The sequence below is a fragment of the Streptomyces sp. NPDC088553 genome, assembly GCF_044752965.1.
Taxonomy (GTDB): domain Bacteria; phylum Actinomycetota; class Actinomycetes; order Streptomycetales; family Streptomycetaceae; genus Streptomyces.
In genome coordinates this window covers 170,320-226,788 of record NZ_JBIVMG010000010.1, presented here as the reverse complement: position 1 = coordinate 226,788, position 56,469 = coordinate 170,320, and the positions used below count along the sequence as shown (strand labels likewise).

49 protein-coding genes and 1 riboswitch (2 of these 50 cut by a window edge) are annotated in these 56,469 nt (G+C 71.4%); of the genes, 27 read left to right on the top strand and 22 right to left on the bottom strand.

Annotation, left to right across the window (positions count from 1 at the left end; genetic code table 11):
* Positions 1 to 772 carry the 3' portion of an SDR family NAD(P)-dependent oxidoreductase gene (locus tag ACIP8Z_RS30755; RefSeq protein WP_402089321.1) on the top strand. It extends 23 nt beyond the left edge of the window, so only the last 772 of its 795 coding nucleotides appear in the window; its start codon lies beyond the left edge, outside the window; it ends in the stop codon at positions 770 to 772.
* A gap of 74 nt (positions 773 to 846) precedes the next feature.
* On the opposite strand, the gene ACIP8Z_RS30750 is transcribed toward ACIP8Z_RS30755, so the two are convergent.
* On the bottom strand, positions 847 to 1,368 hold the full coding sequence (locus tag ACIP8Z_RS30750; RefSeq protein WP_319309680.1) for a DUF4240 domain-containing protein: 522 nt from the start codon (positions 1,366 to 1,368) through the stop codon (positions 847 to 849).
* A 99-nt stretch (positions 1,369 to 1,467) separates the two neighbouring features.
* Here ACIP8Z_RS30750 and ACIP8Z_RS30745 point away from each other — a divergent pair, with 99 nt between their 5' ends.
* Positions 1,468 to 2,406, top strand: coding sequence for an SDR family oxidoreductase (locus ACIP8Z_RS30745; RefSeq protein ID WP_402089319.1), 939 nt, complete (start codon positions 1,468 to 1,470; stop codon positions 2,404 to 2,406).
* A gap of 3 nt (positions 2,407 to 2,409) precedes the next feature.
* On the opposite strand, the gene ACIP8Z_RS30740 is transcribed toward ACIP8Z_RS30745, so the two are convergent.
* From ACIP8Z_RS30740 to ACIP8Z_RS30715, 6 genes are all read right to left on the bottom strand, one after another.
* Complete coding sequence (locus ACIP8Z_RS30740) at positions 2,410 to 3,369, bottom strand: helix-turn-helix transcriptional regulator (protein ID WP_402089317.1); 960 nt, start codon at positions 3,367 to 3,369, stop codon at positions 2,410 to 2,412.
* 40 nt (positions 3,370 to 3,409) lie between these two features.
* A complete protein-coding gene (gene aceE / locus ACIP8Z_RS30735; RefSeq protein WP_402089315.1) occupies positions 3,410 to 6,115 on the bottom strand; it encodes a pyruvate dehydrogenase (acetyl-transferring), homodimeric type in 2,706 nt (901 codons plus the stop codon).
* A 303-nt stretch (positions 6,116 to 6,418) separates the two neighbouring features.
* Positions 6,419 to 7,042, bottom strand: a complete 624-nt coding sequence (locus ACIP8Z_RS30730; protein ID WP_030314321.1) for a GntR family transcriptional regulator — start codon at positions 7,040 to 7,042, stop codon at positions 6,419 to 6,421.
* A gap of 131 nt (positions 7,043 to 7,173) precedes the next feature.
* Positions 7,174 to 8,961 carry a 2-oxoglutarate dehydrogenase, E2 component, dihydrolipoamide succinyltransferase gene (sucB, locus tag ACIP8Z_RS30725; RefSeq protein WP_402089313.1) on the bottom strand — a complete coding sequence of 596 codons (1,788 nt, stop codon included), beginning with the start codon at positions 8,959 to 8,961 and terminating at the stop codon, positions 7,174 to 7,176.
* A gap of 62 nt (positions 8,962 to 9,023) precedes the next feature.
* Positions 9,024 to 10,412, bottom strand: a complete 1,389-nt coding sequence (lpdA, locus tag ACIP8Z_RS30720) for a dihydrolipoyl dehydrogenase (RefSeq protein WP_402089312.1) — start codon at positions 10,410 to 10,412, stop codon at positions 9,024 to 9,026.
* A gap of 297 nt (positions 10,413 to 10,709) precedes the next feature.
* On the bottom strand, positions 10,710 to 12,224 hold the full coding sequence (locus tag ACIP8Z_RS30715) for a leucyl aminopeptidase (RefSeq protein ID WP_402089310.1): 1,515 nt from the start codon (positions 12,222 to 12,224) through the stop codon (positions 10,710 to 10,712).
* A gap of 315 nt (positions 12,225 to 12,539) precedes the next feature.
* Here ACIP8Z_RS30715 and ACIP8Z_RS30710 point away from each other — a divergent pair, with 315 nt between their 5' ends.
* The 4 genes from ACIP8Z_RS30710 to ACIP8Z_RS30695 are packed head-to-tail and all read left to right on the top strand — an operon-like array spanning position 12,540 to position 18,438.
* Positions 12,540 to 14,636 (top strand): hypothetical protein, encoded by a 2,097-nt coding sequence (locus ACIP8Z_RS30710; protein WP_402089308.1) that lies wholly within the window; start codon positions 12,540 to 12,542, stop codon positions 14,634 to 14,636.
* Between the two features lie 26 nt (positions 14,637 to 14,662).
* Entirely contained in the window at positions 14,663 to 16,222 is a 1,560-nt protein-coding gene (pelF, locus tag ACIP8Z_RS30705; RefSeq protein WP_402089306.1) for a GT4 family glycosyltransferase PelF, read from the top strand.
* Entirely contained in the window at positions 16,219 to 17,808 is a 1,590-nt protein-coding gene (locus ACIP8Z_RS30700) for a hypothetical protein (protein WP_402089304.1), read from the top strand. Before pelF ends, ACIP8Z_RS30700 begins: the two co-directional genes overlap by 4 nt.
* 12 nt (positions 17,809 to 17,820) lie before the next feature.
* Positions 17,821 to 18,438 (top strand): spherulation-specific family 4 protein, encoded by a 618-nt coding sequence (locus tag ACIP8Z_RS30695; protein ID WP_402089302.1) that lies wholly within the window; start codon positions 17,821 to 17,823, stop codon positions 18,436 to 18,438.
* Positions 18,439 to 18,467: 29 nt separating this feature from the next.
* On the opposite strand, the gene ACIP8Z_RS30690 is transcribed toward ACIP8Z_RS30695, so the two are convergent.
* Entirely contained in the window at positions 18,468 to 19,232 is a 765-nt protein-coding gene (locus ACIP8Z_RS30690; protein WP_402089300.1) for an adenosylcobinamide-GDP ribazoletransferase, read from the bottom strand.
* A 67-nt stretch (positions 19,233 to 19,299) separates the two neighbouring features.
* Here ACIP8Z_RS30690 and ACIP8Z_RS30685 point away from each other — a divergent pair, with 67 nt between their 5' ends.
* The gene (locus tag ACIP8Z_RS30685; protein ID WP_402089298.1) at positions 19,300 to 20,064 is read left to right on the top strand and encodes a hypothetical protein; all 765 of its coding nucleotides are present in this window, start codon (positions 19,300 to 19,302) and stop codon (positions 20,062 to 20,064) included.
* Here ACIP8Z_RS30685 and ACIP8Z_RS30680 read toward each other — a convergent pair.
* The 4 genes from ACIP8Z_RS30680 to ACIP8Z_RS30665 all read right to left on the bottom strand — a co-directional run bounded on the left by ACIP8Z_RS30680 (position 20,004) and on the right by ACIP8Z_RS30665 (position 24,906).
* Positions 20,004 to 20,714, bottom strand: coding sequence for a hypothetical protein (locus ACIP8Z_RS30680; RefSeq protein ID WP_402089296.1), 711 nt, complete (start codon positions 20,712 to 20,714; stop codon positions 20,004 to 20,006). The two genes, ACIP8Z_RS30685 and ACIP8Z_RS30680, sit on opposite strands and share 61 nt — an antisense overlap.
* A complete protein-coding gene (locus tag ACIP8Z_RS30675; protein WP_402089294.1) occupies positions 20,711 to 22,474 on the bottom strand; it encodes a phosphatidylglycerol lysyltransferase domain-containing protein in 1,764 nt (587 codons plus the stop codon). Before ACIP8Z_RS30675 ends, ACIP8Z_RS30680 begins: the two co-directional genes overlap by 4 nt.
* A gap of 107 nt (positions 22,475 to 22,581) precedes the next feature.
* Positions 22,582 to 23,658 carry a nicotinate-nucleotide--dimethylbenzimidazole phosphoribosyltransferase gene (gene cobT, locus ACIP8Z_RS30670; RefSeq protein ID WP_402089291.1) on the bottom strand — a complete coding sequence of 359 codons (1,077 nt, stop codon included), beginning with the start codon at positions 23,656 to 23,658 and terminating at the stop codon, positions 22,582 to 22,584.
* Between the two features lie 45 nt (positions 23,659 to 23,703).
* The gene (locus ACIP8Z_RS30665; RefSeq protein WP_402089288.1) at positions 23,704 to 24,906 is read right to left on the bottom strand and encodes a bifunctional adenosylcobinamide kinase/adenosylcobinamide-phosphate guanylyltransferase; all 1,203 of its coding nucleotides are present in this window, start codon (positions 24,904 to 24,906) and stop codon (positions 23,704 to 23,706) included.
* 91 nt (positions 24,907 to 24,997) lie between these two features.
* Between ACIP8Z_RS30665 and ACIP8Z_RS30660 the strand changes: the two genes are divergently transcribed.
* On the top strand, positions 24,998 to 25,204 hold the full coding sequence (locus ACIP8Z_RS30660; RefSeq protein WP_402089285.1) for a hypothetical protein: 207 nt from the start codon (positions 24,998 to 25,000) through the stop codon (positions 25,202 to 25,204).
* Between the two features lie 367 nt (positions 25,205 to 25,571).
* Here the strand turns inward: ACIP8Z_RS30660 and ACIP8Z_RS30655 are convergent, their stop codons facing one another.
* The 3 genes from ACIP8Z_RS30655 to ACIP8Z_RS30645 all read right to left on the bottom strand — a co-directional run bounded on the left by ACIP8Z_RS30655 (position 25,572) and on the right by ACIP8Z_RS30645 (position 28,271).
* Positions 25,572 to 26,639, bottom strand: a complete 1,068-nt coding sequence (locus ACIP8Z_RS30655) for a S1C family serine protease (protein ID WP_402089282.1) — start codon at positions 26,637 to 26,639, stop codon at positions 25,572 to 25,574.
* A 187-nt stretch (positions 26,640 to 26,826) separates the two neighbouring features.
* Positions 26,827 to 27,603, bottom strand: coding sequence for a class I SAM-dependent methyltransferase (locus ACIP8Z_RS30650; protein WP_402089280.1), 777 nt, complete (start codon positions 27,601 to 27,603; stop codon positions 26,827 to 26,829).
* Between the two features lie 65 nt (positions 27,604 to 27,668).
* Positions 27,669 to 28,271 carry a DUF3043 domain-containing protein gene (locus tag ACIP8Z_RS30645; protein WP_055599508.1) on the bottom strand — a complete coding sequence of 201 codons (603 nt, stop codon included), beginning with the start codon at positions 28,269 to 28,271 and terminating at the stop codon, positions 27,669 to 27,671.
* A gap of 272 nt (positions 28,272 to 28,543) precedes the next feature.
* On the opposite strand from ACIP8Z_RS30645, the gene ACIP8Z_RS30640 reads away from it, so the two are divergent.
* The 5 genes from ACIP8Z_RS30640 (at position 28,544) to ACIP8Z_RS30620 (ending at position 35,090) form a co-directional block, all read left to right on the top strand.
* A complete protein-coding gene (locus ACIP8Z_RS30640) occupies positions 28,544 to 29,350 on the top strand; it encodes a PspA/IM30 family protein (RefSeq protein WP_319308798.1) in 807 nt (268 codons plus the stop codon).
* An 81-nt stretch (positions 29,351 to 29,431) separates the two neighbouring features.
* Positions 29,432 to 29,710: a hypothetical protein gene (locus ACIP8Z_RS30635; RefSeq protein WP_383869239.1), complete on the top strand. Its 279-nt coding sequence runs from the start codon at positions 29,432 to 29,434 to the stop codon at positions 29,708 to 29,710.
* 117 nt (positions 29,711 to 29,827) lie between these two features.
* Positions 29,828 to 31,069 carry a sensor histidine kinase gene (locus ACIP8Z_RS30630; protein ID WP_402089276.1) on the top strand — a complete coding sequence of 414 codons (1,242 nt, stop codon included), beginning with the start codon at positions 29,828 to 29,830 and terminating at the stop codon, positions 31,067 to 31,069.
* A complete protein-coding gene (locus ACIP8Z_RS30625; RefSeq protein WP_402089275.1) occupies positions 31,066 to 31,755 on the top strand; it encodes a response regulator in 690 nt (229 codons plus the stop codon). The genes ACIP8Z_RS30630 and ACIP8Z_RS30625 overlap by 4 nt, the downstream gene beginning before the upstream one ends.
* Positions 31,756 to 31,943: 188 nt before the next feature.
* On the top strand, positions 31,944 to 35,090 hold the full coding sequence (locus ACIP8Z_RS30620) for an efflux RND transporter permease subunit (protein ID WP_402089272.1): 3,147 nt from the start codon (positions 31,944 to 31,946) through the stop codon (positions 35,088 to 35,090).
* 71 nt (positions 35,091 to 35,161) lie between these two features.
* On the opposite strand, the gene nadA is transcribed toward ACIP8Z_RS30620, so the two are convergent.
* Entirely contained in the window at positions 35,162 to 36,358 is a 1,197-nt protein-coding gene (gene nadA / locus ACIP8Z_RS30615; RefSeq protein WP_402089269.1) for a quinolinate synthase NadA, read from the bottom strand.
* A gap of 271 nt (positions 36,359 to 36,629) precedes the next feature.
* On the opposite strand from nadA, the gene ACIP8Z_RS30610 reads away from it, so the two are divergent.
* Positions 36,630 to 36,986 carry an iron-sulfur cluster assembly accessory protein gene (locus ACIP8Z_RS30610; RefSeq protein WP_015033024.1) on the top strand — a complete coding sequence of 119 codons (357 nt, stop codon included), beginning with the start codon at positions 36,630 to 36,632 and terminating at the stop codon, positions 36,984 to 36,986.
* Between the two features lie 84 nt (positions 36,987 to 37,070).
* Here the strand turns inward: ACIP8Z_RS30610 and ACIP8Z_RS30605 are convergent, their stop codons facing one another.
* Complete coding sequence (locus ACIP8Z_RS30605; protein ID WP_402089266.1) at positions 37,071 to 38,588, bottom strand: hypothetical protein; 1,518 nt, start codon at positions 38,586 to 38,588, stop codon at positions 37,071 to 37,073.
* A gap of 67 nt (positions 38,589 to 38,655) precedes the next feature.
* Complete coding sequence (locus ACIP8Z_RS30600; RefSeq protein ID WP_318211300.1) at positions 38,656 to 38,862, bottom strand: hypothetical protein; 207 nt, start codon at positions 38,860 to 38,862, stop codon at positions 38,656 to 38,658.
* A 133-nt stretch (positions 38,863 to 38,995) separates the two neighbouring features.
* Between ACIP8Z_RS30600 and ACIP8Z_RS30595 the strand changes: the two genes are divergently transcribed.
* A complete protein-coding gene (locus ACIP8Z_RS30595) occupies positions 38,996 to 39,970 on the top strand; it encodes a carbohydrate kinase family protein (RefSeq protein WP_402089263.1) in 975 nt (324 codons plus the stop codon).
* 185 nt (positions 39,971 to 40,155) lie between these two features.
* On the opposite strand, the gene ACIP8Z_RS30590 is transcribed toward ACIP8Z_RS30595, so the two are convergent.
* Complete coding sequence (locus ACIP8Z_RS30590; RefSeq protein WP_402089260.1) at positions 40,156 to 41,562, bottom strand: cysteine desulfurase/sulfurtransferase TusA family protein; 1,407 nt, start codon at positions 41,560 to 41,562, stop codon at positions 40,156 to 40,158.
* Positions 41,563 to 42,191: 629 nt separating this feature from the next.
* Between ACIP8Z_RS30590 and coxB the strand changes: the two genes are divergently transcribed.
* From coxB to ACIP8Z_RS30570, 4 genes are all read left to right on the top strand, one after another.
* On the top strand, positions 42,192 to 43,157 hold the full coding sequence (gene coxB / locus ACIP8Z_RS30585; RefSeq protein ID WP_030314370.1) for a cytochrome c oxidase subunit II: 966 nt from the start codon (positions 42,192 to 42,194) through the stop codon (positions 43,155 to 43,157).
* Entirely contained in the window at positions 43,154 to 44,890 is a 1,737-nt protein-coding gene (gene ctaD, locus ACIP8Z_RS30580; RefSeq protein ID WP_402089257.1) for a cytochrome c oxidase subunit I, read from the top strand. Before coxB ends, ctaD begins: the two co-directional genes overlap by 4 nt.
* The gene (locus tag ACIP8Z_RS30575; RefSeq protein WP_017238857.1) at positions 44,887 to 45,285 is read left to right on the top strand and encodes a cytochrome c oxidase subunit 4; all 399 of its coding nucleotides are present in this window, start codon (positions 44,887 to 44,889) and stop codon (positions 45,283 to 45,285) included. The genes ctaD and ACIP8Z_RS30575 overlap by 4 nt, the downstream gene beginning before the upstream one ends.
* Before the next feature lie 122 nt (positions 45,286 to 45,407).
* Complete coding sequence (locus ACIP8Z_RS30570) at positions 45,408 to 46,664, top strand: Ig-like domain-containing protein (protein ID WP_402089254.1); 1,257 nt, start codon at positions 45,408 to 45,410, stop codon at positions 46,662 to 46,664.
* A gap of 58 nt (positions 46,665 to 46,722) precedes the next feature.
* Here the strand turns inward: ACIP8Z_RS30570 and ACIP8Z_RS30565 are convergent, their stop codons facing one another.
* Positions 46,723 to 47,124: a hypothetical protein gene (locus ACIP8Z_RS30565; RefSeq protein ID WP_402089251.1), complete on the bottom strand. Its 402-nt coding sequence runs from the start codon at positions 47,122 to 47,124 to the stop codon at positions 46,723 to 46,725.
* A 202-nt stretch (positions 47,125 to 47,326) separates the two neighbouring features.
* On the opposite strand from ACIP8Z_RS30565, the gene ACIP8Z_RS30560 reads away from it, so the two are divergent.
* The 6 genes from ACIP8Z_RS30560 (at position 47,327) to ACIP8Z_RS30535 (ending at position 54,583) form a co-directional block, all read left to right on the top strand.
* Positions 47,327 to 47,947, top strand: a complete 621-nt coding sequence (locus ACIP8Z_RS30560) for a heme-copper oxidase subunit III (RefSeq protein WP_266965193.1) — start codon at positions 47,327 to 47,329, stop codon at positions 47,945 to 47,947.
* A gap of 74 nt (positions 47,948 to 48,021) precedes the next feature.
* On the top strand, positions 48,022 to 48,831 hold the full coding sequence (locus tag ACIP8Z_RS30555) for a c-type cytochrome (RefSeq protein ID WP_319308774.1): 810 nt from the start codon (positions 48,022 to 48,024) through the stop codon (positions 48,829 to 48,831).
* On the top strand, positions 48,828 to 49,880 hold the full coding sequence (locus ACIP8Z_RS30550; RefSeq protein ID WP_402089247.1) for a Rieske 2Fe-2S domain-containing protein: 1,053 nt from the start codon (positions 48,828 to 48,830) through the stop codon (positions 49,878 to 49,880). The genes ACIP8Z_RS30555 and ACIP8Z_RS30550 overlap by 4 nt, the downstream gene beginning before the upstream one ends.
* Entirely contained in the window at positions 49,877 to 51,499 is a 1,623-nt protein-coding gene (locus ACIP8Z_RS30545; protein WP_319308771.1) for a cytochrome bc complex cytochrome b subunit, read from the top strand. The genes ACIP8Z_RS30550 and ACIP8Z_RS30545 overlap by 4 nt, the downstream gene beginning before the upstream one ends.
* A 136-nt stretch (positions 51,500 to 51,635) precedes the next feature.
* Positions 51,636 to 52,700, top strand: coding sequence for an anthranilate phosphoribosyltransferase (gene trpD / locus ACIP8Z_RS30540; RefSeq protein ID WP_319308769.1), 1,065 nt, complete (start codon positions 51,636 to 51,638; stop codon positions 52,698 to 52,700).
* Between the two features lie 87 nt (positions 52,701 to 52,787).
* Positions 52,788 to 52,904, top strand: a riboswitch (SAM riboswitch).
* Positions 52,905 to 53,149: 245 nt separating this feature from the next.
* The gene (locus ACIP8Z_RS30535) at positions 53,150 to 54,583 is read left to right on the top strand and encodes an aminotransferase class V-fold PLP-dependent enzyme (RefSeq protein ID WP_402089243.1); all 1,434 of its coding nucleotides are present in this window, start codon (positions 53,150 to 53,152) and stop codon (positions 54,581 to 54,583) included.
* 71 nt (positions 54,584 to 54,654) lie between these two features.
* On the opposite strand, the gene ACIP8Z_RS30530 is transcribed toward ACIP8Z_RS30535, so the two are convergent.
* Together ACIP8Z_RS30530 and ACIP8Z_RS30525 are read right to left on the bottom strand one after the other, a co-directional pair.
* Positions 54,655 to 54,936, bottom strand: a complete 282-nt coding sequence (locus ACIP8Z_RS30530; protein ID WP_015033007.1) for an Lrp/AsnC family transcriptional regulator — start codon at positions 54,934 to 54,936, stop codon at positions 54,655 to 54,657.
* Positions 54,933 to 55,676, bottom strand: coding sequence for a rhomboid family intramembrane serine protease (locus tag ACIP8Z_RS30525; protein ID WP_402089240.1), 744 nt, complete (start codon positions 55,674 to 55,676; stop codon positions 54,933 to 54,935). Before ACIP8Z_RS30525 ends, ACIP8Z_RS30530 begins: the two co-directional genes overlap by 4 nt.
* A 158-nt stretch (positions 55,677 to 55,834) precedes the next feature.
* On the opposite strand from ACIP8Z_RS30525, the gene ACIP8Z_RS30520 reads away from it, so the two are divergent.
* Together ACIP8Z_RS30520 and ACIP8Z_RS30515 are read left to right on the top strand one after the other, a co-directional pair.
* Positions 55,835 to 56,077, top strand: a complete 243-nt coding sequence (locus ACIP8Z_RS30520; protein ID WP_030314394.1) for a hypothetical protein — start codon at positions 55,835 to 55,837, stop codon at positions 56,075 to 56,077.
* Between the two features lie 33 nt (positions 56,078 to 56,110).
* Positions 56,111 to 56,469 carry the 5' portion of an NYN domain-containing protein gene (locus ACIP8Z_RS30515; RefSeq protein WP_402089237.1) on the top strand. Its footprint extends 1,006 nt past the window's final position, so the window shows 359 of its 1,365 coding nt (coding positions 1–359); the start codon lies at positions 56,111 to 56,113; its stop codon lies beyond the right edge, outside the window.

Here is a 56,469-nt window from a genome sequence, read left to right as displayed (position 1 = left end):
AGGACGCCGCGCGCTCATCACCGGCGGAGGCTCCGGCATCGGCCAGGCCACCGTCCTGCGCCTGCTCGCCGAGGGTGGCCGGGTCGTCGCCGCCGACATCAGCGAGGACGGGCTCAAGGACACCGTCGCCAAGGCCGGCGACGCCGCCGACCGCCTCACCACCGTCGTCCTGAACGTCGCCGACGAAGCCTCCGTGCGCGCCGGTGTCGCCGCCGCCGTCGAGGCGCTCGGCGGCCTGGACGTCCTGGTCAACGCGGCCGGCATCCTGCGCTCCTCGCACACCCGTGAGACGAGCCTCGACTCCTTCGAGCAGGTGATACGGATCAACCTCACCGGCACGTTCCTGATGATCCGCGAGTCGATCCCCGCGCTCCTGGAGGGCGACGGCTCCGCCGTCGTGAACTTCTCCTCCACCTCCGCGATGTTCGCGCACCCCTACATGGCGGCCTACGCGGCCAGCAAGGGCGGCATCCAGTCCATGACCCACGCGCTCGCCGCCGAGTACGCCAAGCAGGGCATCCGCTTCACCGCCGTCCAGCCCGGCTCCATCTCCTCGGGCATGACCGACGGCACCGGCGCCAGCCGTCAGAGCGTCGGCCCCGGCATCCCCGAGGACGCCGACTGGTCCCTCTTCGGGAAGCTCGCCCCCGCCCTCGGCCAGGGCTTCGCCGGCCCCGAGACCGTCGCGGGCGTCGTCGCGATGCTGGCGTCCGAGGACGGGAAGTTCATCACCGGCACCGAGGTCCGCATCGACGGCGGCACGCACTTCTGAGCGGTGGGGATGTCCCCGAAGGGCGGCACACCGCCCTTCGGGATCGGATCCCGGGGCTTCCGCCGGGATCCGCGCTACGTCGTGCCGAAGCGCTCCCACAGCCGGGGGAAGCGCTCCGCGAGGACCTTGTCGTCCTCCAGGTCGAACGGCGCTCCCAGCGGCTCCCCGCCCGGCATCGGGATGCCCAGGTCCGGAGTCTCCGCGCCGGTCAGCTGCTCGTACGCCTCGTCCGCCGCGAAACCGATCTCCTCGCCGTCCCCGTCGATCTCCACGTCGAAGTCGCCGAGCAGCTCCGCGAGCGCGTCGGGATCGTGCACCGCGCCCTCGTACACCTCCCGGCCCTGGCCGATGAGCCAGCAGCGGAACGAGTCGAAGGTCTCGTCGCCGGCCCCGTCGAAGAGCACCGCCGCCGCGCCCCACAGATCCCAGAGGTACGCGCGGTTGTAGCGGGCCTCGAAATGGCGTGCGTAGTCGAGCACGGAGTCGGGGTCCAGCCGGGTCAGCCGTTCCACGAGCAGGTCGGCCTGTTCCTCGGGGTCGCCCTCGGCGTCCTCGCGGCTGGCGTCGATGATCTCCCAGAACTCCGTCTCGTCCATCACGGGACCAGCATCCTGGTTCGGGAGGTGCGACGCACCCGGAAAGCCCGAAATGAATCCAGACAGAAGATGTCGTACTTTCCTGCGAGTCTGGTGCGCATGACGACGGAGACGAACGAGACGAACCAGACGAACAGCCTGCGCGGACGGATCTGCCTGGTCGCCGGGGCCACCCGGGGCGCCGGACGCGGCATCGCCGTCCAGCTCGGCGCGGCCGGGGCGACGGTGTACGTCACCGGGCGGACCACCCGCGAGAAGCTCAGCGAGGTCGGCCGGGCCACCGAGACCATCGAGGAGACCGCCGAACTGGTGACGGCCGCAGGCGGCGAGGGCATCGCCGTCCCCACCGACCACCTGGAGGTCGACCAGGTGAGGGCGCTGGTCGACCGGATCGACCGGGAACAGGGGCGGCTCGACGTCCTCGTGAACGACGTCTGGGGCGGCGAGCACCTCCTCGTCTTCGGCGGGAAGACCTGGGAGAACGACCTCGCCGGCGGCCTGCGGATGCTGGAACTCGGAGTGCGGACGCACGCCATCACCTCCCACACGGCGATCCCGCTGCTCATCCGGAACCGAGGCGGCCTCGTCGTCGAGGTCACCGACGGCACCTCCGAGTACAACGGCACCCGCTACCGCGAGAACCTCTTCTACGACCTCGCCAAGAACGCCCCCATCCGGATGGCCTTCGGCCTCGGGAAGGAACTCGCGGAGTACGGCGGCACGGCGGTCTCCGTCACCCCCGGCTGGCTCAGGTCCGAGCAGATGCTCACCGCGTTCGGCGTCACCGAGGAGAACTGGCGCGACGCCGTCGAGAAGATCCCCGGCTTCGCGATCGCCGAGTCCCCGGTGTACGTGGGCAGGGCGATCGCCGCGCTCGCGGCCGACCCCGACCGGCACCGCTGGAACGGCCGGTCGCTGTCGAGCGGTCAGCTCGCGGGGGAGTACGGCTTCACCGACGCGGACGGCTCACGGCCGGACGCCTGGGGCTTCATGCTCGCCGACGAGAAGGGCAACCCGGACGTGAACGACTACCGCTGACCCTCACGCGTACCGCGAGGCCATCGCCCGGGCGGCCGCGCCGAAGCGCTCGCGCAAGGAGGCCGGGGCCAGCACCTCGGCCTCCGGGCCGAGCGTGAGCAGCTGGGAGAACGCGACCTCCTCGCTCTCCACCGGGAGGACCACCCGGAGCCCGCCGTCCTCGGGCACCGCCGCCGCGAGGGCCTCCTCGGCGGCCGCGCGGTCCGTCACGTACGGCAGCCGGCGGGCACCCGCCTCCGTGAGCCGTACGACGACCTCGGCGCGCAGGATCGAGCGGGCGAACTCCGCCGCGCGCTCGGCCCAGAAGGCGGACAGGCCGAAGGACTCGTCCCGGTCGAAGCGCTCCACGGCGAGGGCGACGGAGACGAAGCGGTCGACCCGGTAGGTGCGGAACGCCGTACCGGACCGCGCGCACAGGTACCAGACGCCGGCCTTCAGGACGAGGCCGTACGGGGCGAGCTCGCGCTCCACCTCGCGGTCACCGCGCCGGTAGCGGGCCGAGACCATCCGGTCGTCCCACACCGCCTCCGCGATCGGCGCCAGCAGCTCCGGGGTCTCCGGCTCCTGGTACCAGCCCGGCGCGTCGAGCAGAAAACGCTGCGCCACCGAGTCCGGGGCGTCCCGCAGCGAGGGCAGCAGCGCCGCGGACACCTTCAGCCGGGCCGCCGACGCCGCGTCCTCCAGGCCCATGTCCCGCAGCGCGCCCGGCAGTCCGGACAGGAACAGCGCCTCTGCCTCGCCGCGCGCCAGGCCCGTGAGCCGGGTGCGATAGCCGCCGACGAGCCGGTACCCGCCGGACCTGCCCCGGTCCGCATACACCGGAACCCCCGCCTCCGAGAGGGCGAGGGCATCGCGGGTGATGGTGCGCTCCGACACCTCCAGCTCGGCGGCGAGCTCGGCCGCCGTCATCGAAGGACGGGACTGGAGGAGCAGGACCATCTTGATCAGCCGGGCGGCGCGCATGAACCCATCATGCGCGCCCGCACCGACAACAGGGCAGGGCCTACAGGCCGTAGCGCTCGCGCGCCTCCTTCACGGCCGAGGCCGGGACCTCGCCGCGGCGGGCGAGCTGCGCGAGGGCCGCGACGACGATCGACTGGGCGTCGACACCGAAGTGGCGGCGGGCCGCGTCACGGGTGTCCGAGAGGCCGAAGCCGTCGGCACCGAGCGAGGACCAGTCCTGCTCGACCCACTGCGCGATCTGGTCGGGGACCTGGCGCATGTAGTCGGAGACCGCGAGGACCGGGGACTCGACGCCCTCCAGGGCCCGGCGGATGTACGGCACCTGCTCCTCGCCGCGCAGCAGCGCCGCGTCGGCCTCCAGCGCGTCGCGCCGCAGCTCCGTCCAGGACGTCGCGGACCACACGTCGGCGCCCACGCCCCACTCGGCGGCGAGCAGCTTCTGCGCCTCCAGGGCCCAGTGGATGGCCGTACCGGAGGAGAGGAGCTGGATGCGCGAGGCGTTCGCCGGGAGGTCGAGGCCCGCGGACTCCGCCGTGTTGAAGCGGTAGAGGCCCTTGACGATGCCCTCGTCGACGCCGGCCGGCTTGGCGGGCTGCGGCATCGGCTCGTTGTAGACGGTGAGGTAGTAGAAGACGTTCTGGTCCTCGCCCTCGGCGGCCTCGCCGTACATCCGGCGCAGACCCTCCTTGACGATGGCCGCGACCTCGTAGGCGAACGCCGGGTCGTAGGTCAGCGCCGCCGGGTTGGTCGCCGCGATCACCGGCGAGTGGCCGTCGGCGTGCTGCAGGCCCTCACCGGTCAGGGTCGTACGGCCCGCGGTGGCGCCGACGAGGAAGCCGCGGCCGAGCTGGTCGCCGAGCTGCCACATCTGGTCGGCGGTCCGCTGCCAGCCGAACATCGAGTAGAAGATGTAGAACGGGATCATCGCCTCGCCGTGCGTGGAGTACGCGGTGGAAGCGGCGATGAAGTCGGCCATCGAACCGGCCTCGGTGATCCCCTCGTTGAGGATCTGGCCGTTGACGGCCTCCTTGTAGTACATCAGCTGGTCGCGGTCGACCGGCTCGTACGTCTGGCCCTTCGGCGAGTAGATGCCGAGCGACGGGAACAGCGACTCCATACCGAAGGTACGGGCCTCGTCCGGGACGATCGGGACCCAGCGCTTGCCGGTCTCCTTGTCGCGGATGAGGTCCTTGACCAGACGGACGAAGGCCATCGTGGTCGCCATCGACTGCGCGCCGGAGCCCTTGTCGAAGGCGGTGAAGGCCTTCTCGGCCGGGGCCGGCAGCGGGGCGATCGCGTGGGTGCGACGGGCCGGGGCCGGACCGCCGAGCGCCGCGCGGCGCTCCTGCAGGTAGCGGACCTCGGGGGAGTCGGCGCCGGGGTGGCCGTACGGCACCTGGCCGTCGGCGAACTGCGCGTCCGAGATGGGCAGTTCAAGAAGGTCACGCATGTTCTTGAACTCGTCGTTCGAGAGCTTCTTCATCTGGTGGTTCGCGTTCTTCGACGCGAAGCCCTCACCGAGGGTGAAGCCCTTGACGGTCTGCGCGAGGATGACCGTCGGCGCGCCCTTGAACTCGACGGCGGCCTTGTACGCGGCGTACACCTTGCGCGGCTCGTGGCCACCGCGCGAGAGGTGGAAGCACTCCAGGATCTTGTCGTCGCTCAGCAGCTGCGCCATCGCGACGAGCGCCGGGTCCTTGCCGAAGAAGTCCTGGCGGATGTAGGCGGCGTCGCGGGTCTGGTACGTCTGGACCTGCGCGTCCGGCACCTCGCGGAGACGGCGGACGAGGGCGCCGGTGGTGTCGAGCGCGAACAGCTCGTCCCAGGCGTTGCCCCACAGGGACTTCACGACGTTCCAGCCGGCGCCGCGGAACTGGGCCTCCAGCTCCTGCACGATCTTGAAGTTGGCGCGGACCGGGCCGTCGAGGCGCTGCAGGTTGCAGTTGATGACGAAGGTCAGGTTGTCCAGACCCTCGCGGGCGGCCAGGGCGAGGGCCGCGGTCGACTCGGGCTCGTCCATCTCGCCGTCACCGAGGAACGCCCACACGTGCGAGGCGGAGACGTCCTTGATGGCGCGGTTGGTCAGGTAGCGGTTGAAGCGCGCCTGGTAGATCGCGGAGAGCGGGCCCAGACCCATGGAGACGGTCGGGAACTCCCACAGCCAGGGCAGGCGGCGCGGGTGCGGGTAGGAGGGCAGACCGTTGCCGCCGGACTCCTGCCGGAAGTTGTCGAGGTGGGCCTCGTTCAGGCGCCCGTCCAGGAACGCGCGGGCGTAGATGCCGGGCGCGGCGTGACCCTGGATGTAGAGCTGGTCGCCGGAACCGTCGGCTTCCTTGCCCTTGAAGAAGTGGTTGAAGCCGGTCTCGTACAGCCAGGCGGCCGACGCGAACGTGGCGATGTGACCGCCGACGCCGTACTTCGAGCCGCGGGTGACCATCGCGGCCGCGTTCCAGCGGTTCCAGGCGGTGATCCGGCGCTCCATGGCCTCGTCGCCGTCGAAGGCGGCGCCCGTCGGCTCGGCGGAGGTCGGGATGGTGTTGACGTAGTCCGTCTCCAGCAGCTTGGGCAGGGCGAGGCCCGCGCCCTCGGCGTGCTGGAGCGTGCGGCGCATCAGGTAGGCGGCCCGGTGGGGGCCGGCGGCCTTGGTGACGGCGTCCAGGGAGGCCGCCCACTCGGCGGTCTCCTCGGTGTCACGGTCCGGGAGCTGGTCGAGCTCGCTCGGAATCTTGCCTACGGGATCGGTCATGATCGCCGCCTTCCGGACAGGTGGGGGTGGAGAAGGGGTGCCTTGTCTGGCAGGACAGGGCGAAGGGCCGGGTAGCGGCCCGCCGAAGACTGTAAACCGGCGATCGATGATCGATCAAAGGGTTGAAGGGGAAAACCTCTTCAGATCGAGAAAGTCGGCACAGGGTGCCGCGAAACGGGGCACCCGGTGCCTTGTTTTCGCAGGTGAGGGCGGGGAGAGGTCGCTCACTGAGGACATGCGCGCACGAATGAGCGGGCCCACCCGAGGGTGGACCCGCTCACCGTCCGTGACGAGAAAAGAGGGTCAGGCGCGCGGCGCGCAGCCCAGCACATGCGCCTTCACCAGCGCGCCGATGTTCGGATCGCCCCGCCGGAAGGCCTCCACCAGCTCCTGGTGCTCCTCCGCGTACGACTTCTGAACCGTGCCCAGCCAGCGGATCGACAGGGCCGTGAAGACCTCGATGCCGAGCGTCTCCCAGGTGTGCAGCAGGACGGCGTTCCCCGCGGCCTTCACCAGCTCCCGATGGAAGGCCACCGTGTGCCGCACCTGGGCCGTTCCGTCGGAGGTCGCGTCCGCCTCGTACAGGGCCGCCACGTGCGGCTCCAGGGCCGAGCAGTCGGCCGCGAGCCGGCCGGCCGCCAGCTCGGCCGCGATCTGCTCCAGACCGGCCCGAACGGGGTAGCTCTCCTCCAGGTCGGCCGCGGTCAGATTGCGGACCCGGACGCCCTTGTTCGGCGCCGACTCGATCAGCCGCAGCGATTCCAGCTCGCGCAGCGCCTCGCGCACGGGCGTCTGGCTGACCTCGAGCTCGGTGGCGATCCGGCGCTCCACGATGCGCTCGCCCGGCTTCCAGCGGCCGCTGACGATCCCCTCCACGATGTGCTCGCGGATCTGCTCGCGCAGCGAGTGGACGACGGGGACGGTCATGAAGCGGCTCCTCGGGGAGTGTTGACTCTAAAGACAATACGGCGGCGCCCCCGTCCGGAAACACTTCCGGACGGGGGCGCCGCAGGTGAGGCTCGTTACGTTGCCTCGGCGTATGCCTTTCGGCGTACTGCCTACAGGCCGAGGTCGTTCTCGAACTCGCCGGCCTCGAGGATCGCCTTGACCGAGGTCAGGTAGCGGGCGGCGTCGGCGCCGTCCACCAGACGGTGGTCGTAGGACAGCGCGACGTACGTCATGTCGCGGATCGCGATCGTCTCACCCAGGTCCGGGTGGTTGATGACGACCGGACGGCGCACGGTGGCGCCGATGCCCAGGATGGCGACCTGGTTCGGGGGCACGATGATCGTGTCGAAGAGCGCGCCGCGCGAACCGGTGTTGGAGATGGTGAAGGTCGCGCCGGCCAGGTCGTCCGGGGTGATCTTGCTGGCGCGCACGGCGCCGGCCAGCTCCGCGGTCTTCTTCGAGATGCCGGCGATGTTGAGGTCGCCCGCACCCTTGATGACCGGGGTCATCAGACCCTTCTCGGAGTCCACCGCGATACCGATGTTCTCGGTGTCGAAGTAGGTGATCGTGCCCTCGTCCTCGTTGATCCGGGCGTTGATGACCGGGTGGGCCTTCAGCGCCTGGGCCGCAGCCTTCACGAAGAACGGCATCGGGGAGAGCTTGACGCCCTCACGGGCGGCGAAGGCGTCCTTCGCGCGGCCGCGCAGCTTCATCAGCTTGGTGATGTCGACCTCGACGACCGAGGTCAGCTGGGCCTGGCCGTGCAGCGCCTTCATCATGTTGTCGCCGATGACCTTGCGCATGCGGGTCATCTTGACGGTCTGACCGCGCAGCGGGGAGACCTCCAGGGCCGGAGCCTTGGCGGCGGCCGGAGCGGCCGCGGCGGGGGCAGCGGCGGCGGCCTTCTTCGCCTCGGCGGCCGCGAGGACGTCCTGCTTGCGGATACGGCCACCGACGCCCGAACCCTTGACGGCCGCGAGGTCGACACCGTTCTCGGTGGCGAGCTTGCGGACCAGCGGGGTCACGTACGCGCCGTCCTCGGCGGGGGCGGCCGCGGGGGCCGCCGGAACCGGGGTGACGACCGCGGGGGCGATCGACGGGGTCTGGGCGACCGGCGCCGGAGCGGCGACCGGGGCGGCGACCGGGGCGGCCGGAGCCGCCGGAGCGGGGGCCGGGGCGGCCGGGGCCGGAGCGGCCGGGGCGGCGGCAGCGGGGGCCGGGGCGGCGGCGGGGGCCGCCGGGGCCGGGGCGGCCGGCGCGGCCGGAGCCGCACCCGCGGCACCGATGACGGCGAGCTTGGCGCCGACCTCGGCGGTCTCGTCCTCGGCGACGACGATCTCCAGGAGAACGCCGGAGGCCGGGGCGGGGATCTCGGTGTCGACCTTGTCCGTGGAGACCTCGAGCAGCGGCTCGTCGGCCTCGACGGTCTCGCCGACCGACTTCAGCCAGCGGGTCACGGTGCCCTCGGTGACGGACTCGCCGAGCGCGGGCAGCACGACGTCGGTGCCGGTCGCACCGCCGGCCGGAGCGGCCGGGGCGGCGGGAGCCTCGGCCTCGGGGGCCGGAGCGGCCGGAGCCTCGGCGGCCGGCGCCGGGGCCTCGGCGGCCGGGGCCGCGGCGGGCTCGGCGGCCGGAGCCGGAGCGGCGGCCGGGGCGCCCGTGCCGTCGTCGATGATGGCCAGCTCGGCGCCGACCTCGACCGTCTCGTCCTCGGCGACCTTGATGGAGGCCAGGATGCCCGAGGCGGGGGCGGGGATCTCGGTGTCGACCTTGTCGGTCGAGACCTCGAGCAGCGGCTCGTCGGCCTCGACACGCTCACCCTCGGCCTTGAGCCAGCGGGTGACGGTGCCCTCGGTGACGCTCTCGCCGAGCGCCGGCAGGGTTACGGAAACCGACATGGTTTCAGTTGCTCCTAACGAATTGCGGGAAGTGGTCGTCGCGCCCTGTGATGACGTGAGCGTCAGTCGTGGGAGTGCAGGGGCTTGCCGGCCAGGGCCAGGTGGGCCTCGCCGAGCGCCTCGTTCTGCGTCGGGTGGGCGTGGATGAGCTGCGCGACCTCGGCCGGCAGCGCCTCCCAGTTGTAGATCAGCTGCGCTTCGCCGACCTGCTCGCCCATGCGGTCACCGACCATGTGGACGCCGACCACGGCACCGTCCTTGACCTGGACGAGCTTGATCTCGCCCGCGGTCTTGAGGATCTTGCTCTTGCCGTTGCCCGCCAGGTTGTACTTGAGGGCGACGACCTTGTCCGCGCCGTAGATCTCCTTGGCCTTGGCCTCGGTGATGCCGACGGAGGCGACCTCGGGGTGGCAGTACGTCACCCGGGGCACGCCGTCGTAGTCGATCGGGACGGCCTTCAGGCCGGCCAGGCGCTCCGCGACGAGGATGCCCTCGGCGAAGCCGACGTGCGCGAGCTGGAGCGTCGGGACGAGGTCGCCCACGGCCGAGATCGTCGGCACGTTGGTACGCATGTACTCGTCGACCAGGACGTAGCCGCGCTCCATCGCGACGCCCTGCTCCTCGTAACCGAGACCGGCGGAGACCGGGCCGCGGCCGATGGCGACCAGCAGCACCTCGGCCTCGAAGGTCTTGCCGTCGGCCAGGGTGACCTTGACGCCGTTGTCGGTGTACTCGGCGGACTGGAAGAAGGTGCCGAGGTTGAACTTGATGCCGCGCTTGCGGAACGCGCGCTCAAGAAGCTTCGAGCTGTTCTCGTCCTCGACCGGGACCAGGTGCTTCAGGCCCTCGATCACCGTGACGTCGGTGCCGAAGGACTTCCACGCCGAGGCGAACTCGACGCCGATGACGCCGCCGCCCAGGATGATCGCGGACTCCGGGACGCGGTCCAGGGTCAGCGCGTGGTCCGAGGAGATGATCCGGTTGCCGTCGATCTCCAGGCCGGGGAGGGACTTCGGCACGGAACCGGTGGCCAGGAGGACGTGACGGCCCTCGACACGACGACCGTCGACGTCGACGGAGGTCGGGGAGGACAGGTGGCCGGTGCCCTCGATGTAGGTCACCTTGCGGGAGGCGACGAGACCCTGCAGACCCTTGTACAGGCCCGAGATCACGTCGTCCTTGTACTTGTGCACGGCCTTGATGTCGATGCCCTCGAAGGAGGCCTTGACACCGAACTGCTCCGCCTCGCGGGTCTGGTCGGCGACCTCGCCGGCGTGGAGCAGGGCCTTCGTCGGGATGCAGCCGTTGTGCAGGCAGGTGCCGCCGAGCTTGTTCTTCTCGATCAGTGCGACGTCCAGGCCCAGCTGCGCTCCGCGCAGCGCCGCGGCGTAACCGCCGCTACCGCCGCCGAGGATCACTAGGTCGAAAACGGTGCTGGCGTCGTTCGCCACGTCACGTCCTCCATGCATGTGCGCTCGTCGCCGGTCCCCTCGTTCCCCTTTCGGGTGAGGACCGGTCGGTCGGCTGGTGTTCGGCCGCTTATTTTCGGCCCTGTGGTGGGGGCCCTGTCCTGCCGAGAACCCATCTTCGCACTTGTTGACGGATGGCGGGACGCGGGGCCGTGCTCTGAGACGGCCGATCGTCCGTACGGCGGGCGGACCAGAGCGTACGAACCTACGGATTTCGTCGCGGGCGAACGGCGACGGCCCCGGGCACGCAGCCCGGGGCCGTAGCCGTCACACGAGTGCTCAGACCTCGCCGGCCGCCGTCAGCTCGGCCAGCCGCACCAGGGTGCGGACCGAGGAGCCGGTGCCGCCCTTGGGGGTGTAGCCGTACGGGGCGCCCTCGTGGAAGGCCGGGCCCGCGATGTCCAGGTGGGCCCAGGTGATGCCCTCGCCCACGAACTCCTGGAGGAAGAGACCGGCGACCAGGCCGCCGCCCATCCGCTCACCCATGTTGGCGATGTCGGCGGTGGGGGAGTCCATGCCCTTGCGCAGGTCCGCGGGGAGCGGCATCGGCCAGGACGCCTCGCCGACCTCCTCCGCGATCTCGTGGATCGCGGAGCGGTAGTCGTCGTCGTTGGCCATGATGCCGAAGGTGCGGTTGCCCAGCGCCAGGACCATCGCGCCGGTCAGGGTCGCCACGTCGACGATCGCGTCCGGGTGCTCCTCGGAGGCCCTGGTCAGCGCGTCGGCGAGGACGAGCCGGCCCTCGGCGTCGGTGTTCAGGACCTCGACGGTCTTGCCGCTGTACATGCGCAGCACGTCACCCGGGCGGGTGGCGGAGCCGGACGGCATGTTCTCGGCGAGGGCCAGCCAGCCCGTGACGTTGACCTCGAGGCCGAGGCGGGCCGCGGCGACGACGGTGGAGAACACGGCGGCGGCGCCGCTCATGTCGCACTTCATCGTCTCGTTGTGGCCGGCCGGCTTCAGGGAGATGCCGCCCGAGTCGTAGGTGATGCCCTTGCCGACCAGGGCGAGGGTCTTCTCCGCCTTCGGGTGGGTGTAGCCGATGCGGACCAGGCGCGGCGGGTTCTCGGAGCCGACGCCGACGCCGAGGATGCCGCCGTAGCCGCCCTTGGTGAGCGCCTTCTCGTCGAGGACCTGGACCTTGAGGCCGTGCTCCTTGCCGGCGGCCTGGGCGGCGGCGGCGAAGGCGGCCGGGGTCAGGTCGTTCGGCGGCATGTTGATCAGGTCGCGGGCGCGGTTGATCTCCTCGGCGACGGCCTGGGCGCGCTCGGCGGCGGCCTTGTGGGCCTTGTCGCGCGGCTTGGCGCCGAGCAGGGCGACCTCGCCCAGCGGCTTCTTCGCGTCCTTGGCATCCCCCGACGTCCTGTACTGGTCGAAGGCGTACGCGCCGAGCAGGGCGCCCTCCGCGATGGCGGCGGCGTCCTCGGCGGCGTCGATCGGCAGCGCGAACGCGGCCTTCTTCGAGCCGGTCAGGGTGCGGGCGGCGACACCGGCGGCCCGGCGGAGGGTCTCGGCGGCGTAGGACGCGCCGTCCTCGGGGGCGGAGCCCAGGCCGACGGCCAGGACGACGGGGGCCTTGAGGCCGGCGGGGGCGGGCAGCTTGGTCGCCTCACCCTCGGCACCCGAGGCACCCAGCGTCTCCAGGACGGCGGCGAGCCGACCGTCGAAGGCCTTGTCGACGGCCTCGGCGCCCGGAGCGACGACGAGCGTCTTCCCGGACTTCGCGACGCCGATGACGAGGGCGTCGGCGCGGAGCGTCGCCGCGCCGGCAGTGCTGAGAGTGAGAGCAGTCACGGTGGTGAAATCTCGCTTCCATTGAGTTCTGTGGCGGTCGAGGGATGGGCCGACCGTGCCCGCCGCATCGTATTTCGGCCCGGAGAGCGCCGAGAACGAGCCTACGCTCGCTCACCCGGTTCGCTCACGGCGGCGCTGATTCACTCATCCGTGGTGTCTCTTTCATGTTTACCGTTCAGGCTCGGAGCGCTCGTTCACACTCGCCTCAGTCACGCAAGGACGACCCACTCGTCTTCGCACCATCTGCAACATCTCCACAGGTTCGCCGCCCCGGCCCCCGGTGCGCGGGGACCTGCAGAGGGGGGACACCACCTGATGGACTCCGGCCGGATTCGTACGCCCAGAAGCGCGCCCCGCACCCGTGGCGGCGCCCGCACCGCGCCCCGTACCGCCCGCGTCGCGGCCCTCGCCGCCGCCGCGCTGCTCGCCACCGTCGTCCCGTCCGCGCAGGCCCTCGCGGCCCCCGTGCCCCGGGTCGACCTCACCGTCCTGGTCGTGGACGACGGCGGCAGCGCGGTCGGGGCGATCACCGCCGAGCTGAAGGGCTCCGGCGTGCCGTACCGCAGGATCGACCTGAACGACCCGAACCGGCCGGTTCTCGACACGGCCTTCCTCAGCGACACCCTCGACGGCCGCCCCCGCGCCAAGTACCAGGGCGTCGTCCTGCCCCACGAGAGCGCCTTCGGCCCCGACTCCGCCGAGCACACCGCCCTCCAGACGTACGAACGGACCTTCGGGATCCCGCAGGTCGACGCCTACACCTGGTCGCACCCCGGCGTCGGCCTCGACTACACCAACGAGGGCGGCTGGTCCGGCGTCCTCGACGGGACCACCGCGGGGATCACCGCCGCCGGGAAGGCGGGCCCCTTCCGGTACCTGGCCGGCGCGGTCACCTTCGAGGACAACGACCCGTCGATCGCCGAGAGTTACGGCTACGCGGGCCGCCCCCGGGCCGGCTACACCAGCTACGTGGACGTGCCGGTCGACGGCGGCGGCCGGGCCAGCCTCGTCGGCGAGTACACCGCCGACGGGCGCCGCGAACTCGTCGTCACCTTCGCCTACAACCAGTACCAGCGGCAGTTCCGGGCCCTCGCCCGCGGCATCGTCGAATGGCTCACCCAGGGCGTCCACCTCGGCCAGAGCCGCAACTACCTCTCCGTGCACGTCGACGACGTCTTCGCCCCCGACGCCCGCTGGGACACCGGACTCGACTGCACGCCCGGCGACTTCGACTGCGTCGGCGACGACGGCGAGGGCGCGAACCCGATCCGGATGACGGTCGCCGACGCCCAGTACGCCGCCGCCTGGCAGAAGTCCTCCGGCTTCACCCTCGACATGGTCTACAACGGCGGCCAGGGCGAGCAGTGGAAGACCGAGCACGCCGGCGCCGACCCGCTCACCGACCGGCTCGTCGCCGACCGCGCCCAGTACCGGTGGATCAACCACACGTACACCCATCCCTTCCTCGGCTGCGTCCAGGACAACGCCGTCGTCCCCTGGCAGTGCGCCAAGGACACCAAGGGCAACACCCTCTGGGTCAGCCGCGCCGAGCTGTCCGCCCAGATCCGAGACAACCACGACTGGGCCGTCCGCAAGGGCATCTCCGTCGACCGCTCCGAACTCGTCACCGGCGAGCACTCCGGCCTCAGGACCCTGCCCCAGCAGCCCGTCGACAACCCGAACCTGGCCGGCGCCCTCGCCGACAACGGCGTCAAGTGGACCGGCAGCGACAACTCCCGCGAGCCGCAGCAGCGCACCATCGGCACCGCGTCCGGCGCCGCGAAGACCGTGCCCCGCCATCCCATGAACGTGTACTACAACGTGGGCACCGCCGCCGAGATGGCCGACGAGTACAACTGGATCTACACCTCCCGCGCCGACGGCGGCAGCGGCATCTGCGAGTCCAACCCGGCCTCCACCTGCCTGCCCGCCCCGCTCCCCACGGCCACCGGCTACGCCGACCACATCGTGCCGCAGGAGGCCCGCACCGCCCTCTCCCACGTCCTCGGCAACGACCCCCGGCCGCACTACGTGCACCAGTCGAACCTCGCCGAGGAGCGCCTGCTCTACCCCGTCCTCGACCGGGTGCTCGCCGACTACCGGGGCCTGTTCGCACCCAGCGCGCCCCTGGTGAACCCGGCCCAGCGGGACGTCGGCACGGAACTGACCCGCCGCGCCGCCTGGGACCAGGCCCTCGCCGCCGGAAAGGTCACCGCCTACCGCATCGGCACCGCGGTCACCGTCAAGGCCCCCGCCGGCCTCACCGTGCCCGTCACCGCTCCCGAGGGGACCCGCAAGCGCCTCCTCCTCGGCACCGCCGTCTTCGGCACGCCGTACGCCGGGACCCGCTCCGCCTGGACCGCGCCCGAACTGCTCCAGACCAGCGTCACACTCACGCTCCCGACCGCCTGACCAGCACGTTCTGGGGGGAACCGCACATGCCGAGCAGTGGCCGTCATGTCACCATGCTCACCGAAGGCACCTACCCGCATGTCCACGGCGGCGTCAGCACCTGGTGCGACCAGCTCGTCCGCGGCATGCCCGAGGTCGACTTCGAGATCCTCGCCCTCACCGGCAGCGGCCGCGAACCCGTCACCTGGGAGCTGCCGTCCAACGTCACCCGGCACACCGCCTACCCCCTCTGGGGACTCCCGCAGGGCCCGACCGCGCCCGGCCTGTTCGCCGGAGCGCGCCGGACCCTGCGGGGGCGTGAGCGCCGCCGCTTCCTCGACACCTACGAGCGCCTGCTCCTGGCCCTCCTCGACCCGGAGGCGGGCTACGACTTCGGCACCAGCCTGTACGAACTCGCCGAACTCGCCCGGCAGGGCCGCCTGACCAACGCCCTGCGCTCCGAGGCCGCCCTGCGCTCCCTGATGTGGATCTGGACCATGCCGCATCTGCCGACGCTCGCGGCCCGGCCCACCGTCCACGACGCGCTCACCGCCACCGACCTGCTCGAACACGCCCTGCGGCCGCTGGCCGCCCGGATATCCACCGACGGCGTCGCCCACGCCGTCTCCAGCGGCCTCGCCACCCTGCCGGCGCTCGCCGCACAGCACTTCGAAGGGGTGCCCTTCCTGCTCACCGAACACGGCATCTACCTCCGCGAGCGCTATCTCGGCTACCGCACCGAGGCGCAACGCTGGCCCGTCAAGGCCCTCATGCTCGGCTTCTACCGCGAGCTCAACACCCTCGGCTACCGCAAGGCCGACCTCATCACCCCCTGCAACCAGTACAACCGGCGCTGGGAGGAGCGCGGCGGCGCCCCCGCCGACCGCATCCGCACCGTCTACAACGGCGTCGACCCGGCCCTCTTCCCCGAGGCCGGTCCCGAACCCGAGACGCCCACGCTCAGCTGGTGCGGCCGCGTCGACCCCATCAAGGACCTCGAAACCCTGATCAGGGCATACGCCATCTGCCGGGCCGAACTGCCCGCGCTGCGGCTCCGGTTGTTCGGCCCGGTCCCCGCCGGGAACGAGGACTACCTCACCCGCCTGGAGAAGCTCGCCGCCGAACTCGGCGTCACCGACGGGATCACCTTCGAGGGCCGGATCTCCGACGTGCCCAGCGCCTACGCGGCCGGCAGCGTGGTGATGCTCTCCTCCATCAGCGAGGGCTTCCCGTTCTCCCTCATCGAGGCCATGTCCTGCGGCCGCGCCACCGTCTCCACCGACGTCGGCGGGGTACGGGAGGCCGTCGGCGACACCGGGATCGTCGTCCCGCCCCGCGAACCGGCCGTCATGGCCGCCGCCATTACCGAACTCCTCCGCGACGGGGCCCGCCGCGCCGAACTCGGCCGGCTCGCACGGCAGCGGGTCGTCGACCGCTTCACCCTGCACCGCTCGGTGGACGGATTCCGCCAGATCTACCGCGAACTGGCGGGCGACCGGGTCCTTCCCGCGCCACGCCCCCAGGTCCGGCCCAAGCCCTGGCCGGCCCGTCTGCCGGCCCCGCGCCGCATCACCCCGACCCTGGTGGCGGGAGGTACTCCGGCATGAGCGGCTCCCTGTGGCTGAAACCCCCGAGCACCGAAGCCCCGCTGCCGGCGATCCCGCGCCCGCGGCGGGAGAGCGCCCCGGGCCGGCCGCCGGGCCGGGGCCCCGGAACGGCGACCACGGCCGGGGACCCGGACTCCGGCATCCCGGCCGCGACCGCCGCGTCGGCCGTCCCCGCGGCCGTCGCCCCGCCCGGGCCGGCCGCCGTCCCCGACACCTCGCCGTACCCCGGCGAAGGCCCGTCGCACCCCGCCGGAGGCGAGTTCGCCGACGATCCGCTCGACGAGCTCGCCGAACGGCTCGGGGGACTCGTCGCCGTCGCCGTGCACCCCGACGAGATCGCCGCCGTCCTCGAGTCCGACGGCATGACCGACGACCACATCCGGCTCACCTACGGCCGCGCCGACTCCTTCGAGCTCGCCGAGGACCTCTACGCGCGCGTGGAGCGCCGCCACCCCGCCCCGGAGGCGCCGCCCGGAGACTCCTGGCACACCGGGCTCGCGGGCTGTCTCCTGCGCGGACTCGTCTTCGCGCTGCCCGGCCTCGCGTACGTCCTCGCCGCGCCCCTGCTCGCCGGGGAGCAGGGCCGGTTCGGGCTCCCGGGCGGAACGGTTCCGCTGCTCGCGGGCGCCGTCACCGGCTGGGTCTGGAACCAGACCCTCGCCCATCGCGCGTACACCTGGCTGGGCCTCGGCGACCGGCCCGCCGCCGCCCGCGCCCTGCTCCTCGGGGCCCCGGCGGGCGCCCTCGCCGGTACGGCCGTCGCCCTCGCGGCCGCGGCTCCCGGCGAGACCCCGGCGGCCCTGTTCGCCGCCGGGCAGTCGGTCTACCTCGCCGCCGCGACCGTGCTCCTGGTCCTCGGCCGCGAACGGGCCCTGCTCTGCGCCCTGGCGCCGCTCGCCGGAGCCGTCCCCGCCTTCCGCTGGGACCTGCCCGACCTCCTGCGCGCCGGCCTCCTCCTCACCGCGCTCACCGCGAGCGTCGCCTTCGCCGGGCTCGTCCTCCGGCCGGGCGCCCGGCGCGGCGCGGCGGGACGCGGCGGACCCCCGCGCGCGGCCTCCCTCCCGTACGGCCTCTTCGGCCTCGGCAGCGGTCTGCTCGTGCTCCACGCGGGCATCGGCGACACCCTGGTGAGCGGGGCGGGCGCCGTCATCGCGCTCACCCTCTCCATGGGGCCCGCCGAGTGGCTGCTGCACCGCTTCCGGGACGGGAGCCTGACCCGGCTGCGGACCCTGGCCACCGCGCGCGAGTTCCGCCGCGCGGTCACCGGCACCCTCGTGCTCTGTCTCGGCGGCTACCTCGGCGTCCTCGTCACCCTCACCGTCGCCGTGACCCTGGCCTGGCCGGGGGCGCCCTGGCCGACACCGCCGCGGCTCGTCACCCTGCTCCTGATCGGGACGGTGCTCTGGCTGGGGCTGCTGCTCCAGGCCTTCGGGGCGGTGCTCAGCGCGGCCGCCGTCTGTCTGCTCGCGGCGGCGGCGCAGACGCTGGAACCCGCGGCGGGCCCGGTGGCGGCCGGGGGAGCGGCGGCCGTGCTCGCCGTCCTCACCTGTGTCCTGCTGGTACGACCGACCGCCCACCGCGTCTAGGGAACCCGGCCCGTGAATCGTTTCCTCCTGGTGCCGTTCTACGAGCACCCGGCCGACCGGCCCGAGGCCTGGTCGGCCCTCGTCGACGCGGCGCCGTCCCTGTACGGCGTCGTCGTCAACCCGGCGAGCGGCGCGGGCGAGGCCCCCGACGCGGCCTTCGCGGCGGCCGCCGACCGGCTACGGGCGGCCGGGGTACGGCTCCTCGGCTATGTGGACACCGCCTACGGGCGCCGCCCGCACGCCGAGGTCGTCACCGAGCTGCTCCGCCACCGCGACTGGTACGGCACCGACGGCGCCTTCCTCGACCAGGTGTCCACGGCGCCCGCCGCCCTCGCCCACTACCGCAGGGTCGCGGTCGCGGCCCGGTCCGCCGGGGCGGCGACCCTGGTGCTCAACCACGGCGCCCATCCGGACCCGGGCTACGAGGAGTTCGCCGACCTCCTCGTCACCTTCGAGGGCCCCTGGGACACGTACCGGACGCTCGACCTGCCGGTCGCCGCCCACTACTGCCACCTCGTGTACGCGGCTCCGCCCGGCGTCCGTCCGGTCACCCCGGTGCACTGCGCCGTCCCCGGCGCGGGCGCCCACCCCTGGGGCACCCTCCCGCACCTCCCGGAGCCCGCCCGCTGAACCTGCCGGACGCGCGGGGCACGGCACGATCACCCCAGGGCGAGGGCCACGAGCGCCGTCGTCGTCGCGGTCTCCTCCACCGCCCCGAACACGTCTCCCGTCACGCCGCCGAACCGTCGTACGCACCGGCGCAGCAGCGCCGCCGCCGCGCCCAGGGCCGCACCCGCCGCCAGGACGTTGTGCACCGCGTCGTACGGGGAGAACAGCAGCCCGGAAACGGCGCAGAGGACCAGGACGACCGCCGTCGAGAGGGTCGCGGACCGGACCGGGACGGTCGCGGCGACGATCGCGCCGAGGCCCTCGGGGCGGGCCGCGAGGACGCCCTGGCGGGAGGCGTGGGTGAGGGCGAGGCGGGCGACGGTCGCGGCGAGGGCGGCGCCGACCGCGCCGTGCGCCCAGCTCTCCCCGTACAGCTCGAAGAGCGCGGCGACCTGGGCGAGCAGCACGAGGAGCAGCACGATGACGCCGAACGGGCCGACGTCCGACTGCTTCATGATGCGCAGCGCGTCCTCGGCGGGCTTGGCGCTGCCGAGGCCGTCGGCGGTGTCGGCGAGGCCGTCGAGGTGGAGGCCGCGGGTGAGGACGGCGGGCACGGCGGTGGAGACGACGGCGGCGAGCAGCGGGCCCGAGCCGAGCGCGAGGAACGCGCCGCCGAGCCCGGCGGCGAAGAGCCCGACGACCAGACCGGCCAGCGGGGCGCAGAGCATGCCGGCCCGCGCCGCGTCCCGGTCCCAGCGGGTGATGCGGGCGGGGAACACCGTGAGGGTGCCGAAGGCGAAACGCAGGCCGTCCATCCGGGCAGGGTAATCGCCGCTTCCGGACGGTAGATTGCGCATACCGCGCAAATCGGAACGGGGTGGCATGGGTCACTGGTTCTCCCGCAACATCGTCGAGCCGGGCAAGCTCCCGATGCTTCTCGCGCTGACCTCGTTCATCGTGACGTTCCTGGTCACGAGGACCATCGTCCGTCTCATCCGGGCGGGGAAGGGGCCGTTCGGGAACGTCTCCTCCGGCGGGCTCCACATCCATCACGTCGTACCCGGCGTGGTCCTCACCGTCATCGGCGGCTTCGGCGCGGTGGGCAGCGACCGGCACGGTTTCGGCGCCGCCCTCTTCGCCGTGGTCTTCGGGATCGGCGCGGGGCTCGTCCTGGACGAGTTCGCGCTGATCCTCCATCTCGACGACGTGTACTGGACCGACGAGGGCCGCAAGAGCGTCGAGGTGGTCGTCCTCACGGCCGCCCTGGTCGGGCTCACCCTGAGCGGCTTCTCACCCCTGGGCGTCGACGACATGACCGCCGACGAACGCCAGGACCGGTTTACCTTCATCCTGACCCTCGCGCTGAACTTCCTCCTCATCCTGATCACCCTGGTGAAGGGGAAGTTCCGGATGGCGGTGATCGGGACCCTGATCCCGTTCGTGGCGATCGTCGGCGCCTTCCGGCTCGCCCGCCCCGGCTCCTGGTGGGCCCGCCGGTTCTACGGGCGCCGCCACCGGGCCCGGGCCCGCTCCCGGATCCGTACGTACCGCCACGACAAGCGCTGGACCAGGATCCGGCGCCGGGCTCAGGACTTGATCGGCGGCTTCCAGGAGCGGGTCCCCGGGCGGGGCTCCACGCCCTCCTGACCGCGCTCGCGCCAGGCCTGGATCCCCATCAGGACCAGGACGCCGGCGATGGCCGCGAGATGCTCCTTGCCCGCCAGGTTCGGCTTGATGATCACCTCGACGACCATCGCCACGACCACCAGCATGCCGGTCCACCGGGCCCCGTACCGCCAGCAGACGTAGACGGCGAGGCCGACCACGGCCGCCGAGGGACCGGTGTCGTGCACCTGCGCGTCGGTGGCGGGCAGCCCGAGCGGGTTGTCCGGGCCGAGGGCGATGCCCGCGCGCGCGTACAGCGTCCCGCAGAGGGTCGCCAGGTAGGCCACGGCGAGGGTGCGCCACCGGCCGAGGCAGATCTCGGCGATCCCGAAGACCAGCAGGACCTGCGCGAGGGCGCCCCACACGGGCAGGTCGAGCGCGGGCACGAACAGCGAGAGCGGAGTCCGGAGCAGCGCCAGCCAGAACGGGTCCTCGGCCCGTACGGAGCCGATGTTCTGGACCGGCTGATAGCCCCAGTCCTGGTTCTGCACCAGCTGGAAGAGGGCGGTGAGACAGACGGCGGAGAGCGTCATCGGGACCGCCCTCCACCTCTTCGTGAGGAGCGCCGTCCGTACGGTGAGGAACAGCGGGCCCCACTCGCGGCGGGCGAACTCCCGGAGGGTGCGGGTCAACGGCCGCTCTCCAGATGCCGGCGGTGCATCCACTTCGGCAGCCCGGGGGCCTCCAGGAACCCCTCCGCGCGACCGGCCGCGAGGCCGATGCGCAGCAGGTCCGCACTCTTCTCGAAGAGCATGAATCGGGGCTCCCAGATCGGTCGGTACTTGGCGTTGGCGCGGTACAACGACTCGATCTGCCACCAGCGGGAGAAGAAGCTGAGCAGTGAACGCCACATGCGCAGCACGGGTCCCGCCCCGAGCTTCGAGCCACGTTCGAAGACGGACCGGAACATCGCGAAGTTGAGCGAGACCTGCGTGATCCCGATCTCCTTCGCGCGCTGGAGGAGTTCGATGACCATGAACTCCATCAGCCCGTTCTCCGACTCGCGGTCCCTGCGCATCAGATCGAGCGAGAGCCCCTTCGGCCCCCACGGGACGAAGGACAGCACCGCCCGCAGCTCACCCTCCCCGTCAGTGCACTCCAGCATCACGCACCGCCCGTCCCGCGGGTCCCCGAGCCGGCCGAGCGCCATCGAGAAGCCGCGCTCGGTGGCCCCGTCCCGCCAGTCGTCCGCCTTCCGCAGCAGCTCGGCCATCTCCTCGGCCGGGATGTCCTCGTGGCGCCGGATCCGGACCTCGTACCCGGCCCGCTTGACCCGGTTGAAGGCCTGCCGGACCGTCCGCATGGCCCGGCCGTCCAGGGTGAACTCGTCGGTCTCCACGATCGCCTCGTCGCCCAGCTCCAGGGCGTCCAGACCGTGCCGGGCGTAGATGACCCCGGCCTCCTCGCTCGCGCCCATCACCGCCGGGATCCAGCCGTGCTCGCGCGCCTCGGCCAGCCACGGCTCGATCGCCCCCGGCCAGGCCTCCGGGTCGCCGATCGGGTCGCCCGACGCGAGCGAGACCCCGCCGACCACCCGGTAGGTGACGGCGGCCTTCTCGCTCGGCGACCAGACGACGCTCTTCTCGCGGCGCAGCGCGAAGTAGCCGAGCGAGTCGCGGTCCCCCTGCTTGTCGAGCAGGGCCCGCAGCCGCTCCTCGTCCTCCTCGGTCAGCGGGTCGGTGGCCCGGCGGGAGCGGAAGGCGGCGAAGAGCACCGCGAACAGCAGCAGCGTGGACAGGACGTTGATGGTGACGTCGACCCAGCCGGGGGTGGTGATCCCGGCGAACCGCGAGTCGTCCGAGGCCAGGGTGATCAGCCGCATCACGCCGTACCGCCAGCGCTCCAGGAAGGTGGAGGGGGCGGTGGAGGTGTTGGTGACGGTGACCAGGACGGCCGCGAGCAGCGAGGTGACGAGCAGTCCGCCGACCGCGACGACCGCGGCGAGCCACGGGTTGGAGCGGTCGCCCTTCGCGTAGAACTCCTTGCGGCCCAGCAGCAGCGCGAGCACGAACGCGGCGGTCAGGAACAGCGAGATCCAGTTCTGGGCGTGCTGCCGGATCTCGGGGAAGAACATCACCAGCGCGAAGAGCAGCAGGAAGAGCCCGCCGAGCACCATGTTGAGGATCCACGCGGCCCGCTTGCGCCGCCGCATGGTGATCGCCAGGAAGAGGGTGAAGACCCCCGAGGCGAAGCCCGCCGTGAGCATGTACGGGGTGAAGTAGTTGTCCTCGTTGTGGCGGCGCAGATCCTGCCCGAAGGAGACCCAGACGGCACTCAGGAAATTGATGAACGTGACGACGCGCAGGTACCAGACGGCGAACGCGGCGCTGCGCCGTGAGCGGGCGGTCGAGCCCCGGGGTGCGGCTTCGGCAGACAAGCGGACTTCTCCCATGAAAAGCGATCATATGGGGCGGCGCTTGCCGTGCGGAGACGCCGGAGACGGCCACGCGCGCGTCGCGCGTGACCGCCTCGGAGTCGATCGTTGCCGTCCCCCCGCGCTCAGGCCTCCGCAGCGCCCTCGTCGTCCGGAGTGGTCGGATCCGGACGCTCGGGCAGCTCCGCGGCGAACGCCGCCGCGGCCTTGACGAGGGGGAGTGCGAGCAATGCCCCGGTTCCCTCACCCACATGGACGCCGTGGTCGAGCAGAGGGTTGAGCGCCATCCGGTCCAGCGCCTTCGCCTGCGCCGGCTCCCCGCTCACCTGACCCGCGAGCCACCAGTCCGGCGCCCGGAACGCCGCCCGCTGCGCCACCAGCGCGCACGCCGCGCCCACCACACCGTCCAGGATCACCGGCATCCGCCGCACCGACGCCTGCAGCAGGAAGCCGGTCATCGCCGCCAGATCCGCCCCGCCGACCGCCGCGAGCAGCTCCAGCTGATCACCCAGGACCGGCCGGGCCCGCCGCAGCGAGTCCCGGATCGCCGCACACTTCCGCATCCACGCCAGATCGTCGATCCCGGCGCCGCCCCGGCCCGTCACCACGGAGGCGTCCGTCCCGCAGAGCGCCGCGATCAGCGTGGCGGCCGGTGTCGTCCCGCCGACGCTCAGATCCCCCAGTACCACCAGATCGGTGCCCGAGTCCGCCTCCTCGTCGGCGATCGCGATCCCGAGCCGGACCGCCGCCTCGGTCTCCTCGACCGTCAGCGCGTTCTCCACGTCGATCCGGCCGCTGCCACGCCGCACCCGGTGGCGCACCACCTCGGCGGGCAGCAGCTCCGGGTCGCAGTCCAGACCCGCGTCCACGACCCGGACCGGCACGTCCGTCGACCGGGCGAGCACCGCGATCGGGCTCACCCCGTCCAGGACCGCGCGCACCAGCTCGTGCGCCGTGCCCGCCGGGCGCCCCGACACATCGAGCGAGGCCACCCCGTGGTCGCCCGCGAAGAGCACCACCCTCGGCTGCTCGATCGCCCGCACCTTGACCGAGGCCTGCGCGGCCGACAGCCACTCACCGAGCTCGTCGAGCCGACCGAGCGCCCCCGGCGGCACGGCCAGCCGCTCACGGCGCTCCTCGGCGTCACGCCGGATCCCCCCGTCGGGGCGCTCGATCAGATCGGAGAAGTCGTCCAGGTTCACGGGTTTCCGCCTTGTGGATCAGCGAGGGCCATCGGTGCTCGCACCCTACCCGCGCAGCACGAGCGCCTGACCGGCGACCACGAGGAGGACCTCCTCGCACTCGTCCGCGAAGGCCGCGTTCAGCCGGCCCAGCTCGTCACGGAAGCGGCGCCCCGCCGCCGTCGCCGGCACCACACCCGAGCCGACCTCGTTCGTCACGGCCACGACCGTACGACGCGTCGCCCGCACCGCCGCCACCAGCTCGGCGGTCCGCTCGCGCAGCGCGCTCCGCCCGCCGGCCGCCCACGTCTCGTCGTCCCAGGCACCCACCCGGTCCATGGCGTCCGTCAGCCACAACGACAGGCAGTCGACGAGGAGCGCCGGCCCGTCCCCTTCGAGCAGCGGTACGAGATCACAGGTCTCGGCGGTACGCCAGGACCCCGGCCGCCGCTCCCGGTGCAGGCCCACCCGCTCCGCCCACTCCGGATCACCCTCCCGGCTCCCGCCCGTCGCCACGTACAGCACCTCGGGGAAGGTCTCCAGACGCCGCTCGGCCTCCACGGACTTCCCCGACCGGGCCCCGCCGGTCACCAACGTCCGCCGGGGCACGTCCGGCACCTCGTGGTACTCGCCCACGTACAGCGTCGTCCCGTCCGGCACCGCCCGCGCGCCCGCCGCCGCGAGCCGCCGGTCCAGCTCGGTACCGGTCGGCGCGTCGTGGTCCAGGTGGACGGCGACGACATCGGTCGCGGGCCCGACGGCCCCGGTCGCCCGCAGCCGGGCCAGCGCGTCCGGCCGGCCCGTCACATCGGCGACCACCATGTCGTACGGCACCCGGTGATCGTCCGGAAGGCCGGCCGGGGACCCGCCCGGCGGCAGATAGAGCAGCGTCTCCCCTTCGGCCGACGTCACCTCGTACCCGGTGCCGGGGGAGTCCATCGGCACCGCCCGCACCCGGTGCCCGGAGATCAGCGTCAACTCCCGTCCGTCCGGCACCCGCCCGGCGGCGGGCAGCCCCGCGGGCACCTCCACCGCGGGCCCGTCGTGCGGATGGGTCAGCAACACCTGCCGCACGCCCACCAGCGAATGCCCGGACCGCGCGGCGGCGAGAGCGGCCCCCGGGGTCAGATCGAGCAGCAGGGCCCCGTCCACGAGCAGCGCCGTCGCGGCGCGCACCCGTGGCCCACGGGAGAGCGCGCACACGGCGCAGGAGCAGTCGGGACGGGGCAGTCCGAGCGGGGCGCCGGTGCCGAGCAGAGTCAGTTCCACCCTCAGATCCTCCCGCGCCACCGCGAGCCGTGCGCGCCCGGCTACTCTGCGGGCAGGAAACCGATCATCCGGTGAGCGCCAGGAGGCGGACATGGCATGGACGTGGCGGTTCGAGAAGTCCGACGGCACGGAGGTCGAGCCGGTGGTGACGCCTGAGGAGTTCACCACCCAGGGCGACGCGGAAAGCTGGATCGGCGAGAACTGGCGGGATCTGCTGGGGGGCGGTGCGGACCAGGTGACCCTGTCGGAGGACGGGAAGAAGATCTACGGCCCGATGCCCCTGAACGCCGAGGGCTGACCTCCAAGGGGGGGTGCGGCACCACCCCGCACCCCCGTGCCTGCCGCCCACCCGCGTTGCGGCCCACCGCTCCGCCGAGGCGGCGCCCACCCGCCCACACGCGTTGTGGGCGGGTGGGCACGACGGAACGGCGCCCGTTGCCGGGCCTAGGCTTCCGCGCCGTAACCCGCACCCCGTGTGCACCGAGCTAGGGGTGCGGGTCCAGGCGCAGGGGGCGGGGCGTGGCGTGTGCCCACACGGGGCGCCGTGCGTGCCCGCAGCAGGGCCGCAGGTGAGCCGGCCCGAGGCGCCTACATCTCGCCCAGGCGCCCACACGGGGCGCCGTGCGTGCCCGCAGCAGGGCCGCAGGTGAGCCGGCCCGAGGCGCCTACATCTCGCCCAGGGTCACCCGCGCCGTCCGCGTCGCCGACCCCCGGACATACGTCACCGTCACCACCTCCCCCGGCCGCCGCGCAGCCAACGCCTCCGACAGCGACGTGATCGTCGTGATCTCCGCGTCGCCCAGCCGCGTGATCACGTCCCCGGGCCTCAGCCCCGCCTTGCCCGCCGCCCCGTCCGCCGGCGCCTCGACCACCGCCACGCCCGCCGGCTCGTAGTCGTCGTTCAGGACCGTGCGGCCGGTGATGTTCAGCGCCGCCCGGCCCGAGTCCGTGACCTTGCCGTCCTTGACGATCTGGTCCGCGATCGTCCGCACCATCGACGCCGGGATCGCGAACCCGATGCCGGCGGCCGAACCGCCGCCCATCTCCGGGTCGATCGCCGCGAGCGTCGGGATGCCGATCACCTCGCCGTCCAGGTTCACCAGCGCGCCCCCGCTGTTGCCGGGGTTGATCGCGGCGGACGTCTGGACCATGTTCGCGATGGTCGCGCCCGTGCCGCCGCCCGTCTCTCCCTCGCTGACCGTGCGGCCCGTCGCCGAGACGATGCCCTGGGTCACGCTGCCGGACAGGCCCAGCGGCGAGCCCATCGCGAGCACGATCTGCCCCATGTCGACGGACGCCGAGTCGCCGAACCTGGCCGGCTTCAGACCCTGCGGCAGCGACTCCATCTTGATCACCGCGAGGTCCTGCTCGGGGTACGAGGAGACGAGCCGGGCGGTGACCGGCTGCCCGCCCGTCGCGGAGGTCACCCTGAAAGACGTCTCCCGGCCCACCACATGCGCGTTGGTGACGATGTGGCCCTTGTCGCCGTAGACGACCCCGGACCCGAGACTCTCGCTCGCGTCGATCTGCACGACCGAGGGCAGGACGTTCTTGATGACGGCCTTGTAGTCGCCCTCGAGGTCGTTGGCGGCGAGCGGCGCCGCCGCCTGTGTGGAGCGCTCCGGCGCGGGCGTGCCTCCGCCGCCGGAGCAGCCGCCGACGAGCGCGACGGCGCACGCGACGGCGGTCAGCGGCAGAAGGGGACGGGGAGTACGGGCACGGGACACGTCCATGTCCGGAGTATCCGTTTCGGCCCACCCCCGGGCCCGGCGAGCGCACCCGATCAGGGGTGCGCGACCGCCGGGCCCAGGAGCAGAAGCGGGTACGGGCGTCCCCCCGCGCGCGTACAGCGGTACGGGCGTCCCCCCGCGCGCGTACAGCGGTACGGGCGTCCCCCCGCACGCGTACGGCGCCGCCCCGTCAGCCCCGTACCCCGCACAGATGCAGCAGCGCCGCCACCCGCCGGTACGGCTCCGTCCGTCCCGCCCGGTCCTCGGCGGCGAGCAGCCGCTCCAGCTCCTCGGCGGGCGGCAGGCCCGCATCGGCCGGGACGCTGTCGGTGAAGACCCGCACGCCGTACCAGGCGTGCAGCGGCGCCGCGATGCCGGCGAGCGTCGCGGTCAGCGCGTCGAGGCGGTCGGCCCGTACCTTCACGCCGTTGTCGTCGGTGTAGACGTCCGAGTCGAAGCCGGTGAGCGCGCCGGACCAGTCGCCGGCGAGCCCCGGCCGCATGGCGAGGGCCTCGGCGTTGCGTACGACCAGCGAGAGGAGCCCCCCGGGGGCGAGCATCCGGGCCAGGCCGGCGAGCAGCGCGTCGGGCTCGTCCGCGTACATGAGGACGCCGTGGCAGAGGACGACGTCGAAGCTGCCGGGGAGGAAGTGCACCCCGGTCTCGCGGCCGTCGCCCTCGATCAGCCGGACCCGCTCACGGATCCCGGCGGGCTCGGTCGCCAGCGACTCACGGGCGGCCTTCAGAAGATCGGGATCGGCTTCGAGGCCGGTCACCGTGTGGCCCGCGCGGGCGAGGCGCAGCGCCTGCGTCCCCTGGCCCATGCCGGCGTCGAGGATCCGGAGCCGCTGTCCCACGGGATAGCGGCCGGATATCTGCTCGTCGAGCTGGCGGGCGACTATCTCCTGGCGGATGGTGTCGCGCAGCCCACCGGAACCGGCGGGCCAGTGCACGACGACGGGCAGCACGGGACCGCCCGACTCCGACGTCGCGGCACCGAAGGCGCGCTCGACGGGCTCCGAACTGTCGGCGCTCAGGGCCGCTCTCCGCGCTTGACCTGCGGCTTCGGCAGCCGCAGTCGGCGCATCTGGAGCGTCCGCATCAGGCCGTAGGCGATGGCGCCGCGCTTCGGCTCGTTCGGGAAGCGCTCGTTGAGCTGCTTCCGCAGCCGGATCCAGATGCCGACCGAGTCGATGACGATCAGGATGATCACACCGAGCCAGAGCAGCAGCGAGATGTTCTGCAGCGACCGGTTGGCGTTGCCGAACAGCGACAGCACCAGGATCACCACGGCCATCGGCAGGAAGAACTCGGCGATCGCGAACCGCGAGTCGACGAAGTCGCGCACGAAGCGGCGGACCGGACCCTTGTCGCGGGCCGGCAGGTAACGCTCGTCGCCACTGGCCAGCGCCTCGCGCTGGCGGGCCAGGTCCGAGCGGCGTGCCTCGCGCTGGCGCTTGGCGGCCTCCTTGCGGTCGGTCGGCACCGTCGCGGCGCGACGGCGCTGGGTCTGCGCCTCACTCCGCTTCGGGGTCGGGCGGCCCTTGGGGGCCTCGGGGTCGCGGGGCTGCTTGGAAAGGTCCGCCGTCACCTTGTCGGTGGGGGCCTTCTCGTCCTTCGAACGGCTACGGAACACAAAACCCAAGGGTACGGGGTGGCGGGCATGAACCCCATGCCGGGCGGGAACGATCCGCTAACGGAGTGCGTCTACGGCGGTACGTACGCAGGACGGGCGCGGTTTCCCCTAGATCCATCTACTCCCTGCGCGGGAGGGGACGCCGGGCGTAGTCGTCCTTGGGGAGGAGCGCATCCCGCTCCGAACAGTGCGGTAATGGAGACAGGGCCCGTACTGTGGACCCTGTCGAAGAGCTGGAGCCGAAGTCCGTCAGAAGGGGGCGCGCGAAGCCCATGAGCGGTGTCATGAAGCGTATGGGGATGATCTTCCGCGCGAAGGCGAACAAGGCCCTTGACCGGGCCGAGGACCCGCGCGAGACGCTCGACTACTCCTACCAGAAGCAGCTGGAGCTGCTGCAGAAGGTGCGACGGGGCGTCGCCGACGTCGCCACCTCCCGCAAGCGGCTCGAACTCCAGCTGAACCAGCTGCAGGGCCAGTCGGCCAAGCTGGAGGACCAGGGCCGCAAGGCGCTGGCCCTCGGCCGCGAGGACCTGGCGCGCGAGGCGCTGTCCCGGCGTGCCGCGCTCCAGCAGCAGGTCAGCGACCTGGAGGTGCAGCACCAGACGCTGCAGGGCGAGGAGGAGAAGCTCACCCTCGCCGCCCAGCGTCTTCAGGCCAAGGTGGACGCCTTCCGCACCAAGAAGGAGACCATCAAGGCGACCTACACGGCGGCCCAGGCGCAGACCCGGATCGCCGAGTCCTTCTCCGGCATCTCGGAGGAGATGAGCGACGTCGGTCTCGCGATCCAGCGGGCCGAGGACAAGACCGCCCAGCTCCAGGCGCGCGCCGGCGCGATCGACGAGCTGCTCGCCTCGGGCGCCCTGGACGACCAGTCCGGGCTCGCCAAGGACGACATCCAGGCGGAGCTCGACCGGCTCTCCGGCGGTACGGACGTCGAGCTGGAGCTCCAGCGGATGAAGGCGGAGCTGGCCGGCGGCCCGTCGGCGCAGCAGCAGGCGATCGAGGGCGGCGGCGCGGCCGCTTCGCAGGACGGCACGCCGCAGCAGCAGCCGCAGTCCCACCCGCGCTTCGAGAAGTAGGCGACGGGAGACGACACACGTCGGCGGCGGCACGTCGCCGGCGTCACGTAGGCGACAGCCCGCGAACAGACAGGACGCGTCATGATCGTACGGATCATGGGGGAGGGCCAGTTGACGCTGGCCGACAGCCACCTCGTCGAGCTGAACAGACTCGACGACGAGCTGCTCAAGGAGATGGAGTCGGGGGACCAGGAAGGTTTTCGGCGCACGCTGAACGCCCTCCTGGACGAGGTCCGGCGGCTCGGCACGCCACTGCCGGACGACGCGCTCGAACCCTCGGAGCTGATCCTCCCCGCTCCGGACGCGGGCCTGGACGAGGTCAAGGAGATGCTCTCCGACGACGGCCTCATCCCCGGCTGACGACCCTGAACGACGGTCCCGCCGACCCTTAGGGGTCGGCGGGACCGTGTGTCTCCCGCCGGGGCCGGGCCGGAGCGGGCACGGCCGGCCCCGTCCCGCCCCGTACCGTTGTTGCCCGTGACCCCCACCGGACCCGCCACCGGCACCCTCTTCGTCCGTCTCCGCGACTGGTTCCGCGCGCATCCGCTCGCCTTCGACGCGACGCTCGCGTGCGGCGTGCTCGTCTCGATGATCGCCGGGTCCTTCACCGACCCGCACGGCAGCCCGACCGGGCCGACCTTCGGCGACCGCGTGCCCAGCCTGGCGAGCGTGCTGCTCATGGTGGTGGCGGCCGGCGCCCTGGTGCTGCGCCGGCGCCTCCCCTTCCACGTGCTCTGCTTCACGGTGGGGGTCAGCCTCCTGGAGCTGGTCAACGACACCCGGCCCGCCACCGTCTCCATGAGCGCCGTCGTCGCGCTCTACACGGTCGCCGCCCGCACCGACCGGCCCACCACCTGGCGGGTCGGCCTCGCCACCATGGCGGTGCTGACGGCCGCGGCCATGGCCTTCGGCCCCACCCCCTGGTACGCCCAGGAGAACGTCGGCCTCTTCGCCTGGACCGGCATGGCCGCCGCCGCGGGGGACGCCGTCCGCAGCCGCCGGGCCTTCGTCGACGCCATCAGGGAGCGCGCCGAGCGGGCCGAGCGCACCCGCGAGGAGGAGGCAGGCCGCCGGGTCGCGGAGGAGCGGCTGCGGATCGCCCGCGACCTCCACGACGTCGTCGCCCACCACATCGCCCTGGTGAACGTCCAGGCAGGCGTCGCCGCGCACGTCATGGACAAGCGCCCCGACCAGGCCAAGGAGGCCCTCGCGCACGTCCGGGACGCGAGCCGGTCCGCGCTCGACGAGCTGCGCGCCACCGTCGGCCTGCTGCGCCAGTCCGGCGACCCGGAGGCCCCCACCGAGCCGGCCCCCGGCCTCGCCGTCCTCGACGGGCTGCTCGACAGCTTCCGCAACGCCGGGCTGCCGGTCGTCCTGGCCCGCACCGACGGGGAGCTGCCGCTGCCCGCGACCGTCGACCTGGCCGCGTACCGGATCGTGCAGGAGGCGCTGACCAATGTGCGCAAGCACGCGGGCCCGGACGCCAAGGCCGAGGTGAGCGTCGTCCGGGTGGGCCGCACGGTCGAGATCACCGTCCTCGACGACGGCACGTCCGCCCCCGCCCCCGAGCCCGTACCCAACGGCGGCCACGGGCTGCTCGGCATGCGCGAGCGGGTCGGCGCGCTCGGCGGCACCCTGACCGCGGCCCCCCGCTACGGCGGCGGGTTCCGCGTGCAGGCGATACTTCCGGTGACGTCCCGTACGGGGGAGGACACATGACGATCCGGGTACTGCTGGCCGACGACCAGGCCCTGCTCCGCAGCGCCTTCAAGGTCCTGGTGGACTCCGAACCGGACATGGAGGTCGTCGGCGAGGCCGCCGACGGCGCCCAGGCCGTGGCCCTGGCCCGCTCCGAGCGGGCCGACGTGGTCCTGATGGACATCCGGATGCCGGGCACGGACGGCCTCGCGGCCACCCGCATGATCACCGCGGATCCGGAGCTCTCCGACGTACGGATCGTCATGCTGACCACCTTCGAGGTCGACGAGTACGTGGTGCAGTCGCTGCGCGCCGGGGCCTCCGGCTTCCTCGGCAAGGGCGCCGAACCCGAGGAGCTGCTCGGCGCGATCCGGATCGCCCACGCCGGCGAGGCGCTGCTCTCCCCGGCCGCCACCAAGGGCCTGATCGCCACGTTCCTGGCCCAGGGCCCCGGCGCGGACGCCGTGGGCGAAGGCGGCCGGGGCCGTACCGAGCGGCTCGCCGCGCTCACCGCCCGGGAGCGCGAGGTCCTCGTCCTCGTCGCGGGCGGTCTCTCCAACGACGAGATCGCCGAGCGGCTCGACGTCAGCCCGCTCACCGTGAAGACCCACGTCAACCGGGCCATGGCCAAGCTCGGTGCCCGCGACCGGGCCCAGCTGGTCGTCACCGCGTACGAATCGGGGCTGGTACGTCCAAGGGTGGAGTGACCGGAGGCTCCGGCGTACTCCAGACGCGGTATGCGCGAGATAAGGATCTGGACCCGGGGGGCGAGGACTTCCGGTCCTCGATGGCAGATCGTATGGATGGGGGGCATCCTCCGGCGGATCCCGCGGATCCGGACCGGGGTCTTGGCTGCTCCCGCCTGTCGACGAGTACGCCACAGAAGAGAGACCCCATGTCCTGGCTGTCCAGATTCAGCCTCGCGCAAAGGGCCCTGATCGGGCTGATCTCCATCGTCGCCCTGGTGTTCGGGGCGATTGCGATACCGCAGCTGAAGCAGCAGCTGTTCCCCTCGATCGAGCTGCCCATGGTCTCGGTCCTCGCCCCCTACCAGGGTGCCTCTCCCGATGTGGTCGAGAAGCAGGTCGTCGAGCCCCTGGAGAACAACCTCAAGGCCGTCGAAGGCCTGAAGTCGGTCACCTCCACGGCCTCCGAGGGCATGGCGCTCGTCATGGCCTCCTTCGACTACGGCGACGAGTCGACGAAGCAGCTCGTCGCCGACGTCCAGCAGGCCGTCAACCGGGCCCGCGCCGAACTGCCCGACACGGTCGACCCGCAGGTCGTGGCAGGCTCCACGGACGACATCCCGACCGTCGTCCTCGCCGCCGCCTCCGACCAGGACCCGCAGGCGCTCGCCGACCTGCTGGACCGCACCGTCGTGCCCGCGCTCGAGGGCATCGAGGGCGTCGGCCAGGTCTCCGTCACCGGTGTCCAGGACCTCCAGGTCTCCGTCACCCCGGACGACCGCAAGCTCGCCGCGGCCGGTCTCACGACCATGAAGCTCGGTGAGGCCCTCCGCTCCGGCGGCGGCACCCTCCCGGCCGGCTCCTTCTCCGAGACGGGCAAGAGCCGCACCATCCAGGTCGGCGGCGGCTACACCTCGCTGAAGCAGATCGAGGACCTCCGCATCCCGGCGGCCACCCCCGGCAAGGGCAAGGCGGTCCGCCTCGGTGACGTGGCCACCGTCCGCCAGGAGGAGTCGCCGCGCGTCTCCCTCACCCGGACCAACGGCAAGCCCAGCCTCGCCGTCATGGCCACCATGGACAAGGACGGCAGCGCCGTCGCGATCTCCGACGCCGTCAAGGAGAAGCTGCCCGAGCTGCGCGCCGACCTCGGCGCCGGCGCCGAGCTGACCGTGGTCTCCGACCAGGGTCCGGCCGTCGCCAAGGCCGTCTCCGGCCTGACCACCGAGGGCGCCCTCGGTCTCGTCATGGCCGTCCTGGTGATCCTGGTCTTCCTCGCGTCGATCCGCTCCACCCTGGTCACCGCGGTCTCCATCCCGCTCTCGGTCGTCCTCGCGCTCATCGTGCTGTGGACCCGCGACCTCTCGCTCAACATGCTGACGCTCGGCGCGCTCACCATCGCCATCGGCCGGGTCGTCGACGACTCGATCGTGGTCCTGGAGAACATCAAGCGCCACCTCGGCTACGGCGAGGAGCGGCAGACCGCCATCCTCACCGCGGTCCGCGAGGTGGCGGGCGCCGTCACCTCCTCGACGCTCACGACCGTCGCCGTCTTCCTGCCGATCGGTCTGACCGGCGGCATGATCGGCGAGCTGTTCGGCTCGTTCTCGCTGACGGTCACGGCGGCCCTGCTGGCCTCGCTGCTCGTCTCCCTGACGGTCGTCCCGGTCCTCTCGTACTGGTTCCTGCGCGCCCCCAAGGGCACCCCGGAGGACCTGGCGGAGGCCCGCAGGCTGGCCGAGGAGAAGGAGGAGAAGAGCCGTCTCCAGCGTATGTACGTGCCGGTCCTGAGGTTCGCGACCCGGCGCCGGCTGACCAGCCTCGCCATCGCGTTCGTCGTCCTGATCGTCACCTTCGGCATGGCCCCGCTCCTGAAGACGAACTTCTTCGACCAGGGCGAGCAGGAGGTGCTCAGCATCCAGCAGGAGCTGGCGCCCGGCACCGCCCTCGACGCCTCCGACGCGGCCGCGAAGAAGATCGAGAAGCTCCTCGCCGACACCGACGGCGTCAAGGACTACCAGGTCAACGTCGGATCGTCCGGCTTCATGGCGGCCTTCGGCGGCGGCACCGGCACCAACCAGGCCACCTACCAGGTCAGCCTGGAGGAGTCCGCCGACTTCGAGAAGACCCGTGACGCCATCGAGAAGGGCCTCGACTCCCTCGACGGCATCGGCGACACCAAGCTCGCCGCTGGTGACGGCTTCGGCAGCCAGGACCTGAGCGTGGTCGTCAAGGCCGCCGACGCCGAGGTCCTGGAGAAGGCCTCCGAGCAGGTCCGGGCCGCGCTCGCCGGCATCAAGGACGTCACCGACGTCCAGAGCGACCTCTCGCAGTCCGTCCCGCGCATCTCCGTCAAGGCGAAGCCGGAGGCGGCCGACGCGGGCTTCGACTCCGCCACGCTCGGCATGATCGTCGGCCAGGCCGTCCGGGGCACCCCGACCGCCAAGGCGATCCTCGACGACAGCGAGCGGGACGTCCTCATCACCTCGGCGAAGCCGGTCACCACCCTGGCCGGACTCAAGGCGCTGCCCCTCGGCCCGGTGAAGCTGGGCGACGTCGCCACCGTCGAACTCGTCCCCGGCCCGGTGTCCATGACCCGGATCGACGGCGCCCGCGCCGCGACGATCACGGCCAAGCCGGTCGGCGACAACACCGGCGCCGTGAGCGCCACCCTGCAGCAGAAGATCGACGCGCTCGACCTGCCCGAGGGCGCCACCGCCAGCATCGGCGGTGTCTCCGAGGACCAGTCCGAGGCCTTCCTCAACCTGTTCCTGGCGATGCTCGCGGCCGTAGCGATCGTCTTCATGCTGCTCGTCGCGACCTTCCGGTCGCTGATCCAGCCGCTGATCCTGCTGGTCTCGATCCCGTTCGCGGCGACCGGCGCGATCGGACTCCTCGTGGTCACCGACACCGCGATGGGCGTCCCGGCGATGATCGGCATGCTGATGCTCATCGGCATCGTCGTCACCAACGCGATCGTCCTGATCGACCTGATCAACCAGTACCGGGCGCAGGGCCTGGGCGTCGTCGAAGCGGTGATCGAGGGTGGCCGGCACCGGCTCCGCCCGATCCTGATGACCGCCCTGGCGACGATCTTCGCCCTGCTGCCGATGGCGCTCGGCATCACCGGTGAGGGCGGCTTCATCGCCCAGCCGCTGGCCGTGGTGGTGATCGGCGGTCTGATCACGTCGACGCTGCTGACGCTGCTCCTCGTCCCGACGCTCTACGCGATGGTGGAGCTCCGCAAGGAGCGCCGCGCGAAGAAGAAGGCGGCGAAGAAGGGCAAGGACATCCCGGAGCAGCCGACGGGGGCGAACACCGACACGGACACGGCTCTGCTGGACGCGCTGGACATCTAGGAAGCACGTGTACGCCGAAGGGCGCCCCGCCACTGCGGGGCGCCCTTCGGGCATGTACCGGGGGAGAACCGTTACGGCAGGGCGAGCATCCGCTCCAGCGCGAGCTTCGCGAAGCTCTCGGTCTCCTTGTCGACCTGGATCTGGTTGATGAGGTTGCCCTCGGCCAGCGACTCCAGGGTCCACACCAGGTGCGGCAGGTCGATGCGGTTCATCGTCGAGCAGAAGCAGACCGTCTTGTCGAGGAAGACGATCTCCTTGTCCTGGTCGGCGAAACGGTTCGCCAGACGGCGGACCAGGTTCAGCTCCGTGCCGATCGCCCACTTGGAACCGGCCGGGGCCGCCTCCAGGGTGTTGATGATGTACTCGGTCGAGCCCACGTAGTCCGCGGCGGCGACGACCTCGTGCCGGCACTCGGGGTGGACGAGCACGTTCACGCCCGGGATGCGCTCGCGGACGTCGTTGACCGAGTCCAGCGAGAAGCGGCCGTGCACCGAGCAGTGCCCGCGCCACAGGATCATCTTGGCGGCGCGCAGCTCCTCGACGGTCAGCCCGCCGTTCGGCTTGTGCGGGTTGTACAGGACGCAGTCGTCGAGGGACATGCCCATGTCGCGGACGGCCGTGTTGCGGCCCAGGTGCTGGTCCGGCAGGAACAGGACCTTCTCGCCCTGCTCGAAGGCCCAGTCCAGAGCGCGCTCGGCGTTCGACGAGGTGCAGATCGTGCCCCCGTGCTTGCCGGTGAAGGCCTTGATGTCGGCCGAGGAGTTCATGTACGAGACGGGCACGACCTGCTCGGCGACGCCGGCCTCGGTCAGCACGTCCCAGCACTCGGCGACCTGCTCGGCGGTGGCCATGTCGGCCATCGAGCAGCCGGCCGCCAGGTCGGGCAGGACGACCTTCTGCTCGTCGCCGGTCAGGATGTCGGCCGACTCCGCCATGAAGTGCACACCGCAGAAGACGATGTACTCGGCCTCGGGCTTGGCCGCCGCGTCACGCGCGAGCTTGAAGGAGTCGCCGGTGACGTCGGCGAACTGGATGACCTCGTCGCGCTGGTAGTGGTGGCCGAGGACGAAGACCTTGTCCCCGAGCTTCTCCTTGGCCGCGCGGGCGCGCTCCACCAGGTCGGGGTCGGAGGGCGACGGCAGATCGCCGGGACACTCCACGCCGCGCTCGCTCTTCGGGTCGGCCTCGCGACCGAGCAGAAGCAGGGCGAGCGGCGACGGCTGGACGTCGAGTTCATGACGGGCTTGGGCCGTGGTCACGTCACGCACCCTTTCTTCGGGGAACCTTTTCGTCGAAATGACGTTATCTATCATAACCGCTTCACGTCACGTTGACGATGTCCATAGTGTCGATGTGACGAATTCGCCGGCGCCGCCGCTGGACTTCGCCGTCCCCCCTGCCGGACTTCGTCGTCCCCGCGGCTGGACAGGGTGTGCGAGCATGAAGAGAGAAAGACCCCACACGGCCCGGAATGAATCCGGGGCACCGTCGGTTGCAACCGTCGGCAAGCAGTCTCCGTACACACCGGGAGAGAAGCAGATGTCCGTATCGGACGAGAAGACCACTGTCAGCGACGGCATCCTCCTGTCCGACGCCGCCGCGGCCAAGGTCAAGGCCCTCCTCGACCAGGAAGGCCGCGAGGACCTGGCCCTGCGCGTCGCCGTTCAGCCCGGCGGCTGCTCCGGCCTGCGTTACCAGCTGTTCTTCGACGAGCGCTCGCTCGACGGCGATGTCGTGAAGGACTTCGACGGCGTCAAGGTCGTCACCGACCGCATGAGCGCCCCGTACCTGGGCGGCGCCTCGATCGACTTCGTCGACACCATCGAGAAGCAGGGCTTCACCATCGACAACCCGAACGCCACGGGTTCCTGCGCCTGCGGCGACTCGTTCAGCTAAGCCGCACACGGCTGTACGTACCTGAGGGCGGCGGCCCGGGAGAGATCCCGGGCCGCCGCCCTCGGTCGTGCCCGCCCGCCGGACTCAGCGGCGCGGCACGGCCTCCCCGCTCGCCGCGTCGACCACCGGACGGTCGCCCAGCGGACTCTTCAGCGTCACCGTCTTCGTGAAGTCCTTGGCGATCATGATGCAGACCCGGTCGGGGTCGGTCTTCTCGACGATCCGCACCGTCACCCGGTCCGGCTGCTCCTCGGCCTTCACGGTGTACGTGCTGCACACCCCGCCCCAGAAGGTGACGGCCAGCTCCCTGCCGTCCCCCTGGACCCGGACGGACTCGACGACCCGCGCGGCCCGCGTCCCGTCCCCGGAAGGGGACGTGGGCGCCGGCTCCGGCGAGGGCTTCGCCGGCGGCGCCAGGTACTCCGGAGCCACCGCCGTCCGCGCCACCGTGTACGGCGCGCCGTCCGCCGGGTCCGCGGTGAACAGCCACGACGGTACGAGCAGCCGCTCACCGTCCACGTCCCGCGCGGCCAGACCGAAGACCGCGGCGGTCACCGGCACCTGGTCGGGCGCGGCCGGGTCCACGATCGTCTGGCAGGGCGGAGTGGGCTCCACGTGCCCCGGCGCCGGCTTTCCGCCGGTCCGGGTGTCCTCGGGCTTCCCGTTCCCGTCCACGCCGGGCGGGGCCGTGGGACAGTGCCCGATGCCGATCGGGCCGGTGCCCTTCGCGTCCTCGTTCAGCCCGGCGAGCGCCTTCGCCGCCCCGATCACCGGGTACGTGGCGCCCTCGGCCGGTTCCTTGAGCGTCCCGCTCCCGGCGACCGCCCGGCCGTCCCGCGCGATGTGGAGCCCCGTCGACCAGCCGTACGTCGGCAGCCCGCCCACGACCGGATCGGCGTTGACCACCCGCACCGAACCGTTCACCACACCGGTCGCGGTGACCTTGGCGTCGTCCTGGCCGAGCGCCTTCAGAACCGGCGCGGCCGCCGCCTTCGCCGCCGCCTCGCTCAGCGGCGTACCGCCCGGCGCGGGCTTCGACTCGCCCGGCGGCGGACAGGCCTTGCCCTTGAGGCAGGCGTCGCCGGCCGGACCGCCGTCGTACCAGGAGTAGGTCCAGTTCCCCGGCGCCTTCCGCGCCACGTCGAGGCGGGCTCCCGAACCGTCCTTCTCGGGCCGGATCGTCCAGACCTCACCCACCAGCGAGGGACTCCCGGAGATGCCCAGCGCTTCGGCCAGCCTGGTCACCTCCGCCGAGGTGACCAGGCCCTCGGGCCGGTGGACCGCGGCCGAGGAGGGCCCTTGGGGGAGTGGGCCCTTGGCTGTGTAGACGGTCCCGTTCGGGCCGCCCCCGGGGTCCGGCTCACCGGGCGCGATGCCCGGGCCGCCCCGTGTGTCGCCACCGCCGGTGGCGTCGCCGCTGCCGCCCTCCAGGCGCAGCGGGGCCGGCGGACCGGCGTCCGCGGCCTTGGCGGCCGCGCCGGTGCCGTCACCGGACGCCGTGGTGGCGAGGTAGACGCCACCGCCCCCGGCGAGCAGCACACCCGCCGCCACCGAGGCGGCGATGACGCTCCGCCGCCTCCGTACGTTCTCCGTACCGCTCACCGCAACGCTCCCATCGTCTCGACCGGACGCCGATGGGACGGAGCGGGTGCGCGGACGGTTCCGTCCGTCAGCCGCCGTATTCGGCGGTCGCGTCGATGAGCCGTGCCGAGGCCGCCGGGACGACGACCCCGTGGATCAGCGCGGGAGAGACGGGAGCGGGCGCGGGGGCGACCGGAGTCACCCAGTGCGGAGCCATCCGTGCGCCGTCGCCCCGCAGGTCGGCGAGGCTCAGCTCGGACTCGTGTCGCTCACGTGAAGCCGGGTAGATGGTCATGGGCGCACCGTATGCACCGCACGCCCCCGGGGAAAAGGCCTACTCTGGGGTAGTTTCCACTGTTCGGCAGTGAGGCCACCAGCCGGTAGCGTGAATGTCCGTCATTGCCGCCTTCCCGCAGGAGCACCCCGCCGTGCGTATCGCAGTCACCGGCTCCATCGCCACCGACCACCTCATGACCTTCCCCGGCCGGTTCGCCGACCAGCTGGTGGCCGACCAGCTGCACACGGTGTCCCTCTCCTTCCTCGTCGACAACCTCGACGTCCGGCGCGGCGGCGTCGGCCCCAACATCTGCTTCGGCATGGGCCAGCTCGGCGGCACCCCGATCCTGGTGGGCGCGGCCGGCTACGACTTCGACGAGTACCGCGGCTGGCTCGACCGCCACGGCGTCGACACCGGCTCGGTCCGCATCTCCGAGGTCCTGCACACGGCCCGCTTCGTCTGCACCACGGACAGGGACCACAACCAGATCGGGTCCTTCTACACGGGCGCGATGAGCGAGGCACGGCTGATCGAGCTCAAGGCCGTCGCCGACCGGGTGGGCGGCCTCGACCTCGTCCTCATCGGCGCCGACGACCCCGAGGCGATGCTCCGCCACACGGAGGAGTGCAAGACGCGGGGCATCCCCTTCGCCGCGGACTTCTCGCAGCAGATCGCGCGGATGGACGGCGACGAGATCCGCACGCTCCTGGACGGCGCGACGTACCTCTTCTCCAACGAGTACGAGAAGGGCCTCATCGAGTCCAAGACGGGCTGGACCGACGCCGAGATCCTCTCCCGCGTCGGCCACCGCGTCACCACGCTCGGCTCGCGCGGTGTGCGCATCGAGCGCGTCGGCGACACGCCGATCGAGGTCGCGTGCGCGGAGGAGACGGCGAAGGTCGACCCGACGGGCGTCGGCGACGCGTTCCGCGCGGGCTTCCTGACGGGGCTGTCGTGGGGAGTGGGGCACGAGCGGGCGGCGCAGGTCGGGTGCATGCTGGCGACGCTGGTGATCGAGACGCTGGGAACGCAGGAGTACACGCTGCGGCGTGCGAACTTCATGGACCGCTTCAAGAAGGCGTACGGCGAAGAAGCCGCAACGGAAGTCCACTCCCACCTGTCCTGACCCCGAGGGCCCGGCCCTCTGCGGGCTCCGGGCCCTGCCCGGCCGTGGGCGGGGCGGCCGCCCCAGCCGCCCCGCGTGGGGCGCAGCCCGCGAGGCGCGGGCGTCCAGGCGGGCGGGCCCGCGGCCGGGGCGGCACGCGGTGAGGCGGGCGGGCCCGGGCGCCGGGTCCGTGCGACGCGCCGGCGTCAGTTCACCCGCCGCACCACATACGCCACCCCACCCCCCGCCGCAGGCGACTCGCCCACGTACTCCTGCCCCCGCATCTCGCACCACGCCGGAATGTCCAGCCGCGCCGCCGCGTCGTCCGCCAGGACCGTCACCGTCCCGCCCACCGGCACGTCCCCGATGACCTTCGCCAGTTCGATCACCGGGATCGGGCAGCGCCGGCCGAGCGCGTCCACCACCAAGGAGTCCGGGCCCGACGCGGCCGCCGGCGACGTCGCCGGCGCGCCGAGCCGCTCCCGTACCCCCGCCACCACCACCGGCAGCACGTCGAGGAAGCGGTCCACGTCCTCCTCCGCCGTGCCGGCCGGCAGCGACACCCGGACGTTCCCCTCGCTCAGCACCCCCATCGCGCGCAGCACATGGCTGGGCGTCAGCGTCGAGCTCGTACACGACGAACCGGACGAAACGGAGAAACCCTCCCGGTCCAGCTCGTGCAACAACGTCTCCCCGTCCACGTACAGACAGGAGAAGGTCACCAGGTGGGGCAGTCGCCGCACCGGGTCGCCCACCACCTCCACGTCCGGGACCAGCTCCGGCACCAGCGCCCGGATCCGGTCCACCAGGGCCCGCAGCCGGGCCCCCTCGGCCGCCGCCTCCGCCCGTACCGCCCGCAGCGAGGCCGCCGCCGCCACGATCGCCGGCAGGTTCTCGAAACCGGGCGCCCGGCCCGACTCCCGTTCGTCCGAGGGGCCTTGAGGCGCGAACCGCACTCCCTTCCGTACGGCGAGCAGCCCCACCCCCGCCGGCCCGCCCCACTTGTGCGCGCTCGCCGCGAGCAGCGACCAGCCGCCCTCCACCGGCCCCCAGCCCAGCGACTGGGCCGCGTCCACGAGCAGCGGCACCCCGGCCGCCCGGCAGGCCTCCGCCACCTCCGCCACCGGCTGCTCGGTCCCCACCTCGTGGTTGGCCGACTGGAGACACGCCAGGGCGGCCGTGCCCGCGTCGCCGCCCGCCCCGGCGTCGAGCGCGGCCGCGAAGACGTCCGCGTCCACCGCCCCCGTCCGCCCCACCGGAACCTCCGTCACCGCTCCGCCCGCCGCCGCGTGGCTCTCGGCCGCGTGCAGTACGGAGGAGTGCTCGACCGCGGAGACCACGATCCGGTTTCCGACACGCCGACGCCCCGCGAGAGATCCCGAGATTCCCGCGTGAACCGCGCGCGTCCCCGAAGGAGTGAATACGAGCTCGTCCGGGCGACAGCCCACGGCCTCCGCCGCGGCCTCCCGCGCGGCGTCGAGCAGCAGCCTGGCGCGCCGCCCCTCCCGGTACAGCCGGGCCGGATCGGCCCAGCCCTCGTCGAGGGAGGCGAGCAGCGCCTGGCGGGCGACGGGGTGCAACGGGGCGGCGGACGCGGCGTCGAAGTACGGCATCCGCCCACGGTAGGGCCTGGGGCGCGGACGGCCTGCGCCCACCCGGGTCGAGGCCGCGCCGCGCCGTCCCCGACCAGGCCGCAGTACGTCGGAGGCCAGGCCGCGGCACGCCGGAAGCCGGGCCGCAGCAGGCCGTAGGCCAGGCCGGGGCCCGCCGGCGGTCCGTCCCGCCGCGAGCCCACGGCCGGTCCCCACCGAGCCCATGGCCGGTCCGCGCCGAGCCCGACGCAAGCCCCCGGCCCACCCGCAGCCCACCCCCGGCACAGCCACAGCCCACCCCCGAAGCGTCCGCCGCACGTCCGCCGCCCGCCCCCCGCGCGCGCCCGTCACCAAGCCGTGCCCGCCCCCGCCCCCACCCCCCTCGTGAGCCCTCGTCAGAACCGCCTCGCCGTACACCGGCAGACCGCCGAACGGACGTGTGCCACCCCCCTCCGGAACCCCGGAGTCCACCCCTTCGGGGACTCGGACGGCGCGTTGGGCACCCTCCCCGCGCGACCCCAAATAGCGTCCAGTAGGGTTTGGTCCGCATAAACATCCAAACCCCTGCCCGCGGCCGGGGCGGCGACCGACCAGCGAGACGGACGGCCGTGGCCGACCAACGCGGGCCGAGACTCTCGGGAAGGCGCTACGTGAGTCCCAACGGCTCCGACCGCTCGTCGCGGCGCCCGATGCGGCGGAAGCTGCCGCAGGTGCTGACTGCGGGCCTGATCCTGGCGACAGCCACCGGCTGCTCGTACAACTGGGAAGACTTCCCCCGCCTTGGTATGCCCACTCCGGTCACGGAAGAGGCTCCTACGATCCTCTCCCTCTGGCAGGGCTCGTGGGCGGCTGCGCTCGCCACGGGCGTCCTGGTCTGGGGGCTGATCCTGTGGTCCGTCGTGTTCCACAGGCGCACCCGCACCAAGGTCGAGGTACCTCCGCAGACCCGTTACAACATGCCGATCGAGGCGCTGTACACGGTCACTCCCCTCATCATCGTGTCGGTGCTCTTCTACTTCACCGCACGCGACGAGTCGAAGCTCCTCTCGCTCGCCGACAAGCCGGCCCACACGATCAACGTGGTCGGCTATCAGTGGAGCTGGGGCTTCAACTACATCGAGAACGTGCCCGGGGTGAAGGGCGACGCGCAGACGGCCCCCAACCTCGACGCCATTCCGGACAAGTTCCAGGACGACTTCCCGGCGAACGCCGGCGGCGTCTACGACGCCGGTATCCCCGGTGACCGGAACCCGCAGACCGGCAACCCGGGCCCGACCCTGTGGCTGCCGAAGGGCGAGAAGGTCCGGTTCGTCCTGACCTCCCGTGACGTCATCCACTCCTTCTGGGTGGTCCCCTTCCTGATGAAGCAGGACGTCATCCCGGGTCACACCAACGCCTTCGAGGTCACCCCGACGCAGGAAGGCACCTTCCTCGGCAAGTGCGCCGAGCTGTGCGGTGTCGACCACTCCCGGATGCTCTTCAACGTCAAGGTGGTCTCCCCGGAGCGCTACCAGCAGCACCTGAAGGAGCTGGCCGAGAAGGGGCAGACCGGCTACATCCCGTCTGGCATCGAGCAGACGGACCCGGCCAGGAATGCGGAGAAGAACCAACTGTGAGCATCCACAACGAAACCCAGGGTGCCGCCGCAGCTGAGGACTCGTACGAGAACGAGCTGCCCGTACGGCGCAAGCAGCCCGGCAATGTCGTGATCAAGTGGCTGACCACCACCGATCACAAGACGATCGGCACGCTCTACCTGGTCACGTCGTTCGTCTTCTTCTGCATCGGCGGACTCATGGCGCTCTTCATGCGCGCCGAGCTGGCCCGTCCGGGTACGCAGATCATGTCGAACGAGCAGTTCAACCAGGCGTTCACGATGCACGGCACGATCATGCTGCTGATGTTCGCGACGCCGCTGTTCGCCGGATTCGCCAACTGGATCATGCCGCTGCAGATCGGCGCGCCCGACGTGGCGTTCCCGCGGCTGAACATGTTCGCGTACTGGCTGTACCTCTTCGGCTCGATCATGGCGGTGGCCGGCTTCCTCACCCCGCAGGGTGCGGCCGACTTCGGCTGGTTCGCCTACTCCCCGCTGTCGGACGCCGTCCGCTCGCCGGGTGTCGGCGCCGACATGTGGATCATGGGTCTGGCCTTCTCCGGCTTCGGCACGATCCTCGGCTCGGTCAACTTCATCACCACGATCATCTGCATGCGCGCTCCGGGCATGACGATGTTCCGCATGCCGATCTTCACCTGGAACGTGCTGCTGACCGGTGTTCTGGTCCTGCTCGCCTTCCCGGTCCTCGCGGCCGCGCTGTTCGCCCTGGAGGCGGACCGCAAGTTCGGTGCACACGTCTTCGACGCGGCCAACGGTGGAGCGTTGCTCTGGCAACACCTCTTCTGGTTCTTCGGCCACCCAGAGGTGTACATCATCGCGCTGCCGTTCTTCGGCATCATCTCCGAGGTCATCCCGGTCTTCAGCCGCAAGCCGATGTTCGGCTACATCGGTCTGGTGGCCGCGACCATCGCGATCGCCGGCCTCTCCGTGACCGTGTGGGCGCACCACATGTACGTCACCGGTGGCGTGCTCCTCCCGTTCTTCTCCTTCATGACGTTCCTCATCGCCGTACCGACAGGCGTGAAGTTCTTCAACTGGATCGGAACGATGTGGAAGGGCTCGCTGTCCTTCGAGACACCGATGCTGTGGACGATCGGCTTCCTGATCACCTTCACCTTCGGTGGTCTGACCGGCGTCATCCTGGCCTCGCCGCCGATGGACTTCCACGTCTCCGACTCGTACTTCGTCGTCGCGCACTTCCACTACGTCGTCTTCGGCACCGTGGTCTTCGCGATGTTCGCCGGCTTCCACTTCTGGTGGCCGAAGTTCACGGGCAAGATGCTGGACGAGCGGCTCGGCAAGATGACGTTCTGGACGCTGTTCATCGGCTTCCACGGCACCTTCCTGGTGCAGCACTGGCTCGGTGCCGAGGGCATGCCGCGTCGTTACGCGGACTACCTCGACGCCGACGGCTTCACCGCGCTGAACACGATCTCGACGATCTCCTCCTTCCTGCTCGGTCTGTCGATCCTGCCGTTCTTCTACAACGTCTGGAAGACCGCCAAGTACGGCAAGAAGATCGAGGTCGACGACCCGTGGGGCTACGGCCGTTCGCTCGAATGGGCGACGTCCTGCCCGCCGCCCCGGCACAACTTCCTCACCCTGCCGCGGATCCGTTCGGAATCCCCGGCGTTCGATCTGCACCACCCTGAGATCGCGGCTCTCGACCAGCTCGAGAACAAGGGTCACGTGGCCGAGGCCCTCGCGGGCGGCAAGGAGGCCGGCAAGTGAAGATCCAGGGCAAGATGTTCATCTGGCTGAGCGTCTTCATCCTCGCCATGGCCGTCCTGTACGGCGTGTGGTCGAAGGAGCCGGTCGGTACGACGGCGCTGTTCCTGGCGTTCGGCCTGTCCATCATGATCGGCTACTACCTGGCCTTCACGGCCAAGCGTGTCGACGCGATGGCGCAGGACGACAAGGAGGCCGACGTCGCGGACGAGGCCGGTGAAGTGGGCTTCTTCGCCCCGCACAGCTGGCAGCCGCTGTCGCTGGCCGTCGGTGGCGCGCTCGCCTTCCTCGCCATCGCGATGGGCTGGTGGATCCTGTACTTCTCCGCCCCGCTGATCCTCGTCGGCCTGTTCGGCTGGGTCTTCGAGTTCTACCGCGGCGAGAACCAGAACCAGTAGCGGTACCCGCTCCGCACCGGAGCACCCGAGAGGGGCCCGGACACTTCGTCACCGAAGTGTCCGGGCCCCTCTTTTGGCGCACTCGGCGCGCTGGTGGCGAGGACAGTCCTTAGCGTGAAGTCATGAACGACACGCCGCGCATTCGGACTGTTCTCAGCTCCACTCTTCTGGCCGTCACCGTCACCGCAGCCGCCACGTCGTGCGCGGGCTCCGACGGCCACCCGCTGTCGGCGAGGGCGTATGACGCGGCGGACCAGCTCGCGGTCAGCGCCCCCTCGGACGGCGCCAAGGCGGACCCCGAGAAGCCCCTTGAGGTCACCGCCAAGGGCGACGACGGCAGGATCACCGACGTCACCGCCATCGACGCCTCGGGCCACCACCTGGCGGGCGAACTCACCGCGGACGGTCAGCGCTGGCGCTCCACGGCCGCCCTGGCGGCCGGCGCCCGCTACACGGTCCGCGTCGCCACCGAGGACGAGGACGGCGCTCCAGGCGCCCGTACGTTCACCTTCGAGACGGCCCCGGCCAAACGGGCGCTGACCGCGACCTTCGGCCCGGAGGCGGGCACCTACGGCGTCGGACAGCCCATCACGGCCGATCTCAGCCTCCCGGTCAAGGACCGCTCGGCGCGTGCCGTCGTGGAGCGGGCCCTCAAGGTCCGCTCCACGCCGGCCGTCGAGGGCGCCTGGTACTGGGTGGACGACAAGAAGCTGCACTTCCGTCCGAAGGAGTACTGGCCGGCCGGCGCGACCGTCACGGTCACCGGCAACCTGGACGGCCTCAAGGTCGGCGACAAGCTCTACGGCGGCGCGTCCAAGCCGCTGAAGCTCACGATCGGCGACCGGATCGAGGCCGTCGCGGACGCCGGGTCGCACTACATGACCGTGCGGCGCAACGGAGAAGTGATCAATACCATTCCGGTGACCACCGGCAAGCCGGGCTTCTCCACCCGAAACGGGATCAAAGTGGTGCTCGGCAAGGAGTACTACGTCCGGATGCGGGGCACCAGCATCGGCATCGCGGAGGGCAGCTCGGAGTCGTACGACCTGCCGGTCTACTACGCCACCCGGGTGACCTGGAGCGGTGAGTACGTCCACGCCGCGCCCTGGTCGGTCGGCTCGCAGGGCGTGGCGAACGTCAGCCACGGCTGTGTCGGCATGTCGACGGGGAACGCGGCCTGGTTCTACGAGACCGTCCGCCCCGGCGACATCGTCCGCGTCGTCAACAGCTACGGCGACACGATGGACACCTTCGGCAACGGCTTCGGCGACTGGAACCTGCCGTGGGCCAAGTGGCGCGAGGGCAGCGCCCTGGTGGAGGCCGCCGGCAACCCGGTGGCCCCCACGGAGAAGGCCCGCCTCAGGCCCCTCCCTCTCTAGGGCTCGGTTCTCCTCCGGGGCGCCGAAGCCCCTTCGGCTCAGTCGCCGCGTGCGGCGACTACGCGTCGATCGACAGGCGCGAGCGGATCAGGGAGGCCAGGGACGCCGCGAACTCGACCGGTTCCACCGGAAGGGTGACCGCGGCGTCCGCGCGGCTCCAGGTGGCCAGCCAGGCGTCCTGCGGGCGCCCGATGAGCAGCAGCACCGGCGGGCAGTGGAAGACCTCGTCCTTGATCTGCCGGCAGACGCCCATGCCGCCCGCGGGAACCGCCTCGCCGTCCAGGACGCACACGTCGATGCCGCCCTCGTCCAGGTGCTTCAGCACCGCCGGCAGCGTCGCGCACTCCACGAACTCCACCGGCGGGACGTCCGACGCGGGCCTGCGCCCGGCCGCCAGCCGTACCTGCTCGCGGGTGTTCGCGTCGTCGCTGTAGACCAGGACCGTGGCACTCGACTGCATCGTTCCTCCGGCTGGGAAGGCGGGTGGGTCGTCGTCGACCGATGCGCGGATGCTACTCCGGTCCACACCCCGTCAACACCCGTTCAACACCTGTTCGAAGGGTGCCGGGGGGCCCTTCCACTGGGCCGTTCGGGCTGGACACACCCCTCTGACACTCCGAACGGCACCCCCCGGAGTGAGGGCGGGATAAGCGACCGACATAATGTCGGTCGTGGCGACAGTAACGACAGTAGAAACAGGGCACGCGCACCCGTCGGTCAATCGACCGAACCTCACCAGCGTCGGAACCATCATCTGGTTGAGCTCCGAGCTGATGTTCTTCGCGGCCCTCTTCGCGATGTACTTCACCCTTCGATCGGTGATGGGTGCCGAGTACTGGGCGGAAAAGGCAGATGCCTTGAACTTCCCGTTCTCGGCCACCAACACCACGATCCTGGTGCTCTCCTCACTCACCTGCCAGCTCGGCGTCTTCGCCGCGGAGCGGGGCGACGTGAAGAAGCTCCGGTCGTGGTTCATCATCACGTTCGTGATGGGTTCGATCTTCATCGGCGGGCAGGTCTTCGAGTACACCGAGCTGGTGAAGCACGAGGGCCTCTCGCTCTCGTCGGACCCGTACGGCTCCGTGTTCTACCTGACCACCGGCTTCCACGGCCTGCACGTGACGGGCGGTCTCATCGCCTTCCTGCTGGTCCTCGGCCGGACGTACGCCGCCAAGAGGTTCACTCACGAGCAGGCAACCGCCGCCATCGTCGTGTCCTACTACTGGCACTTCGTCGATGTCGTCTGGATCGGCCTCTTCGCCACGATCTACATGATCAAGTAGTCGGCGCCGCCGACACGGCGGACCGAGACATCCAGCAAGCATCGACGCAGAAGATCCTGACACCGGGGTAATCCGTGAAAAAGCTCTCCGCACGACGACGCCATCCGCTGGCGGCGGTCGTCGTCCTACTTCTCGCGCTGGCGGCCACTGGGGGGCTGTACGCCGCGTTCGCGCCCGCGGGCACGGCGAAGGCCGACGAAACCGCCCAGTCCCTCGCCATCGAGGAGGGGAAGAAGCTCTACTCCGTCGGCTGCGCCAGCTGCCACGGAACCGGCGGTCAGGGCACCACTGACGGCCCCTCCCTCGTCGGCGTCGGTTCGGCGGCCGTCGACTTCCAGGTCGGCACGGGTCGCATGCCGGCCCAGCAGCCGGGCGCCCAGGTCCCGAAGAAGAAGGTCATCTACTCGCAGGCTGAGATCGATCAGCTCGCGGCGTACGTCGCCTCTCTCGGTGCCGGTCCGATCACGCCGACCGAGAGCCAGTACAGCCCTGACGGTGCCGACATCGCCAAGGGTGGCGAACTGTTCCGCACCAACTGTGCCCAGTGCCACAACTTCACCGGCGAGGGTGGCGCGCTGACCTACGGCAAGTACGCCCCGAACCTCGAAGGCGTGAGCCCGAAGCACCTCTACGAGGCCATGCAGACCGGCCCGCAGAACATGCCCTCCTTCCCGGACACGACCATGCCGGAGAAGGAGAAGAAGGACATCATCGCGTACGTCCAGGCCGTCAACAGCGACGAGGCCGACAACCCGGGCGGTCTCAAGCTCGGTGGCCTCGGCCCCGTCAGCGAGGGTCTGTTCGCCTGGGTCTTCGGTCTGGGTGCGCTGATCGCAGTTGCCGTCTGGGTCGCGGCCCACACCGCTAAGGCCAAGAAGTCATGAGTAGCCAAGAGATTCCAGAAGAGAACCTGCCGGCAGGGCAGGACACCGCGCACGGCGCGGTGAAGGTCGCCGACGACCCGTTCGCCGACCCGGGCCTCCCGCCCCACAAGCCCCGCATCCAGGACATCGACGAGCGGGCCGCGCGTCGGTCCGAGCGCGCGGTGGCGTTCATGTTCACGCTGTCGATGCTGGCCACGATCGGCTTCATCGCCTCGTACGTGATCTTCCCGGTCGACAAGATCGTGTACATCTGGCCCTTCGGCCGGGTGTCCGCGCTCAACTTCGCGCTGGGTTGGACCCTGGGTCTCGCGCTCTTCTTCATCGGCGCGGGCGCGGTCCACTGGGCCCGCACCCTGATGTCCGACGTCGAGATCGCGGACGAGCGTCACCCGATCGCGGCCGACGCCGAGACCAAGGCGAAGGTCATGTCGGACTTCGCGGCCGGTGCCGCCGAGTCGGGCATGGGCCGTCGCAAGCTCATCCGCAACACGATGTTCGGCGCGCTGTCGCTCGTTCCGCTCTCCGGCATCGTGCTGCTGCGTGACATGGGCCCGCTGCCCGAGAAGAAGCTCCGGACCACGATGTGGGCCAAGGGTCTTCAGCTCATCAACATGAACACGAACGAGCCGCTGCGTCCCGAGGACGTCGCGGTCGGTTCGCTGACCTTCGCGATGCCCGAGGGCCTCTCGGAGCACGACCACCACTTCCAGACCGAGATCGCCAAGGCCGCCCTGATGATCGTCCGGATCCAGCCGGAGGACATCAAGGACAAGCGCGAGCTCGAGTGGTCGCACGAGGGCATCGTCGCCTTCTCGAAGATCTGCACCCACGTGGGCTGCCCGATCTCCCTGTACGAGCAGCAGACGCACCACGTCCTCTGCCCGTGCCACCAGTCCACCTTCGACCTCTCCGACGGCGCCCGCGTCATCTTCGGCCCGGCCGGTCACGCCCTCCCGCAGCTGCGGATCGGCGTGAACGACAAGGGCTTCCTGGAGGCGCTCGGCGACTTCGACGAGCCCGTCGGTCCTGCCTTCTGGGAGCGCGGATGAGCACCGTGACCGATTCGAAGAAAGCACCCGCCGGTGAGCGGGTGGCCGACTGGGCCGACGGACGCCTGGGGATCTACACGCTGGCCAAGGCCAACATGCGGAAGATCTTCCCGGACCACTGGTCCTTCATGCTCGGTGAGATCTGCCTGTACAGCTTCCTCATCATCATCCTGACGGGCGTCTATCTGACGATGTTCTTCCACCCGTCGATGAACGAGGTGGAGTACGTCGGACCGTACGTCCCGCTCCAGGGACAGCTGATGTCCGAGGCGTTCAACTCGACGATGCACATCTCGTTCGAGGTCCGCGGTGGTCTGCTCATCCGGCAGATCCACCACTGGGCGGCGCTGATCTTCCTCGCCGGCATGTTCGTGCACATGATGCGCGTGTTCTTCACGGGCGCGTTCCGCAAGCCGCGTGAGATCAACTGGCTGTTCGGCTTCCTGCTGTTCTTCCTGGGCATGTTCACCGGCTTCACCGGTTACTCGCTCCCGGACGACCTGCTCTCCGGCACCGGTGTCCGCTTCATGCAGGGCGCGATCCTGTCCGTCCCGGTCGTCGGCACGTACCTGTCGATGTTCCTGTTCGGCGGGGAGTTCCCCGGCGGCGACTTCGTGGCCCGGTTCTACTCGGCCCACGTCCTGCTGCTGCCCGGCATCATGCTCGGCCTCGTGGTCGCCCACCTCATCCTGGTGTTCTTCCACAAGCACACGCAGTTCGCCGGCCCCGGCCGTACGAACAAGAACGTCGTGGGCATGCCGCTGCTGCCGGTCTACATGGCCAAGGCCGGAGGCTTCTTCTTCCTGGTCTTCGGTGTCATCGCGGTCATCGCGGCGATCGCCTCGATCAACCCGATCTGGGCCATCGGCCCGTACCGGCCGGACCAGGTGTCCACCGGCGCCCAGCCCGACTGGTACATGGGCTTCGCCGAGGGTCTGATCCGTGTCATGCCGGGCTGGGAGATCAACCTCTGGGGCCACACGCTCGTCCTGGGCGTGATGATCCCGCTGGCGATCTTCCCGGCGGTCCTCGCGGCGATCGCGGTCTACCCGTTCATCGAGTCGTGGATCACCGGCGACAAGCGCGAGCACCACATCGCGCAGCGCCCGCGCAACGCTCCGACGCGCACCGCCTTCGGTGTCGCCTGGATCACCGCGTACATGATCATGCTCGTGGGTGGTGGAAACGACCTCTGGGCGACCCACTTCCACCTGTCGCTCAACTCGATCACCTGGTTCGTGCGGATCTTCTTCTTCGTCGGCCCGGTCATCGCGTTCATCGTCACCAAGCGGATCTGCCTCGGCCTCCAGCGCCGTGACAAGGACAAGGTGCTGCACGGTCGCGAGTCCGGCATCATCAAGCGCCTGCCGCACGGTGAGTTCGTCGAGATCCACGAGCCGCTCAGCCAGGGCGAGCTGCACCGCCTCACCGCGCACGAGCAGTACGACGCGGCGGAGCTTCCGCCGGCCGTCGACGAGAACGGTGTGGAGCGCAAGATCGGGCGCATGGAGAAGCTCCGGGTCAAGCTCAACAAGGGCTACTACGGCGACGACAGCCAGATCGCCAAGCCCACCGTCGAGGAGTACAAGGAGATCCAGAGCGGCCACGGCCACCACTGATCACCTGACTTCCTGACGTTCGACACGTCGCCACGGCGAGAGCCCCGTCCATTCGATGGACGGGGCTCTTTGCCGTCCCCGGGGGTCGATAGGCTGGTCGTAACCTATTGCGCGCGCAATCAACTATGGAGCTGCCATGAGCGCTGTGACCCCCGCTGGAGGACCTACGTCGGCGGGCCGCTCCTGGCCCGTCGTCCTGGACGGTCTGCTGTCCGGCCGCGACCAGAGCGCGGAGGACACCGCCTGGGCCATGGACCGGATCCTGCGCGGCGAGGCCACCGACGCCCAGATCGCCGGCTTCGTCGTGGCCCTGCGCGCCAAGGGCGAGACCGTCGAGGAGATCACCGGCCTCGTCCGCACCATGTACGAGCACGCGAACACGATCGAGGTGCCCGGCGCCACCGTCGACATCGTCGGCACCGGCGGCGACGGCGCCAAGACCGTCAACATCTCCACCATGTCGGCGATCGTCGTGGCCGGCACCGGCGCCAAGGTCGTCAAGCACGGCAACCGGGCCGCGTCCTCCGCCTCCGGTGCCTCCGACGTCCTGGAGAAGCTCGGCGTCAACCTGGACCTGACCCCGAAGCGGGTCGTCGAGGTCGCCGAGGAGGCCGGGATCACCTTCTGCTTCGCCGTGAAGTTCCACCCGGCGCTGCGCCATGTGGCGATGGCCCGCAAGGAGCTCGGCATCCGGACCGTCTTCAACTTCCTGGGTCCGCTCACCAATCCGGCCCGCGTCCGGTCCCAGGCGACCGGTGTCGCCGACGCCCGGGTGGCTCCCATCGTCGCCGGGGTGCTCGCCGAGCGCGGCTCCTCCGCGCTCGTCTTCCGCGGCGACGACGGCCTCGACGAGCTGACCACCACCGCCACCTCGCGGGTCTGGGTGGTCCGCGACGGTGCGGTGCGGGAGGAGGCCTTCGACCCCCGGGACGTCGGCATCGACCTCGTCCCCGTGGAGGCGCTGCGCGGCGCGGACGCCTCGTACAACGCCGACGTGGCCCGTCGGCTGCTCGCGGGGGAGACCGGTCCGGTACGGGACGCGGTGCTGCTCAACTCGGCGGCGGCGCTGACCGCGCTCGCGCCGGGGGACGGCACCCTGGTGGAGCAGATCCGGGCCGGCATGGAGAAGGCCGCGGAGGCGATCGACTCCGGCGAGGCCCGCCGGGCCCTGGACCGCTGGGTCGCCGCCAGCAACGCCTGAATCCCGCACGCCGTACGCCCATGACCCCGGTCCAGCATGCGGACCGGGGTCTTGCGCGTCGGCGATCATGTGGCAGGATGCTCTACAGGTCACGAGTGACAGCGTTTTGGCCCCGGCTTGCTGTCCGGCAACCCTCCGTCCGTGGCGGGGTGCCCCGGGTGATGACCAGGCCGTAGGCAGCGAGGTCTACGGCAAGCGCGGACCCCTCGAACACCAGGGGTCCTGGTCTCTCGAGGAGCTTTTTCCGTGAGCAAGCGAATGCGATAGGGCGAGTACGCCCCTTCTTCACCCTCGGATCATCGGATCAGGGTCACTTCCGCGTACTCCGTGTACCCCTGAGTCTCCCTGTGCACCCGTGTCTTCCGAGGCCTCTCACCCGTACCCCGCCGCCTCCGGCCGCGTACGGGATCACCGAAGCCATTCCGCACCGCCCGCCGGGAGATACCGCCATGTCCGCACGCCCTGACGCCGCCGTCGCCACCGTCGAGACCGCCGCCACCCTCGTCGAGACCGCTTCCGCCGAGACCGCCGCGGAGTCCGCCGATCCCTGCTGCGCCGCCCCGCTGCCCGTGCTCGGCCGGGACGTCACCGTCCCGCTCGTCACCGGCGGCGAGGTGACCTACGCGGCGCTCGACTACGCGGCCAGCGCGCCGGCCCTCCAGCGGGTGTGGGACGACGTCGCCGCGTACGCCCCCTACTACGGCAGCGTCCACCGCGGTGCCGGGTACCTCTCCCAGCTCTCCACCGACCTCTTCGAGAACAGCCGCGTCACCGTCGCCGAGTTCCTCGACTGCCGCCCCGGCGACCAGGTCGTCTTCACCCGCTCCACCACCGACTCGCTCAACCTGCTCGCCGCCACCCTCCCGGCCGACTGCCAGGTCTTCGTCTTCGAGACCGAGCACCACGCCTCGCTGCTGCCCTGGCGAGACGCCCGCGTCACCTACCTCGACGCGCCGCGCACCCCGGAGCAGGCCGTCGCCACCCTGGAGCGCGCGCTCGCCGACCGCGACCCCTACGGTCCGGCCCTCGTCTGCGTCACCGGCGCCTCCAACGTCACCGGGGAGCTGTGGCCGGTGAAGGAGCTCGCCGCCGCCGCGCACGCCCACGGTGCCCGGATCGTGCTCGACGCCGCCCAGCTCGCGCCCCACCACCCGGTCTCCGTCCAGGAGCTCGACGTGGACTGGATCGCCTTCTCCGGGCACAAGCTGTACGCGCCCTTCGGCTCCGGCGTCCTCGCGGGCCGCGCCGACTGGCTGCAGGACTCCGAGCCCTACCTCGCGGGCGGCGGCGCCTCCCGCAAGGTGGCCCGTCGGGCCGACGGTGGCGTGGACGTGGAGTGGCACACCACCGCGGCCCGGCACGAGGCCGGTTCGCCGAACGTCATCGGCGTCTACTCCATCGCCTCCGCCTGCAAGGCGCTCACCGAGGCCGGCTTCGACACCCTCGTCGAGCGCGAGCGGCACCTGATCGCCAAGGTCCGGGAGGGACTCGCCGAGGTCCCCGAGGTCAAGGTGCTCTCGCTGTTCGGCGACGACGCGCCGCGCGTCGGCGTCATCTCCTTCGTCGTGGAGGGCTGGAACAGCTCCCACTTCGCCGCCGCGCTCTCCGCCGAGTACGGCATCGGCGTCCGCGACGGTCTCTTCTGCGCCCACCCGCTGGTCCGCACGCTGCTCGGCAGCGACCCGCAGGACCCGGGCGAGTGCGGCGCCCCCGAGGCGGCCCCGGGGGAGAGGTCGCTCAACGCCATCCGGGTGAGCTTCGGCGCCGGTACGCCGGACGAGCACGTGGAGCGGTTCGTCGGCGCCGTGAAGGAGCTCGTCCGCGACGGCGCGCAGTGGAAGTACCGTACCGAGGACGGCCGCTGCGTCCCGGACCGCGGCTGATCACTCACTCGTACGGGTGAAGGGGGCCTCCCGAGCGGGAGGCCCCCTTCACCCGTGCCGTGTACGCGGTCTCAGGACTCCAGACCGATGGCGAAGGCCGCCTCCAGATCGTGCTGGGAGTACGTACGGAAGGCGACATGCGTGTCCGTGGCCTCGACGCCCGGGATCTTGCTGATGCTGCCGGGGATGACGTCCGCCAGGTCGTCGTGACGGGGCACGCGGACCATGGCGATGAGGTCGTAGGTGCCGGTCACCGAGAAGACCTCGCTGACGCTGTCGAGCCCGGCGATCGACTCGGCGATCTCGGGGATGCGGTCCACGCTGGTCTTGATGAGCACGATCGCGGTGATCACGGCTGGCTTTCTCCCTCGGTCGCCGCGGTTTGGGCTTTCACTCTATCCCCACCCCGGTAGCGCCCCCAGGCGTAGAGGAAGCCGACGGAGAAGCCCACCACATGGGCCAGATAGGCGACGCCGGGGCCGGCGCCCGCGGCCCGCGCCGCCAGCCACTGGAGCACGAACCAGAAGATCAGCACGATCCAGGCGGGGAAGCGCAGCGGCAGGAAGAAGAGGAACGGGAAGAGACTGGTGACCCGGGAGCGCGGGAAGAGGAAGAGGAAGGCCCCGAGCACCCCGGAGATCGCCCCGGACGCCCCGACCAGGGTCTGCTCGCTGTTCGCGTGCGCCACCGCGTACCCGAGCAGCGCGAGGTAGCCCGTGCCCAGGTAGAAGAGGGCGAACTCGACGGGACCCATGCGCTCCTCGGCCATCGCCCCGAAGACGTACAGGAACAGCATGTTTCCCAGCAGGTGGAGCCAGCTGCCGTGGACGAAGAGCGCGGTGAGCGGGGTGAGCAGGGCGCGGGGCTCGCCGCTCATCAGCTCGGCGGGGACGACACCCCAGCGCCGGAAGTACTCGCCCTGCGCCGCGAGGAGCTCGTCCCCCGTGCCGTACACCGGGTTGAGCCCGGAGACCGGGCCGATCACGAAGAGCACACAGCAGGCGGCGATCAGTCCGTACGTCACCGTGGGGCCACCGCGGACGCCCCGCCAGGGCCCCAGGACAGCACGGACCGCGCCTCGCCAGTCGATCATGGACAGATCATGGCGTACCGGGGCCGAAGTGGACAGAGTGCCTCGCCGTGCCCCCGCGTACCGGCGAGGCCGTAGGGTAACGGGCAGTACGACCGCAGTTCGACGGCGCACCGCGGCTCCCGCACCTGGTACCACGCAACAGGAAGAAGGACGGCACGATGACGACGGTTCCCCTGCCGACCGCCGACACCCGGTGGCGCTGCACGCTCTGCGGCAACCTGACCCGATTCGACGTGACGCGTTCCTCCAAGGTCGTGGAGTACGTCCATCTGGACCTCGCGGGAGACCCGACGGTCGAGGAGCGGCAGGTGGTCAGTGAGACCATCGAGTCGGTCCGCTGTCGCTGGTGCAACGCGGTGGATCAGATCGAACTGGTGGACAGGCCGGGCGCCGCCTCCTGAGGGACGGCGCGGACGACATAGGGGTGACGGATCGTGGAGCAGCCCGCGCACGGTGGAGAGCCGGCCGGCGCGGCAGGTGACGCTGCCGAGACGCTCGACCACCCACTGCCGGAAGGCGTACGGCGGCGGGTCGTCGCGCTGGTCGCCGACGCCTTCGGCGGGCTGACCGTCGCCGAGCTGCCCGCACCCCTGAGGCAGTACGCCCGGTTCACCGCGAGCCGGCGCGCCAAGTTCGCCGGGAACGCCATGGCGGCGGCCCTGGAGAGCGACCCGCTGTTCCGGCAGCGGATCGGCGAGCGCTTCAAGCAGGGCCAGCCCGAGCTGGCCGGAGCCGTCGAGACCGGCACCCCGCCGGCCGCGGCCGACCCCGTCGACGTGGCGGCCGCGGCCTA

Coding starts and splice junctions, on each gene's coding strand:
- ACIP8Z_RS30750 (WP_319309680.1), bottom strand. CDS start 1,368: ATGGACGAGACGGAGTTCTGGGAGATCATCGACGCCAGCCGCGAGGAC.
- ACIP8Z_RS30745 (WP_402089319.1), top strand. CDS start 1,468: ATGACGACGGAGACGAACGAGACGAACCAGACGAACAGCCTGCGCGGA.
- ACIP8Z_RS30740 (WP_402089317.1), bottom strand. CDS start 3,369: ATGCGCGCCGCCCGGCTGATCAAGATGGTCCTGCTCCTCCAGTCCCGT.
- aceE (WP_402089315.1), bottom strand. CDS start 6,115: ATGACCGATCCCGTAGGCAAGATTCCGAGCGAGCTCGACCAGCTCCCG.
- ACIP8Z_RS30730 (WP_030314321.1), bottom strand. CDS start 7,042: ATGACCGTCCCCGTCGTCCACTCGCTGCGCGAGCAGATCCGCGAGCAC.
- sucB (WP_402089313.1), bottom strand. CDS start 8,961: ATGTCGGTTTCCGTAACCCTGCCGGCGCTCGGCGAGAGCGTCACCGAG.
- ACIP8Z_RS30710 (WP_402089308.1), top strand. CDS start 12,540: ATGGACTCCGGCCGGATTCGTACGCCCAGAAGCGCGCCCCGCACCCGT.
- pelF (WP_402089306.1), top strand. CDS start 14,663: ATGCCGAGCAGTGGCCGTCATGTCACCATGCTCACCGAAGGCACCTAC.
- ACIP8Z_RS30700 (WP_402089304.1), top strand. CDS start 16,219: ATGAGCGGCTCCCTGTGGCTGAAACCCCCGAGCACCGAAGCCCCGCTG.
- ACIP8Z_RS30690 (WP_402089300.1), bottom strand. CDS start 19,232: ATGGACGGCCTGCGTTTCGCCTTCGGCACCCTCACGGTGTTCCCCGCC.
- ACIP8Z_RS30685 (WP_402089298.1), top strand. CDS start 19,300: ATGGGTCACTGGTTCTCCCGCAACATCGTCGAGCCGGGCAAGCTCCCG.
- ACIP8Z_RS30675 (WP_402089294.1), bottom strand. CDS start 22,474: ATGGGAGAAGTCCGCTTGTCTGCCGAAGCCGCACCCCGGGGCTCGACC.
- ACIP8Z_RS30660 (WP_402089285.1), top strand. CDS start 24,998: ATGGCATGGACGTGGCGGTTCGAGAAGTCCGACGGCACGGAGGTCGAG.
- ACIP8Z_RS30655 (WP_402089282.1), bottom strand. CDS start 26,639: ATGGACGTGTCCCGTGCCCGTACTCCCCGTCCCCTTCTGCCGCTGACC.
- ACIP8Z_RS30640 (WP_319308798.1), top strand. CDS start 28,544: ATGAGCGGTGTCATGAAGCGTATGGGGATGATCTTCCGCGCGAAGGCG.
- ACIP8Z_RS30635 (WP_383869239.1), top strand. CDS start 29,432: ATGATCGTACGGATCATGGGGGAGGGCCAGTTGACGCTGGCCGACAGC.
- ACIP8Z_RS30625 (WP_402089275.1), top strand. CDS start 31,066: ATGACGATCCGGGTACTGCTGGCCGACGACCAGGCCCTGCTCCGCAGC.
- ACIP8Z_RS30620 (WP_402089272.1), top strand. CDS start 31,944: ATGTCCTGGCTGTCCAGATTCAGCCTCGCGCAAAGGGCCCTGATCGGG.
- ACIP8Z_RS30610 (WP_015033024.1), top strand. CDS start 36,630: ATGTCCGTATCGGACGAGAAGACCACTGTCAGCGACGGCATCCTCCTG.
- ACIP8Z_RS30600 (WP_318211300.1), bottom strand. CDS start 38,862: ATGACCATCTACCCGGCTTCACGTGAGCGACACGAGTCCGAGCTGAGC.
- ACIP8Z_RS30590 (WP_402089260.1), bottom strand. CDS start 41,562: ATGCCGTACTTCGACGCCGCGTCCGCCGCCCCGTTGCACCCCGTCGCC.
- ACIP8Z_RS30570 (WP_402089254.1), top strand. CDS start 45,408: ATGAACGACACGCCGCGCATTCGGACTGTTCTCAGCTCCACTCTTCTG.
- ACIP8Z_RS30565 (WP_402089251.1), bottom strand. CDS start 47,124: ATGCAGTCGAGTGCCACGGTCCTGGTCTACAGCGACGACGCGAACACC.
- ACIP8Z_RS30560 (WP_266965193.1), top strand. CDS start 47,327: ATGTCGGTCGTGGCGACAGTAACGACAGTAGAAACAGGGCACGCGCAC.
- ACIP8Z_RS30550 (WP_402089247.1), top strand. CDS start 48,828: ATGAGTAGCCAAGAGATTCCAGAAGAGAACCTGCCGGCAGGGCAGGAC.
- ACIP8Z_RS30545 (WP_319308771.1), top strand. CDS start 49,877: ATGAGCACCGTGACCGATTCGAAGAAAGCACCCGCCGGTGAGCGGGTG.
- trpD (WP_319308769.1), top strand. CDS start 51,636: ATGAGCGCTGTGACCCCCGCTGGAGGACCTACGTCGGCGGGCCGCTCC.
- ACIP8Z_RS30535 (WP_402089243.1), top strand. CDS start 53,150: ATGTCCGCACGCCCTGACGCCGCCGTCGCCACCGTCGAGACCGCCGCC.
- ACIP8Z_RS30525 (WP_402089240.1), bottom strand. CDS start 55,676: ATGATCGACTGGCGAGGCGCGGTCCGTGCTGTCCTGGGGCCCTGGCGG.
- ACIP8Z_RS30520 (WP_030314394.1), top strand. CDS start 55,835: ATGACGACGGTTCCCCTGCCGACCGCCGACACCCGGTGGCGCTGCACG.